The following is a 56,078-nucleotide window of genomic DNA, read 5'->3' as shown; positions in this document are numbered from 1 at the left end:
CGTGCTGGTGATCAGCCACGATGCCGCGCTGCTGGCCCGGTGGGCCGACCGCGTCGTGGACCTGTCCTGACGAATCGGTGCTCGCGCACGTCGGCGGCCCCGGGGAAGATCCCCGGGGCCGCCGTGGCGTGACACTGATCAGCTGGTCGGGAAGTTGTCCGGGGTACGGATGCGCTCCCGCATGAAGACACCGGACGGCGTCAGCACCGAGGTGCCGGTGTAGTTGCTGCCGTTGCAGGTGCCGGGTCGCAGCGCGGCGCTGCCCTCGGCCTTGTCGGAGAAGGTCCAGTTGGCGTAACCGATCTTCAGCCGGTCCAGCAGGTCCAGCCACTGGGTGCTGCTGGCCAGGTCGACACCGCCGTCACCGGTGTAGTCCACGGTGCCGAACTCGGTGACGAACAGCGGCAGTCGGGCCGCCGCCCGCTCCACCTCGGCGCGGTAGTTGTCCCGGTGCGAGGCGGCGTAGAAGTGGAACGCGTACATGACGTTGCTGGCGTTGACCGGGTTGTTGACGATCTCGGTGTGGTTGGCGCCCTCGGAGACACCCAGCGAGGACCAGCCCCGGGTGCCCACGATGACCACCGCGTCCGGGTCGTTGGCCCGGATCACCGGGATGACCTGGTCGGCGTAGTTCTTGATGGTCGACCAACTCACCCCGTTGGGCTCGTTGGCGATTTCGTAGATCACGTTGTTCTTCGACGCGTGCCGGGCGGAGACCGCGGCGAAGAAGGTCTTGGCCCGCTCCAGGTTGAACATCGGGTCACCCGGAGTGAGCAGGTGGAAGTCGATCATCGCGTACATGCCGCGCCGGGTGGCCTCCTCGACCAGGTTGTTCACCCGGTTGGTGAACCCGGCGGGGTCGGTCTCGTAACCCTGCTCCTGCACGTACATAGCGATCCGGAACAGGTCGGCGCGCCAGTCGGTGGCCAGCGCGTCGAGCGAGGCGTTGTTGTAGCAGTTGCCGAACCACTGGATGCCGTGGGTGCTCATGCCGCGCAGCTGGATCGGCCGCCCGTACTGGTTGCACAGGTTGACCCCGCAGACCCGCAGCTGACCGTTGATCTGCACCGGGGTCTGCCCGGTCGGCGGGGGCGTGGTCGGCGGCGGGCTGGTCGGTGGCGGGGTGGTGGGCGGGGGAGTGGTGGTGGAACCGGTACAGGGCACCCCGTTGAGGGTGAACGAGGTCGGCGACGGGTTGTTGCCGGTGAAGCTGCCGTTGAACCCGATGCTGGTGCTGGCCCCGGTGGCCAGGTTGCCGTTCCAACTCTCGCTGCGCGCGGTGACGGCGTTGCCGCTCTGGCTCCAGATCGCCGACCAACCCTGGGTGACCCGCTGCCCGCTGTCCGGGAAGCTGAACCCCAGGGTCCAGTTCCCGATCGCGTCGCCCAGGTTGGTGACGGTGACGTTGGCGGTGAAGCCGTTGGACCAACTGTTCGTCGTGTAGGTCACGGAGCAGCCGGTCGCGGCCATCGCGTTGGCGGCGGGCAACGCCGCGAGCGCGCCGAGGGTCAGCGCGCCGACGGTGCCGGCCGCGACCAGGAGACGTCGTGGACGGGACGGGGGATGCTTCATGGGGGACCGTCGCAATCTGGTCGTGGTGGGTGCGACCCTGCTGGGGGTACGGCTCGGTGTGCGGGTGTGGCTCGGTGGGCGGGTGCGGCTCGATGGTGGTACGGCGGGTCCGGCCACATAGGACGGTGGCCGGGAGCGCTCCCACGAGAGCCTACGTCGGGTCGAAACAATGACGCAATATTTCGATGCATCGAAGTCCGAGCAACGGTCGACGCCCCGGGAAGCGCTCCCCGGGGCGTCGTGTCGGGCGCACCCGCTCAGCTCTGCTCGGCCGCGCGTCGCCGATCGGCCTCGGCGTCCGCGGCACCCACCGGAGTCGGGTCGGTGTCGCGCCGCGCCTCGCTGAGGTCGATGTCCGCGCCCGCCCGGGCGGCATCGGCCGCCGCGTCGTCCGCGCCCACCGCCTCGCCGCCGGCGGTGTCCCCGCCGTCGGCGACCAACTTGCCCGCCGCGGTGACCGCGATCGGGGTGTACCTGGGATCGGTGGTCATCTCGTCCTCCCTCGTGCAGGTGAGGGTCAGGTACCCGCTGGTGGCTCCGGCCACACGGGACGACGCGCCGATCGGTGCGAATGCGCGGCTGGTTGCCCTATGGCAAATGCCACACCTCGTTCCGGCGGTCTGCCCCATTAGTCCGCACCGCCGGATCATGTCGTCGCAGCCTGCACGGGAGTCGACACCAACGGTGGTGAATATGGCCGCCGGCCTGCTCACGTTACGGAATCGGCGCAGCGTGACCGTGCGCGAGTTTGCGCCGGTAACTACCCTGACCCTGATCATGTGCCAGCGAACCTCTCGACTTGACAAGGGCCACACATGAGTGACAGTTACCCGCCGTACGGGGGGCAGCCGGATCCCAACGCCGGGGGCTGGGGCACCCCGCCCGGATCCCCGGTCGGACCGATGCCGCCCGGCTCCCCTGTCGGTCAGCCGATGCCGCACGGCTCCCCGGCCGGTCAGTCCGGCTACCCGTCGCCGTACGGCACGCCGGTCCCACCGCCCCCGCCGCCGTACGGCGCCCCACCGCCGCAGAAGTCGAAGAACGGTCTCTGGCTGGGGCTGGGCATCGGTGCCGCGGTGATGGCCGTGCTCGTCGCCTGCGGCGGAACCATCGGCTACTTCATGCTCTCCGCGGACGACGAGGACAACCCCACGCCGGTGGCCAGCGGCTCGAGCAGCCCGTCGGCCGCCGCTCCGCAGACCTCCGAATCCCCCTCGGCGGCACCGCCGCCCGTGGACGAGGAGCAGCCGGACAACAACAACGCGATCACCGCCCGCAGTTCCAGCGACCTGTCGGCGGTGTGTGACGGCAACCCCGTCCTCAACGCCGCGCCGTACACCAGCGCGAAGAGCGCCAAGGTCTACACCTTCGCCAACTCCCCGGACCGCCCGGAATCCTGGCTGAGCAAGTCGGTCGGCTACAACAAGCCGTACTACGCCAAGGTCGCCGACTGGTCCAAGGTCTCGGTAGTCGGCTGCCTCACCTTCGAAGAGGGCAGCGAGGGCGAGCCGCGCAAGTGTGACTACAAGGACAGCGACGACAAGAAGATCACTGTCGACTATGTCTCCGCGCGCTACACCCTGACCTTCCACAACGCCAAGACCGGCGAGAAGATCGGTGACGGCGGCCGGATCAACGCTCCGGCGATCCGCTGCCCGAGCTTCATCTCCTACAACAAGTCGACGATGAAGGCGTACGCCTCGCCGGACGACGGTGCCATCGAGCTGGCGCTGGACAAGTTCACCTCCTGACCGGTACGCGACCACGGCGGGGACCCGATCGGGTCCCCGCCGTGTCGTTTGCCGCCGGTTGGCAGGCTGTGCGCCATGGGGAACCTCGTCGCGCAGCTGCCCGCCCTGATCGGTGTGCTGGTCGGCACCATCGGCACGATCGTGGCCACGTCGCTCGCCGACCGCGCCCGCTGGCGTCGCCGCCAGGGCGTGCGATGGGACGAGCGGCGACTCGACGCGTACGCCGAATTCGCCCGCGCGCTCAAGGAGGTGCACACCATCGCCAGCCGGCTGATCGGCGGCTACCTCGACCGCGAGCAGGAACTCGCCCTGCTGACCGAGGCCAACTTCCGGCACACCATCGCCTGGGAGAACGTCCTGCTGCTCGGCGACGCCCCGACGGTGACCGCCGCCCGGGCGTGGCGCGACGCGGTCTGGGAGGTCGAACGCCTGGCCCGCGACGGCTCCGCCACCGACGGGCTGCCCGACCTGCTGCACCGTGCCAACGAGGCACGCGACCAGTTCTACGACGCGGCCCGCGGTGGCCTCGGCGTCAGCGGCGGCTCGGTGGCCCAGGCCGCGCTGCTGGTCGACCGGCTCTACCCACGCCACAGCCGCCCACCCGCGCAACGCTGACCCAGCCGGTGCCTCAGTGACGCAGTGTTCAGGCGTGCTGCGCGGGCTGGTCGAGGATGGCGCTGAACCGCTCCTCGGCCAGGTCGAGCTGGTCGAGGATGTGCCGGCGTACCGGCGCGGACAGGGGAGTGTCGGCGCGGGTGACCAGATCGCGGAAGACCGGCACGAGTGGGCGGTACTTGCGCGCCAACGCCTCCACCTTCGGCCCGACCGAGTGGATGACGCCGACACCGTTGTCGGTGAAGTCGGAGACCTTGATGACCCGGGCCCACGGCTCACCGTCGAGACTGTGCACGAGATGCTCGCGGTACTGCTCGTTGCGGTCCCGCTCCGGATCCCACGGCGGATTGGTGACCGCCGCGACCAGCCGCGCCACCCGCGCACCGAACCGGTCGGCGAGCACCGCCAACGCCGCACTGGTCGGATCACCCCCGGTGTACGCCTCACCGGCCAGTTCCGCCGGATGGTCCTCCACCGCGTCGTGCAGCAGACCGGCGACGATCACGTCCGGCTCGCGTACCTGGTAGTGGTGCATCAACCGGATCGCCACCCGCAGCAGATGGTTGACGTACGGCTCCCGGGACCGCCGGTCGTCGCGGTGCAGCCGGGCAGCCAACTCCAACGCCTCACCGAACCGACGCCGGGCGTCGGCATCGAACGCCGCACACTCCAGCCGGAACCTCTCCCGCAGGCCCGGCTCGCCGTGCATCTCGGTGATGGCGTGCATCGGCATGGTGGCCAGATACGGCGGCAACTCCATCCGTCTCTTATATCGGATCTCCACCACCCGACCCGCGCTCGGCGCACGACCGATCTCATCGCTGCCGCGACATGGAGTGCCACCGGGCAGGGTGCGAAGGTTGCGCATGTGCGGCGGGGGTGGGCGGGGTCGCGCCGTGAACAGGGTTCTTCGTGAAATGGTGGCGCGGGGCGGTGGACTGGCCACCCCACCCGAAGTGCTGCGAGTCATTCGGTGGCAGCAGGGCAAGGGGGTAGCGGATAGATCATGTTCGGTGCAGGATGGCCGATGTGAAGACCTTTGTCGGCGTGACGGACGAGAAGTGGTACCGGTTCCTAGCGGCGCGTCCCGGCCTGACAGAGGTTAACTTCTGGCGGCCCTCTGGTGGCAACTTTCGTGCTCTTACGCCGGGTGAGCCCTTTTTCTTCAAGGCGCACTACCCGCTCAATCGGATAGTCGGAGGAGGGTTCTTCAGTGGTTTCACTCAACTGAGGATCTCGGAGGCGTGGGAGTTGTTCGGCGAGGCCAACGGCGTAGCGAGCTTGGACGAGATGCGCCGTAGTGTCGGGCGCTACCGCAAGCAGCCGATCGGGCTCGACGAGGATCCGGTCATCGGCTGCATCTTCGTCCGCGACAGCGTCTTCTTTCCTGATGAATCGACTGTTGGGCCACCGCCGGGTTTCGCATCCAATGTGGTACAGGGCAAGACGTACGACCTCGCCGATCCCTCCGTGGCCGAGTACTTCGGTCTCCTGCTGCACCGCATACTGGGCGTGCCCGTCGAATTGGACCTCAGCGCGCCCTGGCATCGGCCCGGACCGGTGTACGGTGACCCCCGGCTCGCACCGCAACGCCTCGGCCAGCAGTCGTTCAAGGCTGTGGTGCTGGGTGCCTACGGTCGGCGTTGCGCCATTACTGGCAACAAGGTCCAGCCGGTGCTGCAGGCGGCCCATATAAGGCCGCTGCCGCGAGGCGGGGAACACCGGATCGACAACGGCTTGCTGCTCAAGTCGGACGTCCACATCCTCTTCGATCGGGGATACCTGGGCGTGGATCCGAAGTACCGGTTGATGGTCAGTCCTCGGTTGCGCAGTGAATTCGGAAACGGCGACCAATTCTACGCAAAGGCCGGCACGGTCATCGCGCTTCCGCAGCGGCCGATCGATCGGCCCAACGCCGATTTCCTCGAGTGGCATCTGGACACCATCTTCAAGGCCTGACGCGGGACGCCTCGATCGTGATCTGTCTTGGGTAGGCGTAACTGGGCAGATCCTGCCATCGGCTGGCCTGACTCGCCGCGGCTGTCCTCTCGCAGGAGAGCCTGGAGTCGGAGCGAGCCCGGCCGTCCGACGAGGTGATGGGGGCCCGGACGAAACCCGAACCCCCATCCGATCAGATCACCCGTGGCGGCTGATCAGGTCAACCGGCGTACGTCTCGAATTCGGCGATCCGGGGGGTGCCGGAGGAGCTGGTGATGTCGAAGGTGATCTTCCGCAGCGAGGTGGCCGGGAAGGTGATCACGCCGGCCGTGCTGCCGGTGGCCAGGACCGCGCCGGTGTCGTGGTTGAGCAGCCGCCACGACCGGACGTTGCCGACGGCGCCGGAGGCCTCGCGGATGTTGACCCGGGAGACCCGGGTGGCGGTATCCCACTTGATGGAGATCTGGCCGGTCGAGCCGGACGGCGACCAGGCGGTGCTCATGTTGCCATCGCGGACGTCGCCGTAGCTGGTGCCGCTGGCCTTGCTGGAGCCGTCGGAACCGGCCCCGATGCTCAGGTTGGTGCCGCTGGGCTGGCTCGGCGTCGGGGTCGGGCTGGTCGGGCCCGGCGTCGGGGTGGTCGGGCCGGGGGTGGGCGTGGTCGGGTTGCTTGTCGGGTTCGTCGGCGTGCAGCTGCCGTTCGACGTACGGATGCCCTTGTTGGCGCCGGCCGTCTGGCGGACGATGTCCGGCACGCAGTTGGCCGGGTCGAGGCGGTACGAGTACGGGATGCTGACGCTGGTGTTGGAGGTCGGGTTGGGACCGGCCGGGTTGGTGTCGCCGCTACGGCTGGACCAGGTCACGTTGTCGAAGATGTTGCCGCTGACCTGCCAGTAGCCGGCCTGGTCGGTGTAGAAGGTGCCCAGCACGTCCTTGGCGTTCTGGAAGTAGTTGTTCTCCACCTTGGCCTGGGCGCCGGCCCGGGAGTTGATGCCGGACTCGTTGATCCGGGAGAAGTGGCTGTTGAAGATGTGCGCGACACCGCCGCGCAGCAGGGGAGCGCGGGAGTCGATGTTCTCGTACAGGTTGTGGTGGAAGGTGACGAAACCGTTCGACAGGTCGCTCTCGCTGGAGCCGATCAGGCCACCGCGACCGGAGTTGCGCAGGATGCTGTAGGACAGCGTCACGTACTGCGTGTTGTTCTTCATGTCGAACAGCCCGTCGAAGCCCTGCGACTCGCCGCCCGAGGCCTCCAGGGTGACGTGGTCGACCCAGACGTTGCGGACGTTGGCCTCCATGCCGATGGCGTCGCCGCCGTTGGAGGTGGGGGAGCCCGACTTCTTGACGTTTCGGACGGTCACGTTCTGGATGATGATGTTGCTGGCCTCGCGGATGTGGATGCCGATCTGGTCGAAGGTGGCGCCGTTGCCCACACCGAGGATCGTGACGTTGCTGATCTGCTTGAGCTCGATCACGTCGGCGGCGGTGTTGCAGCTCGACCCCGACACCTTCGTGGTGTTGCCGTGGTTGATGGTCCCCTCGACCTGGATGGTGATCGGGGTGCTGCTGCTGGCCCGGTTGCACAGGGCCGCGTGAATCTGGGTGCCGGTGGTGGCGCGTACGGTCTGCCCGCCGGCACCGCCGGTGGTGCCGCCGTTGCGGGTCGCGAAGCCGGTGGCGCTGCCGACGGCCGCCGACGCCTGTGGCGTCATGACGGCCACGCAGACGGCGGCTCCGGTGGCCGTGGTGGCCAGCGCCGCCAGGACTCGTAGCGCGACTGTGCGTCTCATCCTTGCCTCACCTTCCTTGCTGTTGGTGGTGGTGGTGAAAGGAAGGGCCCCTTGTTAACGCCTCCGGTATAGGAGGGGCCCCCTTTTAACAGCGGTGTGCCGCTACAGCGGCAGGCGGTCGGCACCGGCGAGCGGACCGACGACCAGCGGCACCAGCGGTGCCGGCAGCACCGGCCCGTGCCGCAGCGTGGGCGTCCAGCCGGCGTCGGGGCTCAGATCGGGGTCGTGGACGGCGTTGTACGCGGCCACCAGGTCGACCGGACGCGGCAGCCCGCCTGCCGGCGTGACCCAGTTGCCCCGGGTGGTGATGGCGGTGCCGCCCCAGTCGTAGAGCAGGTCTGCGGCGGTGATGCCGGTGCCGAGGGTGAAGTGGTTGTTCTCCGCGTACACCGCGGACTGCACGCCCACGCCGATGGCGTACTCGAAGTCGTCGCCGGCGAGCCGGTAGGCGTTGTTGTAGAGGTCGACCTGCCCGAAGCGCACCCGGGGCAGCCGTTGCAGCGACCCGTCGAACAGGTTGTGGTGCAGGGTGACGTTGAGCCGGCCGACGTCCGGGCCGACGGTGTTGGACGAGCCGATCAGCATCAGCTTGTCCCGCCCGTCGAACCGGTTCCAGGCGGCGGTGACCAGGCTGGCGGTGTGCGTGATGTCCAGCGCGCCGTCGTGCACCTGGTACGGGCGACCGAAGTGGACCGGTTGGGCGCTGTCCGGGTTGTCGCCGTCGGTGAAGGTGTTGTGTTCGATCCAGACGTTCTCGCTGCGGCGCACCGAGACCTGGTCGTACTGGGAGTTCCAGTTGCCGGCCTCGCCGTCGGTGGGGGACCAGGCGGGGAAGCAGTCCCGGGCGTCGTCGAAGGTGATGTTGCGGACGATCACGTTCGAGACCCGGTCGATCATCAGGGTGAGGCCGGTCAGCCGCGCCCCGCGAAGCCCGATGACTGTGGTGTTCGCGCCGACGTTGATCTGCGTGTGCCGGGTCTGGTTGGTCACCGACCGCACCCGGGCTTCCTCGACCGGCCCGCTCGGCGCCACCCGACCCCAGACCGCCGGGTCGTACGCGGCCAGGTACGCCTGTAGTGAGTAACCGGGATCGGCCAGATCCGTGCAGTCCAGCAGCGTGCCGTCGGGGCCCTCGAACCCGTCGATGGTGCCCTTGACGTACACGATCTTTGGGGTGCTGTTTGTGGCGTTCGTGGCGTTGTCGCCACCGAGCGCGGCGACCAGCTCGGCCCGGGTGGTGACCACGTGCACCTGGTCGGCGGTCGCGGTCGAGCCGCCGGTGGTGCCCGGCCCGGCGGACGCCCAGCCGTCACCGGCCGGCAGGGTCTGCCGACCGAGCTGGCGAGCCAGCGGAGACAGGGCCGAAGAGGACAGGGTCGACGAGGACACTGCGGCGACGCCGGCCGGTACGTGGGCGGCGGCGGAAGCGGGTGCGACGGTCAGGGTGAGTGTGATCAGTGCCGCGCCGGCGGCGATTCTGCGCATGGGGTGGGTCCGTTCCTTCGTTGTGTTTCTCGTATGTAACGAAGGCTACGGATGGAGTTTTATGGTGGTCAATATTATTGTTATGCAGTTTTGTTGCATTAAATGTGATCGGCCGGAATTGACCCGACCTGCCCTGGTCGGGAAGTGGCTGGTCAGCGCAGCGCGTCGATCCGTCTCGGATCGTCGATTTGCAGTCCGGTTGCCGTTACCTCCTATTCCGGTGTGGTGACCCGCCACGGCGCGACCGCCCACGCCACGCCCGATTCCGACGGCAGTTCGCCACGCTCGGCGGCGCGACGCAACACCGCGTTGACGCCGCGGATGCGCAGCACCCGCTGGGTGCCCTCGCCGACCGCCTCGACCAGGTCCCCGCCGAGCAGCGTCGGCTCGGGTGCCGCCTGCACCGCGGTCAACACCGCGGTGAAGGCGGCGGTCCGGGCCAGCGGCGCGATCAGCGGCACCCGGCGGTCGGCCCGATGCGCGAGCAGGTTCTCCAGCAGTCCCTGCCGGCCGGGCACCACCTGCGGACCCGCCTCGCCGGGCAACCACAGCCGGTCGGTCGGGTACTCCAGCACCGCCCGGCCACCGGTGCCGGTGACGATCACCTCGCCGGCGATGAAGTCCTCCCCGGCGAGGGTGACCGCGGCGACGATCGGCGGACCGACCACCTGTCGCAGCCGCAGCACCGCCGTGTCGTCGACCTCGATCGGCCGTACCCGGTACCGCTCCACCTCGACGGTGGCCGGCTCCACCGGCTGCCCGGTGACCGCCTCGGCCACGGCCAGGCACTGCATGACCGCGTGCGCGAGCGGGTTGGCCAGCGCGCCGTCGAGCACCGGCCGGCCGTCGAGCAGCCGCCGTCCGGCCCACGGGGCGCGGGCGTAGTACGCGTCCGGCCGTTGCCAGGCCGCGACCGTCGCGATGCCGGTGACCGTACCGAGCCGGCCGGTCGTCGCCGCGTCGGTCAGCGCGGTCAACGCCGCCGAGCCGAGCGCCTGGAACCCGACCTGCGCCACCCGACCGGTGGTCGCCAGGGCACCGGCCAACTCCTCGTGTTCCCCGCTGGTGAGCACCGGCGGCTTCTCCAGCAGCAGGTCGGCACCGGCGGTCACCGCGTCCCGGGCGATCGGCAGATGGGTGTGCGGCGGGGTGCAGATCACCACCACCTCCGGAGCCACCTCGGCCAGCATCGCCCGATGGTCGGTGAAGATCCGGGTACCCGCCGGCACCGGCGCGGCCGGTTCCTCCTCGATCGGCCTCGGGTCGACCAGGGCGACCAGCCGCAGCCGCCCCGCGTCGTGCAGCGGGCCGATCACCCGCCGGTGCCAGCGACCGTGCCCGTTCGCACCGATCAGCGCGACCCGTGGCGCGTTAACAGGGGGCCCTTCCTCTACACCAGGCGTTAACAAGGTGCCCTTCCTTTCCCTCATGCGGCGGTGAGGGTGGGGCGGACGCCGTGGCGGGTGAGGTCGGTGAGCCAGGCGGTCACGTCGGCGCGTACCTGCGCGTCGGCGGCCACCTCGGGCGGGACGACCTCGTCGAGGGCGAGCACCGCGTCGACCGCCCCGGCCGGGGTCTGCGGCGCGTCGGCCAGGGCGGCCCGGATGCGATCCGCGAGCGGGTCGTCCAGCGGCAGCGTACGACCGTCGTCGGCGGTGCCCTGGGCGAACCGGATCCAGGCGGCGAGCACCAGCGCCGCCCAGCGCGCCGACCGGCCCCCGGCGCGCAGGTCGGCGATGGTGTGCAGGATCCGCTGCGGCAGCTTCTGCGAGCCGTCCATCGCCACCTGAAGGGTGCGGTGCCGGATCGCCGGGTTGCCGAACCGGGCCAGCACCTGCTCGCCGTAGTCGACCACGTCGACACCCTGCGGCGGAGTGAAGCTGGCGGCCACGTCCTCGGCGATCAGCCGGCGCAGCACCGTCGCCAGGTGCGGCAGCGCGAGCGCGTCGGCGATCGTCTCGCAGCCGGCCAACGCGCCGAGGTACGCGGCGGCCGAGTGCACCCCGTTGAGCGTACGCAGCTTCAACCGCTCCCACGGCCCGGCGTCGGCGCAGAGCACCGCGCCGGCCCGCTCCCACCCCGGCCGTCCGCCGGGGAAGTCGTCCTCGATGACCCACTGGGTGTACGGCTCGGCCGCCACCGCCGCCAGATCCTCCACCCCGAGCGCCCGCCGGGCCGCCGCGAGGGTCTCCGCCGTGCTGGCCGGCACGATCCGGTCCACCATCGTGCCCGGGAACCCGACCTGCGCGCCGACCCAGTCGACAGCCGGTTGCGGGGCCTGCGCGTACGCCAGGGCATGCTGGACCAGGCCGCGTAGCCGGCGGCCGTTGGCGGGCAGATTGTCGCAGCTGACCAGGGCGATCGGCCCGGCGTCGGCGGCGGCCCGGGCCAGCAGCCCGCGCACCAGCATTCCGGGCACGGTCACCGGCGGCCGGTCGCCGGTCAGGTCGGCCACCAGCGCCGGGTCCGGGCGCAGCGTCCCACCGGCCGGATCGAGCTGGTACGCCTTCTCGGTCACCGTCAGCGTGACCACCCGGATCGCCGGGTCGGCCAGCAGCGCCACCACCGCCTGCGGGTCGGCGGCGGCCAGCCGCACCCCGGCCAGCGCCCCGATCACCCGGGTGTGCCGGTCGGCGGCGGACAGCGTGCTGACGCTGAACAGGTTGTCCTGCGCGGTCAGCACCCGCACCAGGTCGGCGTTGCGCGGCGCCACCCCGACGATGCCCCAGTCACCACCGGCCGACGCCACCGCCTGTTCGGTGTAGACCGCCTGATGGGCCCGGTGGAACGCGCCGAGCCCCAGGTGCAGTACCCCGGCCGGCACGGTGCCGGGTTGGACCAGCGGACGCGCGTCGGCCGGCAGCCGGCGCAGCGCCCCCAGGTCGAGTCGGGACGCGCCCACGGTCACCGCCACGTCGGGCCGTCCGGGAAGCGGAAGGTGGCGATCGAGGACGGGTGCATGGTGGCGCTGTAGCCGGGGGCGGTCGGCAGCAGGTACCGCCCGTCGCGGGTGCGTACCGGGTCGACGAAGTGTTCGTGCAGGTGGTCGACGTACTCGACCATCCGACCGTCCAGGCTGGTACCGACCCGCAGGTAGTCGAAGATCGCCAGGTGCTGGACGTACTCGCAGAGGCCGACGCCGCCCGCGTGCGGGCAGATCGGCACCCCGAACTTGGCGGCCAGCAGGATCTCGGCCAGCACCTCGTTGACCCCGGCGACCCGACAGGCGTCGATCTGCATCACACCGATCGCCTCGGCCTGCAACAACTGCTTGAAGATCACCTTGTTGGCGGCCACCTCGCCGGTGGCCACCCGGCACCGCCCGCCGGTCAACTCGGTCATCGCCCGGGCGATGCGGGCGTGGCCGAGGATGTCGTCGGCGTGCGTCGGCTCCTCGATCCAGTACGGGTCGACCTCGGCCAGCGCGGTCATGTTGGTGATCGCCTCGTCGACGTCCCACACCTGGTTGGCGTCCATCATCAGCAGCGCGTCCGGGCCGATCTCCGACCGGATGATCCGGGCCCGCCGCAGGTCGTCGGCGGGCGGGCCACCCACCTTCATCTTCATCGCCCGCCAGCCGGCCGCGTACGCCTCCCGAGTCAGGGCTCGCACCTTGTCGTCGGGGTAGCCGAGCCAGCCGACCGAGGTGGTGTACGACGGGAAGCCCGCGCGCTCCAGCACGGCCAGCCGATCGGCGAGCCCGTCACGGCCCTTGTCCAGGATGGCGGCGGCCTCGTCCGGGGTCAGCGCGTCGGTGATGTGGCTGAAGTCCACGTTGGCCACCAGTTCGTCGGTGGGCATCTCGGCCAGGTAGCGCCACATCGGCTTGCCGGCGAGCTTGGCGCGCAGGTCCCACACCGCGTTGACGAGCGCCCCGGTGGCCATGTGGATGACCCCCTTCTCCGGGCCCAGCCAGCGCAACTGCACATCGGCGACGAGGGAACGCCAGAAGGCCACCGGCTCGGCGGTGATCTCCTGCACCGTCCGCCCCCGCACATGGTGGGCCAGGGCATCGACCGCCGCGCAGGTGATCTCGTTGCCACGACCGTTGGTGAAGGTGAACCCGGCGCCGGTCGGCCCGTCGTCGGTGCTCAGCTCGACATAGGTGGCCGAGTAGTCACCCCGGTTGATGGCATCCGAGCCGTCGCCGCTGGCGGCGGTGGGAAACCGCACATCATGCACGGTGACATCGGTGATTGTGGTCATTGTTGCCCCTCCCCGAATTTGTAGACCTGCTTCGGCAGCCGGTACGCCAGGTCGACGATGGTTTCGGCGGCCTCGTCCATGGGCAGCCGGTGCTCGGCGACCAGCCGGGCCAGGAAGCCCGCGTCGATGCGGCGGGCCACGTCGTGGCGTACCGGAATGGAGCAGAAGGCGCGGGTGTCGTCGACGAACCCGGCGGTGTTGTAGAAGCCCGCCGTCTCGGTGACGGTCTCCCGGAACCGGCGCAGCACCTCGGGGGAGTCCAGGAACCACCAGGGCGCGCCGAGCAGCAGAGCGGCGTACCCGCCGGCCAGCGGCGCGAGTTCCCGGGTGAAGGTGTCCTCGTCGAGGGTGTAGAGCACCACCCGCAGCCGGGGGTCGTTGCCGTAGGCGTCCAGCAGCGGGGCTAGCGCGTGCACATACTCGGTGACCTGCGGGATGTCGCCGCCGACGTCGCGGCCGTGCCGGGCGTACAGCCAGCGGTTGTGGTTGCGGACCGCGCCCGGGTGCAACTGCATCACCAGGCCGTCGTCGAGCGACATCCGGGCGAACTCCAGCAGCATGTGCGCGGCGAACGCCTCGGCGTCGCCCGGCTCGGCCCGGCCCCGGCGGGCCCGGTCGAACAGCGTCGCCGCGTCCGCGCCGAGGTCGAGGGTACGGGCGGTGCGGTGACCGTGATCGGAGGAGGTGGCCCCGGCGTCGATGAACGCCGCCCGGCGGGCCCGCAGCGCGGCCAGATAACCGGCGTACGTGCCGGTGTCCTCACCGGTGATCTCGCCGAGCCGGTCGACGTTTGCCGACCAGTCCTCGAACTCCAGGTCGACCACGTTGTCCGGGCGGAAGGTGGTGACCACCCGCCCGCCCGGACCGCCCCACCCGTCGGCGGCCAGCTTCGCGTGCCGACCCAGGTCGTCCAGGGGCGACTCGGTGGTGGCCAGCACCTCGATGTTGAACCGTTCGAACAGCGCCCGGGGGCGGAAGTCCGGCTCGGCGAGCTTGGCGGCGAGGGCGTCGTACACCTCGTCGGCGGTGGCCGGGGACAGTCGGGTGTCGACGCCGAAGACCTCGGTGAAGGTCTGTTCCAGCCACAGCCGTGACGGGGTGCCCCGGAACAGGTGCCAGTGTTCGGCGAAGCGACGCCAGATCCGTCGTCCGTCGGTCTCCACCGGGGTGCCGTCGCGGCTGGGCACACCCAGCTCGGACGGGGGTACGCCCTGGCTGAGCAGCATCCGGGTCAGGTAGTGGTCGGGCACGATGAGCAGCTGCGCCGGGTCACCGAACGGCTGGTCCTCGGCCAGCAGCGCCGGGTCGACGTGCCCGTGGGGGGAGATGATGGGCAACCTTGCCACCAGCGCGTACAGCTCCCGGGCCAGTGCGCGTTGGCCCGGGTCGGCGGGGAGGAGCAGGTCTGGTCGGGTCGAGGTGGGCACGGGGTGCGACTCCTGGGGTAGAGGTCAGTCGAGGGTGAGCAGGTCGGCGACGCGTACCGGGGCGCCGGTGTCGAAGGACCGGTTGGCGGCCAACCCGGTGAGCAGGGCCAGTGCGCCGTCGGAGGCGCTGGCCGCCCGGTGCAGCGGGTCGGCCGCGCCGCCGAAGAGGACCTGGGTCATCCGGGCGTCCGCGCCACCGTGCCCGTGGCGGGTGTACCCGTCGACCTCGATGCGTTGCGGTGGGGACCAGAAGGGACGCAGGGTCAGCGTGGCCGAGCCACCCTCGGCGGCGGCCTGGTCGCCGTGCAGCGCGGCACCCTTGAGCGCGCCGGCCGCGGCCGGGCTGACGTAGTCGCTCTCGGTGACCTCCAGTTCGAGGCGGCCCCGACTGCCGTTGACCATCACCCGGTAGCCCTCCCAGGGGGCGTACGCGGTGAGGTGGTAGGTCATTGTCGCGCCGGTGGAGTAGGTGGCCAGCACCGCCATGTCGTCCTCGATGCTCACCCCGGGGGCGAAGACGTTGCGGTCCCGGTGGTAGCCGTCGGATGCCTCGGCGTCGAGGTACAGCTCGCGGAGCCGGGGGTGCTCGGCCAGGCGCAGCGCGAACGGGTCGTCGTCGGCGGCGGGGCTGGCGTGTGCCCGGTCGTAGTCGCGGGCGTAGCCGTGCCGGCGGCCGTTCTCGCCGTAGAAGAACAGCCGTCCGGCCGCGTACACCTGCACGGGTGTGGCGTTCAGCCACCAGTTGACCAGGTCGAAGTGGTGGCTGGCCTTGTGCACCATCAGCCCGCCGGAGCTGGCCTTGTCGCGGTGCCAGCGGCGGAAGTAGTCGGCGCCGTGGCGTACGTCGAGCAGCCACTCGAAGTGCACCGAGCCGATCTCGCCGACCGCGCCCTCGGCGAGCAGCCGGCGCATCTGCTCGTGCAGCGGGTTGTAGCGGTAGTTGAAGGCGACGGTGACCCGCCGGCCGGTGCGGCGTACCGCGTCGAGGATGCGTTGGCAGCGCGGCGCGTCGGTGGTCATCGGCTTCTCGGTGACCACGTCGCAACCGGCCTCGACGGCGGCGACCACGTACTCGTCGTGGGTGACGTCCACCGAGGTGACCAGGACGACCTCGACCCGCTCCTTGGCCAGCATCGCGGTGAAGTCCCCGGCGTGGTACGTGGGCACCCGCGGATGGCCGAGCTCGGTCAGCCAGCGGTTGTGGGCGTCCATCCGGGCCTGGTTGACGTCGGCGAAGGCGACCAGTTCGGCGGTGTCGGCGTGGTCGTGGACCAACGCGCGGACGAACATCTCGGCGCGGGCGCCGGTGCCGACCACGGCGTACCGGGCCCGTCTGCCGGATTGCGGAGACACGAACCGATCCTCCTCGATCTCTCTGCAAACCTTTGCAGCGAAGTAATCATGCTCGATCCCTCGGCGTCAACGGTGCGTCAGCAATCAGCGGCCTTTGTGGTAATTCATGAGTATTGGAGGGCATGGCGAGTGCGGCTGCGAAACCTAGCTGTAACCATCGACCGTTGACACTGGCGCAACCGTTTGCATTAATTGGCGGCACCCGTGACCGCCGACACACGAAGGGGGCCGCAGTGCCTGTCACGATCCGGGACGTCGCGCGGGCCTCCGGGGTGCACATCTCCACCGTCTCCCGCACCTTCTCCGCACCCCACCTGGTCAACCCGGAGACGCGGGTACGGGTGCTCGCCTGCGCCGAGGACCTGGGCTACCGCCCCAACCGGGCCGCCCGTGCCCTGATCACCGGCCGTACGCACAACATCGGGCTGATCATCGCGGACATCGCGAACCCGTTCTTCCCGCCCCTGATCAAGGCGGCGGAGAGCCAGGCCCGGCACCGCGACTACCACGTCTTCGTGGCCGACACCAATGAGGACGCCGCCGCCGAGGAAGAGCTGGTCCACGCCCTGGCCAAGCAGGTCGACGGGGTGCTGCTGTGCAGCCCACGGATGAGCAACAGCCTGATCGAGCAGCTCAGCCGGGAGGTCCCGCTGGTGGTGGTCAACCGCCAGTTGGCCGGGCTGCCGTGCGTGCTGATGGACGTCGGTCAGGGCGCCCGGTCGGCCATCGAACACCTGGCCGGCCTCGGCCACCGGGAGATCGCCCTGCTCGGTGGGCCGCGCGGTTCGTGGACCAGCCGGGAGATCCGCCGTGCGGCCGGCGCGGCGGCCCGGACGGCCGGCGCGGAACTGACCGTGCTCGGCCCCAACCCACCCACCGAGCACGGTGGACTGGCCCAGGCGGAGCAGGTCCGCCGGGCCGGGGCCAGCGCCGTGCTCGCCTACAACGACCTGATGGCGATCGGCCTCCTGGAGGGGCTCGACGCACTGGGGGTGGCGGTGCCGCAGGAGGTGAGTGTCGTCGGGGTCGACGACATCTCACTGAGCCGCCTCACCCGCCCCAAGCTGACGACGGTGGCCACCCCGACCGCGGCCGCCGGCCGGACGGCCGTCGACATGTTGCTGCAACACGACACCGACCTTCCGCGCACCGGGCGGGCCGGCGGTGCCGGGACCACAGTCGGCGTCCGTCGCACCACCGCACAGGTAATGCTCCAGACCGAGTTGGTCATCCGCGACTCCACCGGACCGGGCCCGTATGCCGGCCGGGATCGTCCCGGTGCCACTGCCGAAGGCCCGGGCCCGCATCGCCGTGCGGACCCGGGCGGCCCGAGAGTGGCCGCCGGTGACGTCGTCGCCTCCTAACGCCAAGGAGTGAGCGCACATGCACCCCGCAACGCACCCCACCAGCGCGCCCGACGGGCGCACTTACCGTACCCCCCTGCTGCGTCGCCGACTGCTGCGCGGCCTGCTCGCCGCGGTCGTGGCCCTGCCCCTGGTCGGGGCTGCCGCGGCCTGCGGCGGCGACGACGCCTCCGACGGCAAGACCAAGGTCTCCATCTTCTGGTGGGGCGGTGACGCCCGCAACGAGCTGACCGTGCAGGCGCTGGACCTCTACACCAAGAAGAACCCGGACGTCGTCTTCGAGACCACCTGGCAGGCCAACCAGGGCTACTTCGACAAGCTGGCCACCCTCACCGCCGGCGGCAACCCGCCGGACATCTTCCAGATCGACGACAACTACCTGACCGAGTACGCGGCCCGCAACGCCACCCTGGACCTGAAGAAGTACCAGGACGCAGGCGACCTGGACACCAGCAAGTTCCCGCCCAGCCTGCTCCAGTACGGCGAGGTCGACGGCAAGCTCGCCGGTCTGGCCGCCGGGGAGAACACCCAGGGCCTGGTCTACAACAAGACCCTGCTGGACAAGAACGGGCTGCCCGAGCCGACCACCGGGATGAGCTGGGAGGAGCACATCGCCTGGGCCGAGCAGGTCAGCAAGAAGACCGGAGTGCCCGGCACCCAGGACCCCAGCGCCGACTACAAGGCCTTCTGGGTGTGGCTGCGCCAGCAGGGCAAGGACCTTTACTCCGGCAGCGACCTGGGCTTCACCGCCGAGGACGTGACCAGGTGGTTCGAGCTGTGGAAGGGGGCCCGGGACGCCGGCGCCACCCCGACCCCGGACGTCATCCACGAGGGCAACGCCACCGACATCACCAAGCAGCTCGTGGTCACCGGCAAGTCGGCCACCTCCTGGGTCTGGGTCAACCAGATGCCGGAGCTGAAGAAGAACACCGCCGACGAGCTGGGGGTCATCGCCTACCCCGGTGACCCGAGCGCCCAGTGGGCCCGCGCCTCGATGTACTGGTCGGTCTTCCGAGGCAGCAAGAACGCCGACATCGCGGTCGACGTGATCAACTTCCTGGTCAACGACCCGGAAGCGGTCAAGCTGCTCGGCACCGACCGGGGTCTGCCGTCCAACCTGGACCTGCGTCGGGTGGTCAGCGACGACACCACCGACCCGGCGATGAAGCAGTCCATCGAGGTGGAGACCAAGCTGGCCGAGACCTTCGGCGAGGCCCCGCAGGTGCCGATCAAGGGCCACAGCAAGGTACGCGCCGAGCTGACCAAGGCCGCCGAGAACGCCCAGTACGGCCGGGTCACCCCCGCCGAGGCCGCCGCCCAGTTCGTCGCGGCCTGCAAAGCGGCAATCGCCTCCTGACCGCACCGCGTCACCCGGAGAGGAGCAGTTCGTGGCTCTGACCACGGCGCCCGACCCGACTCGCCGCGGCACCGGATCCGTCCGACCCCCCGCCACCCGGCGCGGGACCGGACGGATCCGGCACGGGGAAGGTCTGGCCGGCTACGTCTTCCTGTCGCCCTGGCTCATCGGTCTGATGGGCATCACGGCGCTACCCATGCTGTTGTCGCTGTACCTCAGCTTCACCAACTACGACATCCTCACCCCGTGGTCCGAGGTGGAATGGGTCGGGCTGGCCAACTACGAACGGATGTTCACCGCCGACCCGTCGTGGTGGCACTCGGTGCGGGTCACGCTGCGCTTCGCGCTGATCGCCGTACCGCTGAAGCTGGCCGCGGCGCTCGGGGTGGCCCTGCTGCTCAACCGTGCCTGGCGCGGGGTCGGGTTGTTCCGTGGTCTGTTCTACCTGCCGTCGCTGCTCGGCGGCAGCGTGGCGCTGGCCATCGTCTGGGTGAACATGTTCAACCGCGATGGCGCGTTCAACTCCTTCCTCGCCCTGTTCGGCATCGAGGGCAAGCCCTGGGTCAACGACCCGGACTGGGCCCTGGAAACCCTGATGGTGCTGGCCATCTGGCAGTTCGGCGCCCCGATGGTGATCTTCCTGGCCGGGCTCAAGCAAGTGCCGACCGAGCTGTACGAGGCCGCCTCGGTGGACGGGGCCGGTAGGTTCCGGCAGTTCGTCAGTGTCACCCTGCCGATGCTCTCCCCGGTGATCTTCTTCAACCTGGTGCTGGAGACCATCAACGGCTTCCAGGGCTTCACCGCCGCGTTCGTGCTCAGCAACGGCACCGGCGGACCGATCGACTCGACCCTGATGTACACCCTGAACCTGTACATCGCCGGGTTCACCGACCTGGAGATGGGCTACGCCTCCGCGATGGCCTGGGTCTTCCTGATCGCCATCGCGCTCATCACCGCCGTCTTCTTCAGCACCGGCCGGTTCTGGGTGCACTACTCCGACGGGGAGGACCGCTGATGGTGGCGAACACCCTGGCCCCGCCCGTGGCGGCCCGCCCGCAGCGCTCACGCAGCCGATCCTGGCTGCGGCTGATCATCCTGCTGGCCATCGTGGCGGTCGTGCTGTACCCGCTGATCTGGATGATCGGCACCTCGGTCAAGTCGCAGCAGGAGATCGTCAGCAACATCGGTCTGCTGCCCGAGCGCTTCACCCCGGGCAACTACACCGACGGGTGGAGCAACTTCGACGTCAGCTTCGGCCGGTTCTTCCTCAACAGCGCGATGGTCAGCCTGCTGACCGTCGTCGGCAACGCGGTGAGCTGCCTGCTGGCCGCGTACGCCTTCGCCCGGTTGAGGTTCCGGCTGCGGCGGCTGTGGTTCGCCATCATGATCGGCACCCTGCTGCTGCCGGCGCACGTGCTGATCGTGCCGCAGTACATCCTGTTCCGCACCCTCGGCCTGGTCGGCGGGGACTGGCCGTACCTGCCGCTGCTGATCCCGCAGTTCCTGGCCACGGAGGCGTTCTTCGTCTTCCTGATGGTGCAGTTCATGCGGGGCATCCCGCGCGAGCTGGACGAGGCCGCCCGGATCGACGGGGCCGGGGCCTTCGGCATCTTCCGGCACGTCATCCTGCCGCTGAGCCGACCCGCCCTGGTCACCACGGCGATCTTCTCGTTCATCTGGACCTGGAACGAGTTCTTCCGGCAACTGGTCTTCCTGTCCGAGCTGAGCGACTACACCGTGCCGGTGGCGTTGACCCTGTTCATCGACTCGACGAGCCAGAGCGCCATCGGCCCGATGTTCGCCATGGCGGTGCTGTCCCTGCTGCCGGTCTTCGTGTTCTTCGTCGCCTTCCAACGGATGCTCGTCGAGGGGATCAACACAAGTGGAATCAAGGGCTGAGCAGCCGCCGCGCCGCGACTGGCGGGACACCGTACGCGACGGGGCCGATCTGGCGCTGCTGGGCATCCTGACGGTGCTCGCCTCGGCCCCGGTGCTGACCGCCGGCGCGGCGATCGGCACCGCCAGCGCCGCGGTGCACGACTGGCTGGCCACCGGCAGCTGGCCCACCGCCCGGCAGATCATCTCCCGGTTCGGTCGGGGACTGCTGCCCGGCGTGCCGGCCACCCTGCTCGGGCTGGCCGCTGTCGGGCTGCTCGCCACAAACCTGACGGCACTGGCCACCGGCCGGGTGCCGGGCGGCGGCGTGGGGTTGGTCGCCACCGTCGTGGTGGCGGCGGCCCTGCTCGGGTACGCCGCCGCGATCGTGGTCGAGGTCGGCCGCACCGGCGGCACCGGGTGGGCCGCGGCGGTTCCCCGGGCCGCCCGCACCTGCCTCGACCACCCCGCGACCTGCGCCGCGCTGGCCGGCACCAGCCTCGTCGCCGTGCTGCTCGGGGTGCTTGTCACCCCGGTCGCGGTGCCGATCCTCGCCGGGTACGCGTTGGCCGCCGTGCACGCCGTCGCCCGCCGCCGCCCGCTCACCCGGGCGGAGCTGTCATGACCGCCGACGATCAGGAGTTGCTTGTCGACGGTACGCCGGTGGCCCGGTACGTGCTCGCCCCCGACCTGGACGCCACCCACGGCCCGCGGCCCTACCTGCACCCGGTGCGTACCCTGGCCGGCACCCGGGTCACCGACGCCCTCCCCGCCGACCACGTCTGGCACCTCGGAGCCTCCCTGGCGGTGCAGGACGTCAACGGCACCAACCTCTGGGGTGGGCGCACCTACGTCCGCGACCTCGGCTACACCTGGCGTGCCGACCACGGCCGGATCGTCCACACCGGATGGAACCACCGCTCGACCGACCGGCTCGACCACCTGCTGCACTGGTGCGACCCGACCGGCGCGGTCCTGCTCACCGAGCGGCGCACTCTGGCCGCGACAGCGGTACCGGAGCACGTCGATGTACCTGGTCCGGACAGCGCATGGAGTCCGGCGTCCGGGCGAGCCGGTGCCTGGCGGCTCGATGTCGACAGCGTGCTCACCGCCCCCGCCGACCGGGACGTCGTGCTGGGCAGCCCGGCCACCAACGGTCGGCCCGGTGGGGCCGGCTACGGCGGGTTCTTCTGGCGGGCGGTGGCCGGCGAACCACCCGAGGTGTTCACCGCCACCCGCGTCGGCGAGGAGACGGTCAACGGATGTGCCGATCCGTGGCTGGCGATGACCGGCCGGTCACCGGAGGGCGGCGCGTACACACTGGTCTTCAGCGGTCTCGGTCCGGGTGACAGGTGGTTCGTCCGGACCACCATGTATCCCGGGGTGTGCGTCGCCTTCGCCTTCGCGCGGACCGCGACCATCCCGGCCGGCACCAGCCGCCGCAACCACTACCGGGTGGTGGTAGCCGACGGCACCCTCACCCTCGACACCGCCGCCGCCCTCGCCCACACGCCCTGAGCGGTGGCAGTCGCGCTGGTCGAGCCGCCGCTGACCTCGACGGCGCGTCGCGGTCAGCCGGCGCCGAGGCAGACGAACGCGGCCGCGGTGGCCGAGGCGGTGTGATCGCCGGTGGCCACGAAGGCCCGCTGGGCGGCGGCGAGGGCCTGCGCCGGTTCGGCACCGGCGTGCATCCGCAGGTGCAGGTCCACCATGAGTTCGGTGGTGGGTTCCGCCGGCACCGGCAGCACGGTGGCGATCAGGCATCGGGTGCCCAGCGCCAGCAGGACCGCCGCGAAACCCATGATCTCGTCGCCGGGGCGTACCCCGGACAGGCCTGATTCGCAGGCGGAGAGCACCACGCAGCCGGGCGGTCGGGCGATGCGTTCCCACTCGTAGGCGAACAGCGGTCCGTCGGCCAACTCCAGGGTGGAGAACTGGGGGTTGTCGGCGCGGAACGTGCCGTGCGCGGCGATGTGCACCATCGGGGCGCCGTCCAGGGCGGCGGTCAGCGCCTCGGCGGTGGCGTTCGACCCGGTGAGCAGGCGGGCGGTGGGCAGCACCTCGGCGAGCCGCTTGACCTCCACCGCACCGGCGGGCAGTCGTGGGCCGCTGGCCAGCGTCGGCGTACCCGCCCAGGTCTGCTGCCGCGCGGCGGCGAGCCAGGCGGTCGCCGACGGCGCGACGGTCACCGCCCGACCGGCGCAGGTGGGCAACCCCGCCCAGCCGACCGCGTGCAGGGCGCCGACCGGCACGATCACCAGCGGCCGATCGGCCAGCCGCCGCCGCAGCGGGTCGAACAGTTGCCGGTCCAACGCCGCCGCGGCGTGCGCCGCGCCGGTCCGGGCGGCCGTCGAGTCGCCGGTGACGATCAGCCGACGCAGCCCGAAGCGGTGCCAGCGGGCCAGCCGGGTCGCCTCGGCCGACGGACCGAGATCGTGCAGGCTGGCCCGTCCGTCGGCGACCACCACCGCCCCGAGCCGGTCGCCGTGCACGAACAGTTCGACGAGCACCCGAGGGCCGAGCCGGTCGGCCAGCTCACCCACCCGGGGCGGGGCCGGCGTGGTCGTCGCGCCGGTCACCAGCCGGGTCAGGTCGCGGATCCGATGCTCCAGCCGGGCCTGCCGGCCGCGCAGTACGCGTACCGGCCGGCCGGTCAGCACCGCGTCCTCCAGCAGGCCACTGACCAGCCTGAGTTCGGCAAGCGCCGTGACGAGTTCGGCGTCGTCGGGTGGCAACGCCGGCCGGTTCCGCAGCGCGGTCGCGCGCCACCGCTCCGCCCAGGCCAGCACCCGCGCCGGTGCGCCGGCCCGGACGGCGATGTCCAGTCCCTCGGCCGCCAACTCCTGCCCGTACGCCCCGCTGTTGGCGCGCAGTTCGGTGGCGCCGAGCGAGGTCCGGTGCCGGTCGAGGACGGCCAACCCGCGACGCAGGGCCCGGGCGGCGGCGGCTTCGTCGCCGCGCAGCCGATGCCACAGCGCCTGGGCGTACCAGCCCTGGGCGCGCCGGGGCGCCGTCCCCCGACCCCGCGTGCGGGCGACCGTGCCGAACAACTGTGCGGCGCGGTCGACGCGACCCAGCGCCGACGCCAGCAGACCGGCGTCGATCCGGGTGAGCTGCGCGGGATCCGGCCAGCCGGTCGCGTCGAGTTGATCGGCCGTCCGCACCATCGCGGCGAACAGGGCGGCGGTGCGGGTCCCGCGACGGAACTCGGCACGCAGCTCGACGTGTCGGGCGAAGGCGGCCCAGATGCGGCGACCCTGCCGGCGAAATCGGGTTCGTGCCGCGGCGGCGGCCTCGGTCGCGGTGTCCAGGTCACCGGCGAGCAGCGCGGCGCGTGCCTGGGCCAGCAGCGCCTCGGCGAGGTCGGAGGCCATGCCCCGCCGCCGCAGTTCGTCGACCGCTGCGGCGGCGACCTCGGTCGCCTCGTCGACCAGGGGCACCGACAGCAGCAACTCGAAGCGGTCCAGCAGCAGCGCCGGTCGAGGTACGGCGAGACGGTGGTACTCCTCGCCGACGGCGGCGAACCGGCGCAGGGCGCCCGCGATGTCACCGCGTCGGCCGGCCGCGATGCCGCCGTTCCAGCGGGCGTCGGCTGCGGCGAGGTCCAGCCCGAGTTCACCGAAGATGCTCGCCGCCCGGGTGAGGTCGTCGACGTCGCCGTTGCCGCCCCGGTGGGCGTTGAGCAGCCCCCGGTTGTTGCGGGCCCGCGCCTCCAGCAGCAGATCGCCTGCACGCTGGGCGATGTCGATGGCCAGCCCGTAGTCGCGGACCGCCTCGTCGTACCGGCCCCGGTAGTGCAGCACCACCCCGCGCTGCATGCGGGCCCGCCCGGCGTCGGCGCCGGTGAGCTCCGGCAGCGCGGCGGTCACCGCGCGCAGGGCCGCCGAGGTGCGGCCGGCGGTGGCCAGGACGTAACCGAGGCTCATCCGGGCCAGCGCGCGGGTCCGGGCCGACTCGGCGGCGCGGACCGCCCGGCGCAGGTGGTGCAGCGCGCCGGTCAGGTCGTTGAGTTCCCGCAGCGCCAGGCCGATGGCCCGCTCCGCAGTGGAGCGTGCGTCGTCGTCGACGTGCCTGGTGGTGAGTACCCGCTGGGCGATCGTGATCGCCTCACGTGGGCGGCGCTGGACGGTGTCGAGCGCCAGCGCAGCGATGCCGGCACCGGCAGCGGTGCTGTCGGGCATGAGAGAAGGTTTCACCAGCTATCGCGTACTGTCAATGCCCGGGAATCGTCTCACGGGTGTGGCCGTATTGCGGTCACCCGGACAGGCCATTGACATATGCCGATTGCTTGGAAGAATTGGCGAGGCCTGCGGAATTCGACTTGCCCGCCACCAGTGACTTGCCGTTTCCTGGGCTATCTGGGAGGACTCTTGCTTCCTGACTATCCCCGAACGGGCAATTCCCATCGGCTGTCCCGACGGCGACTGCTGACCGCCTCCGCGCTGGCCGCGGCGGCCACCCCACTGGGCATCGGGTCGAGGGCGGCCGCATCGCGCGCCGACCAGGACCCCGACGACACCGCATACCAACTCGCCTTCGCCCGGGTGCTGGATGCGGACCGCAATGTGCGGCGGCACATCGTCGCCGGACGCGAATTCCTTTACCGTCCTCGGCAACTGCTCGCCGCCGCCGCAGATGCCGGTCGGGTCGCCGCCTGGCTGAGAAGCCGCGGGCATTCGGTCACCATTGGCGATGGATTCGCCGGAGTCACCCTACTGCTGTTCGCCACGGAGACCGACATTCCGGCGATCGTGGGGATGCTGCGCGACCCCCGGCAGTGGTCCGGCCAACCGGTCCCGCGGGTCCAACCGCACCACGTGCTGCTCGGCCTGGGCAACATCATGGGCAACCCGTCCGGGCCGCCCCGGGCGGTCGCCGCGCTGCCGCCACCGGACCCGACCCGGCTCGCCGAGGGCGCGGGGGTGACGGTCGGGGTCTGCGACACCGGCATCTGGCGGTACGCCGGCCAGCAGCATCCGCACTGGCTCGACGGCGCCTACCTGCCCGAGCCCGACGACGAGGACCCGCTCTACACGTACGCCGACGTGCTCGCCCCGCAGGGCGGTCACGGCACCTTCGTCGCCGGGGTGGTGCGTCAGGCCGCGCCCGGTGTACGGGTCGATCCCGAAGCGGCCCTGGACCCGACCGGCATCGGCGACGAGTCGATGGTGGTGGCCGCCCTGAGCCGGCTGTCGCCCGAGGTCAGCGTGATCAACCTGTCCCTGGGCGGCTACACCCTCGACGACCAGCCCTCGCTGCCACTGGCCAACGCCCTGGCCGCGCTGCCGTCGACGACCGCGGTGGTGGCGGCGGCGGGCAACGCCGGCCTCCGCCGGCCACTGTGGCCGGCCGCGCTGGAGCGGGTGGTGGCGGTGGCGGCGCTCAGCCTGGGCCCGGCGGGACTGGTACCGGCCGACTACAGCGGGTACGGGCCGTGGGTCAACGCCTGCGCCCTCGGTCGGCACGACAGCACCTACGTCGCGGGCATCATGCCGTTGCCCGGACGACCGACCCGCGTGTTCCACCGCTACGCCAGCTGGGCCGGCACGTCGTTCGCCACCGCACACGTCAGCGGTCGTCTGGCCGCCCTGATGACCGCCGGCGGGCTGAGCGCCGACGCGGCCCGGCTGACGCTGCTCGCGCAACCCCGCTGGCACCCCGACTACGGAGTGCTGGTGCCGTGAGCACGAGGGAGCTGGTCGTCGCCGCCGCGGACGGGGACGAGTCGGCCTGGGTCGAGCTGGTACGCCGGTACACCCCGCTGGTGTATTCGGTGATCCGTTCGCACGACCTGACCGGTGCCGACGCGGCCGACGTCAACCAGACCGTCTGGCTGCGGCTGGTGGAGCAACTCGGCCGGCTGCGCGACCCGGAGGCGTTGGCCGCCTGGCTGGCCGTCACCACCCGGCGCGAGTGTTACCGGATGTCGCGGCTCGGTCGGCGTACCCGACCCGTGGACCCGTCCGACGATGCGCTGGAGGCGCACCACGGGACCTGGGCGAACGTCGCGGCGCCGGACGAGGACCTGTTGCGCGCGGAGCGTCGGCAGGCGTTGCGGGAGAGCTTCGCCCAGCTTCCGCCGCGCTGTCAGGAACTGCTCGCGCTGCTGACGGCCGATCCGCCGCTGAGCTACCGGCAGATCGCCGACCGGCTGGGCGTACCGGTCGGCAGCATCGGGCCGACCCAGGCCCGTTGTCTGCGCAGGTTGCGCGACTGTCCGGCCCTCGCGCCGTACCTTGTTCCTGATCGGTCCGCATCGTCGAAGGCGGGTGAACGCGATGGAGCCGTGGCCGCCGGTCGATGACGACCGGTTGACTGTGGAGTTGGGCGCGGCGCTGTGGAACGCCGGGGGAGTGCCCGAGGAATATCTGACCGCGGCGCGGGCGGCATTCGCCTGGCGGACGGTGGACGCCGAGCTGACCCTCGCCGAGCTGACCTTCGACTCGGCGTACGAGCCGGTGGGGCAGACCCGGTCGGGTGCATCCGTACGGACCCTGTCCTTCCGGGGCGGCCCGATCGTGTTGGAGATCGAGGTCAGCGCCGCGGGAGTCGTCGGCCAACTCTGCCCGGCCGAGGGCGGCCGGGTCAGCGCCCGGACCGCCGACGGCACCTACGACGAGACCTCCGTCGACGCCGTGGGCCTGTTCTCCCTCGGCGTCCCGCCGCCCGGTCCGGTGCAGTTGCTCGCCGAGGCCGGCGGGTTCACCGTGGCCACCGACTGGGTCTGCCTGCGCTGACGGGGGTTGCGGCCCGGTCGGGCCGCAACCCCCTCGCACTACCGCTTGACAGCGCTGATCAGGTACTGCACGCCGCCGAGGTCGGTCCGCTTGGCCCCGGAGGCGTCCGGGCCGAACTGGGTCACGTTGAACGCGATCTCCCGGTCCGACGCGGTCGTCGCTGTGAACAGCAGCGAGAACTCCACCCGCTCGCCGGGGTTGAGCCGCAGGTTGCCGAGACTGGCCCGGGTGGGCTCGACGATCTCCACCTGGGTGCGGCCCACTGCGCGTACGCCCGTGCCGACCGCGCCGCCGGCCCGCCAGCGCTCGAACAGGTCCGGACCGAGGTCGACGACGACCCGCCCGCCGATGCCCTGCAACGGTTGGGTCGCCTCGAAGACCAGGTCGTTGGCGGACGGCACCCGCAGCGAGTTGCCGATGGCGAAGGGTCGCACGGCCGGATTCGTCTCACCGGCGCTGAGTCGCACCGAGTCGACGTTGCGCCACGCGATGTTGTTGTTGTTCCTGGTGTTGGTGCTGATGTCCGGGCCCTCGGCGACCATCGGGTCGGTGTCGGACACCCAGCGCGCGAGCAGGCAGAAGTGACCCGGCCCGGGCACTCCCGTCCACGGGATGGTGACCGTCGTGACGCCCGCGGGCGCGGCGACGGTGGCCGCGCCGATGTGCGTCCAGTGGGCCGGCCAGGTCGCGCCGCCACCGGGGGTCGTCCGGTAGACGTGCAGCGTTCCGACGCTGGTGCCCGCGCCGTACGGCCCGGGATTGCGCAGCTTGACGAAGATGTAGTTGGTAATTCCGACGATCGGGTTCTGGCTGGTGGCACACTCCACGGGGGTCGGGCAGACCTTGATGTCGGGGCTGGCCCACAGCGGGTTCAGCGGGTGCGGCTGGAGCCCGACATCGCCGTCGACATCCTTGATGTAGACGTCGGTGCGGGCGGTCGGTGCGGCCCGGTCGGCGGCCGCGAGGGGCGCGGCGACGGCTGCGGTGACCGACAGCAGCCCGGCCAGCGCGGCGCCCGCGACGACGCCCAGGACCACCCTGCGGACACGTCTTCCTACACTGCTCATGACAGCGTTTCTCCCATCGACGGGGACTGGCCGACCCGGCGTTTCCGTACCGTGTCGGCGCGGTTACGCCTTTCCGGAGCCGGTGGCGAGCCGGAAAATACCGTCGTGGTGTCGTCGTGCTGTCAGATGGCGCGAAGAGCGGCAAACTCCTTCTGCGGGTGACCGACGGTCAGTCCGGTACGGCGCGGCAGGAGGCGCGGACGACCAGCTCGGTGGGAAGCCGGATGTGGATGTCGCGTTCCACCCCCGCGATCAGATCGACGAGCAGGCGCAACGCCTCGGCGCCCATCCGTTGTATCGGTTGCATGATCGTGGTCAGCGGCGGGTTGACCAGCGCCGACTCCGGCACGTTGTCGAAGCCGATCACGGACAGGTCGTCGGGCACCGACAGGCCCATGTTCCGGGCGACGTCGATCGTGGAGATCGCGGACAGGTCGTTACCGGCGAAGACCGCGGTCGGCCGGTCGGGGAGCGCGAGCAGTTCCGCGGCCGTGCCGGCGGCGCTCTCGATGCGGAACCCGCCGACGCGCACCAGCCGCTCGTCCACGGTCACCCCCGCGTCGGCCATGGCCTGCCGGAAGCCCGCCTCACGCAGCCGCGACGACTCCAGGTCGGCGCGTCCACTGATGTGCCCGATCCGGCGGTGACCGAGCGAGAGCAGGTAGTTGGTCGCCAGCACGGCGCCGGCGAAGTTGTCGGAGTCGACGGTGGGCAGCCCCGAGGGGCCGGTGTGCGGGTCGACGGCGACGACGTGGAAGCCCTGTTTGGTCTCCACCACCGTCGGAGTGACGATGACGGCACCGTCGATGAGCGTTCCGGACAACCGGGCCAGCGAGCGCCGTTCCCAGCCGACGGCCGTACCGGCCACGTCGCCGCTGGAGTAGGCGAGCAACTGGTAGCCGGTGCCGGTGACCCCCGCCGAGGCGCCCTTGAGCAACTCGGTGGAGAAGGGCTCGAACTCGGCCACGAGGATGCCCAGGACGTTGGTGCGGTGACTGCGTAAGCTCTGCGCGCCCAGGCTGGCCTCGTAGCCGAGCTGGTGGATGACCTGCTGAACCCGCTGGACGGTGGCCTGCGCCACGCCGTACCTGCCATTAACCACCTTGGATACGGTTGCCACGGAGACGCCGGCCGCGCGGGCCACGTCCGACATGTTGACACGCTGCGGGAACGCCACGCCGACGATGATAGAGGGCGGACGGGGCTCGATGAGCGGCGTATCGAAAACGTTATCGACACCGATTGACACTCGGTTACACGGCTGTAAAACTCCCCCGCAGGCCGAGCACCGCGACTGACTAGTCGAGGAGATACAGATGGCTATAAAGCGCCGCGTACGAACCGTCCTAGCGCTGTCCATCACCACCGCACTACTTGCCACCGGATGCAGCGGCGGCGAGTCCGAAGAGCCCGCCGAGAGCGAGCTGTACAAGAACCCGGTGACCCTGACCTGGTGGCACAACGCCAGCGAGGACGGTCCCGGTAAGGAGTACTGGCAGAAGGTTGCCAAGGACTTCAACGCGCTCCACCCCACGGTCACCATCGAGATCGAGGGAATCGAGACCAACCAGCTCCAGCGCACCCGGCTGCCCGCCGCGCTGCTGAGCAACGACCCGCCGGACATCTTCCAGGCCTGGGGGGGCGGTGAGATCCGCGAGCAGGTCGAGGCCGGCTACCTCAAGGACATCACCGAGCAGGTGAAGGACGAGGTCGCCAACATCGGCGGCGCCGCCGAGATCTGGGCCGTCGACGGCAAGCAGTACGGACTGCCGTTCCGGATGGGTATCGAGGGCATCTGGTACAACAAGGACATGTTCGCGAAGGCCGGCATCACGGCCCCGCCGACCACGTTCGACGAGCTCAACGAGGCCGTCACCAAGCTCAAGGCGATCAACGTCGTGCCGATCGCGGTCGGCGCCGGTGACAAGTGGCCGGCCGCCCACTGGTGGTACAACTTCGCGCTGCGGGCCTGCTCCGTCGACACCCTGAAGAAGGCCGCCAAGGACCTCGACTTCGAGGACCCGTGCTTCCTCAAGGCCGGCGAGGACCTGAAGGCCTTCATCGACACCAAGCCGTTCCAGAACAACTTCATCGCCACCCCGGGTCAGAACGACCCGACCAGCGCCAACGGCCTGCTCGCCAACGGCAAGGCCGCCATGGAGCTGATGGGCGACTGGAACAAGGGCACCCTGGACAACGTCGCCGAGGACCAGGAGGCGCTGAACAAGTTCATCGGCTGGTTCCCGGTGCCGGCGATCAGCGGCTCGCCCGGTGACCCGAAGGCGGCCCTCGGTGGCGGCGACGGCTTCGCCTGCGCCAAGAACGCCCCGGCGGAGTGCGTCGAGTTCCTCAAGTACCTCGTCAGCCCCGAGGTGCAGAAGGGCTACGCCGAGACCGGCCAGGGCCTGCCTGCCGCCAAGGGTGCCGAGGACGGTGTCAAGGACCCGGCGCTGCGCTCCATCCTGGAGGCCACCACGAGCGCGACCTACGTTCAGCTCTGGCTGGACACCGCCTTCGGCAGCACCGTCGGCAACGCGATGAACGACGGAATCGTCGCCATCTTCGCGGGCAACGGGACGCCGCAGCAGGTCGTCGACGCGATGAAGTCGGCCGCTCGCAAGTGAGCTCCGTGAACCAGACCCTGAACCCCGCCGGCGGCGTGTCCGCGCCGCCGGCGGGGCTCCGGCCCGCCGATCGGAAATCCGGCCGGGCCCGCGAGACGCGACGCAAGTGGTACGAGATCATCGGGCTCACCACCCCGGCGATCATCGTGTACGTGATGTTCGTCCTGGTGCCGATCGGCTTCGCCTTCTACTACAGCCTGTTCCGCTGGCGTGGAGTCGGACCGCCCACCGATTACATCGGCTTCGACAACTACGTCATGGCCTTCCAGGACCCGATCTTCCTGGACGCGTTGCGCAACAACGCGTTCATCGTGTTCGGATCGCTGCTGATCCAGGGCCCCATCGCGCTGGGCGTCGCCCTGCTGCTCAACCGCCACTTCCGCGGCCGTACGGTGTTCCGTCTGCTGGCGTTCGTGCCGTACGTGCTGGCCGAGGTCACCGTCGGCATCATGTGGAAGCTGATCCTGACCGAGAACGGCACGTTCGACGCGCTGCTGCGCTCGATCGGGTTGGGCGGTCTGGTGCAGGCGTGGCTCGCCGACCTCGACTTCGTCATCTGGACGCTGCTGTTCGTCCTCACCTGGAAGTACGTCGGGTTTGCCATCATCCTGCTGCTGGCCGGGCTCTCCAACGTGCCGCAGGAGTTGAGCGAGGCCGCCCAGATCGACGGGGCGAGCTGGTGGCAGATCCAACGCCACGTCACCCTGCCGCTGCTGGGCCCGACCATCCGGATCTGGATGTTCCTGTCCATGATCGGCTCGTTGCAGGTCTTCGACGTGATCTGGGTGACCTCGGTGCCGGCGGTACGGTCGCTCGGCGCGTCCGCCACCATGGCCACCTACATGGTGGACAACGGCTTCTTCGCCCGACTCTGGGGCTACGGCAACGCGATCGCGGTGATCCTGTTCGTCATCTCGTTCGTGGCGGCGGTGTTGTTCCAACGCTTCCTGCTCCGCCGCGACATCGAGGGCGCCATCACCAGAAAGGCAAAGTGACGTGACGACCGCGAACCCCGTTCTGTCGCCCGCCAAGCGCCGCCCGGTGTCCTGGGGCAACCCCCTGACCTACGCCTTGGCGCTCGCCGTCGCGGCGGTGTCGATCACGCCGGTGATCTACGTGGTGATCGGTGGTTTCCGCACCACCCCGCAGATCGTCGCGAACCCGGCGGGCATGCCCGACCCGTGGGTCTTCGACAACTACATCCGGGTGCTGACCCAGGGCAACTTCTGGCGGCAGGCGTTCAACAGCGCCGTGGTCTCCCTGGGCACCACGCTCGGGGTGGTGGCCCTCGGGGTCTCCGCCGCGTTCGTGCTGGCCCGGTACACCTTCCGCGGGCGTGAGGTGCTCTACACCTTCTTCACCCTCGGACTGCTGTTCCCGGCCGGGGCGGCGATCCTGCCGCTCTACCTCATGCTGCGTGACCTCGGCCTGATCAACTCGTACTACGCGGTGATCCTGCCGCAGGTCGCGTTCTCGCTGCCGCTGACGATCGTCATCCTGCGACCGTTCCTGTCGGCCATCCCCCGTGAACTGGAGGACGCGGCGGCGATCGACGGCACCGGCCGGCTCGGTTTCCTCTGGCGCATCATGCTGCCGCTGTCGCGGCCGGCGCTGGTCACCGTCGGCATCCTCGCCTTCGTCACCAGCTGGAACGCCTTCCTCCTGCCATTGCTCGTGCTCGGTGACGCCAGCCTGCACACCCTGCCGCTGGGCGTGCAGCAGTTCTCCAGTCAGTACAGCTCCGACACGGCCGGCATCCTCGCCTTCACGTCGCTGGCGATGCTGCCAGCCCTACTGTTCTTCACCTTCGCCGAAAAGCAGATCGTCGGAGGCCTGCAAGGTGCGGTCAAGGGCTGAGCGGCAGCCGCACAAGCTCCAGAAATGGAAGGCACAGCATGACTGAGGTCCGTCAAGTGGTGGGCGCGTCGGCGCCGGCTCAACCAGGTCCGCGCCACGACCGGCCGGACGGGCGGGACGGGCCAGACGGCGAGTCGCGCGTACGTGAGCTGCTCGGTCGGATGACGATCGAGGAGAAGATCGCGCAGCTCGTCGGGTTCTGGGAGAAGGAGGACGGCGAGGCGGTCGCCCCGCTGCAGGGCGAGTTCGGCGACGTCGGCCGGCTGGAAACCTTCTCCCGGCACGGTCTGGGTCACCTCACCCGACCGTACGGCACCCGTCCGGTCGACCCCGCCGCCCGCGCCTCCTGGCTGTGGAAGTTCCAGTCGGAACTGGTCACCGGCACCCGGCTCGGCATCCCGGCGATCGTGCACGAGGAGTGCCTGACCGGGTTGTCGGCCTGGAAGGCGGCCACCTTCCCCACTCCGCTGGCCTGGGGCGCCGCGTTCGACCCGGATCTCGTCACCGAGATGGGTGCGGCGATCGGGGCGGTGATGCGTACCCTCGGCATCCACCAGGGGCTCGCCCCGGTGCTGGACGTCATTCGGGACCCGCGCTGGGGTCGGGTCGACGAGTGCATCGCCGAGGACCCGTACCTGGTCGGCACCCTCGGCACGTCGTACGTGCGCGGCCTGCAGTCCGAGGGCGTGCACGCGACGCTGAAGCACTTCGTCGGCTACTCCGCCTCCCGGGCCGGGCGCAACTTCGCTCCGGTGCACGCCGGTCCCCGCGAGATCGCCGACGTGCTGCTCCCGCCGTTCGAGATGGCGGTCCTCGACGGCAACGTGCGCTCGGTCATGCACTCGTACGCCGAGATCGACGGCGTGCCGGTCGCCGCCGATCCGACCCTGCTGACCGAGTTGCTGCGCGACCGGTGGGGCTTCGACGGCACCGTGGTGGCCGACTACTACGGCGTGGCGTTCCTGAACCTGCTGCACCACGTCGCGGAAGACCACGCCGAGGCGGCCGTGCAGGCGCTCACCGCCGGTGTCGACATCGAACTGCCGACCGGCGACGCCTACCTGACCCTGATCGAGTCGGTGCGTACCGGCCGGATCGACGAGGCCCTGATCGACCGGTCGGTGCTGCGGGTGCTGCGCCAGAAGCTCGAACTGGGTCTGCTCGACGCCACCTTCGACGACGAGCCGGCGCAACAGATCGACCTCGACTCGCCCGAGCACCGGGCGATCGCCCGTCGGCTGGCCGAGAAGTCGATCGTCCTGGTCGCCAACCAGGGGGTGCTGCCGCTGCCGGCGGGGCGTCGGGTGGCGGTCATCGGCCCGAACGCCGACCGCGAGGCGGCGCTGTTCGGGTGCTACTCCTTCCTCAACCACGTGCTCGCCCAGCATCCCGGTGTGGAGACCGGCATCGAGGTGCCCACCGTGCTCGACGCGCTGCGGGTCGAGTTCGGTGCCGAGCAGATCACCTCGGCGGCGGGCTGTGCCGTGGACAGCGAGGACCGGTCCGGCTTCGCCGAGGCCGTCGCCGTGGCGTCCGACGCGGACGTCGCCGTGCTGGTCGTCGGTGACCACGCCGGCCTGTTCGGGCGCGGCACCGTCGGCGAGGGCTGCGACCGGGACGACCTGGAGTTGCCGGGCGTGCAGCGTCAACTCGTCGAGGCCGTGCTGGACACCGGTACCCCGGTCGTCCTGGTGCTGCTCAGCGGGCGGCCGTACGGGGTGGGTTGGGCACTGGACCGCTGCGCGGCAGTGGTGCAGGCGTTCTTCCCGGGCGAGGAGGGCGCCGGGGCGATCGCGGGCGTGCTCTCCGGGCGGGTCAACCCGTCGGGCCGGCTGCCGATCACCCTGCCCAGCTCGGCGGGGGCGCAGCCGTACTCGTACCTGCACCCCACGCTGGGGGAGGGCAACGAGGTGACGAGCCTGTCGGCGGCACCCGTGGCGCCGTTCGGCCACGGCCTGTCGTACACCACCTTCGCGTACGCCGACCTGACCGTGTCCGACACCGTGCCCACCACCGGCACGCTGCACGCCAGCGTCCGGGTCACCAACACCGGCGCGGTCGCCGGTGAGGACGTGGTCCAGCTCTACGGCCACGACCTGGTGGCCTCGGTGACCCGGCCGGTGGCGCAGCTGCTCGGGTACCGCCGGATCCACCTGGAGCCGGGGGAGTCGGTCACGGTCGAGCTGTCCGTGCCCACCACCCGACTGGCCTTCTCCGACCGCACGCTCACCCGGGTGGTGGAACCCGGCGACGTCGACATCTGGGTCGGCACCAGCGCCCACCGCGCCGCCCAGGCCCGTACCGTCCTGGTCGGTGACCTGGCCCCGGTGACCACCTCCTCGGCCCGCTGGACCACCTCGCAGCTGCGCTGACCACCGCCCGGACCCTGGTGCGTTCCCTCCCAGGCCACGCACCAGGGTCCGGCTGGTCAGCGCCGCTTCTTCGGCCTGGCCCCCACCTTCGGTGGTGCTGACGCGACGGCGTCGGTGGCTGCCGTCGGGGCGGCGACGCCGTTGACGGGCGGCGGCGGGTACTTACGGAGCACCCAGGTCTGCTGCCCGAGGGAGAACAGGTTCGTGGTGACCCAGTAGATGATCACGCCGATCGGGAAGATCAGACCGGAGACGAGCAGCGACAGCGGAATGCCGTAGAGCATCAACCGCTGCATCATCTTCTGCTGCGGATCCTCGGCCCAGCCGGTCCGCAGGATCATCTGCCGGCTGCTCAGGTAGGTGGTCGCGATCATGATCACGATCAGGATGGCGGCGACCACCCGGACCGTGACTCCGTCCGCGCCGAGCAGCGCCAGCTCCTGCGTGCCGGAGCGGAAGTTGGCGGCGATGGGAGCGCCGAACAGGGTCGCCGTCGACGCGCTGTCGAACTGGGTGACCGTCCAGCCGTACAGCGTCTTCATGTGCTCCGGCATCGACGGCTTGAGGTGCCGCAGCACGTGGAACAGACCGAGGAAGACGGGAATCTGCACCAGCATGGGCAGGCAGCCCATCAGCGGATTGGCCTGCCCCGCCCGGTACAGCTCGACAAGCTCCTTCTGCAGCGTTTCCCGGTCGTCCTTGTGCTTCTCCTGGAGCGCCTTGATCTGCGGCTGCAACGCCTGCATCGCCCGCTGCGCCTTGATCTGCTTGACGAAGACCGGAAAGAGTACGGCCCGGACGGTGAGCACCAGGAAGACGATGCCGAGCACCCACGACCAGTTGGTGCCGAGCAGCGGTGCGTCGTCGAAGACCAACTGCCAGGCGCCGTGCCAGAACAACAGGATCGCGGAGATGCCCGCGTAGATCACCGCCATCAGCGGGCTGAACAGCGTACTCACCGGCAGCCCCCGGTGTGCTGTGCGTGGCGGGTGGGCGAATTGGACATGGTGCACCTCTCGAAGAACGACCGACGACTGACAACGGGCAGGAACCAGTCAGGTGCGGTCGCCGTCGAGCGGCAGAAGAGAAGGCTCAGGCGACCGCGAGGGTCGCCGTCGGGGCCCTGGGACGGGCACGGCCGGCCGCGTCCGGATCACGGTGCCGGGGTACGCCGGTGCGGCGGGTGCGTTCGCGCATCAACCGGCGGGTGACCCGCAGCTCGGCCGGGGTGACCACCCGGCGGAGCAGGTTCGCCGCGGCGAGCACCACCGTCAGCAGTACGCCGGTTGCCGCGGCGGTGCCGGTGACCAGGCCGGTGGCACCCGCGTCGGCGAGAATGCCGACGAGGTACCAGAGCATGCCGAGCCCGATCACAGGACAACCATAGCCGCCAGGCGCGACAAGCAGGGTCCCCGAGTGCCGGCCGGGTGTCCCCGAGGGCGGGGTCGTTGGGACACGCGCTAGCGGTGCGGATCGGGTTCGGCGCGCAGGGCCGCGGTGGCGCGGATCGCCTTGACGATCGCCGGAATCGCGCCGATCAGCAGCACCAGGGCCCAGATGATCGCGATCACGGCGAAGACGATCGCACCGAGGTCGTCGAGGATGCTCACCAGGATCACCGGCACCAGGCGGTGCAGGAACTCCAGCACCACCGTGCAGAGCAGGCTGGTCCCGATCAGCAGCACCAGGCCCTTGTTCTGGATGAACTTCGGCTGGGCGAGCAGCAGCAGGCCGGCCCAGGCCAGCTTGAGCAGCAGCACCAGGCCGAGCAGGACGGCCGAGTCCCCGACCGGGAAGAAGCCCCACAACGCCAGATAGGCGAGCGTGCCGAACGGCGGGGCCAGGAAGAGCGAAACCATGATCGACAGCTCGACGAAGGCGATCACCAGGGCCAGGATCGCCACGATGATCAGGACGATCGAGAAGATCAGGGTGGCGACTCCCTGAACCCGCCCGTGGATCCGTTCGGGGAGCACCAGCCCCAGGCAGAACAGCCCGGTGGTCCACAGCGCCGCCGCGTCGACGAGCGCCAGGTAGCCGGTGCCCCGCCCGGACGGCTCGCTGACCCCGCTCACGTCGGACACCTCGACACCCAGGTCGGCGGCGCTGCCGGCCAGCGCCGCCCCGGCGTCCGAGCCGCCCAACAGCAGCCCGGCACCGACCTCGACGCCGACCGCCAGCACCAGGGCCAGCATGGCCAGCAGCAGGAACGGCCTGCGTAACGCGCCCATCAGGTCCCCTCGCTCTCACTGCGTGCTGATCGTGACCAGGCAGCCGGTGGGGCAGCGCAGCGTCACCGTGGCCGGACGGTCCACGGCGATCCGGGCCACCGCCTCCGTGCCGTCCTGCTGCGGGGTGACCGTGTCGGTCACGGTGACGTCGGCGTCACCGGGTGCCGGCGCCTCGACGGTGAACCCTCCCGGGCTGCGCAGGATCAGCGTCCGCAGTCGGCCCGGGTCGGCGACCCGCAGCTCACAGTCACCGACCACCGCCAGTCGCCCCGGCGCCTCGACGCATTCCGCCTCGACCGTCGCCGGATCGACCGCGCCCCGCCCACCACCGCCCCGCCCGAGCCACTCCACGAACGAATGCCGCCCCGCCGGGTCCCCCCGCTCACCCCGACCCCCACCCACCGCCACCACGAACAACACCACAAGCAACACGCCCAGCCCCACCACCAGCACCTTCTGTCTCCCACCCATCCCCACCCCTCCTCTCACAAACGTCTTGATCAACCAAGGCCAGCGGGGTAGGGGTGGGGGTTAGAGGTGGGGTGGGGGGAGTTCGGTGAAGCGGAGGGTGTCGATGCCGGCGAAGTAGCTGTCGGTGCTCTGGGTCTTGCCGATCGCGACCAGGGTGATGTCGTGAGGGCCGGCGCTCAGGTGGACGCGGGCCACGTCGAGCCAGTCGGTGATCTGCACCTTCGGGGTGAAGCCGATGAACGGATCACCGACCTGCCGGCCGTCGATCAGGAAGACGGTGTTGGCGTAGTCGGGTGCGGTGGTCAGCACGGCGGAGAACTGCCAGGTCGCCTCGGCGGGAAGTTCCACGCGTACGGTCACCCGGTCGTTGATCGCCCGGCCGAGGAAGAACAACTGGGCGTCCTGCGACCAGGCCACCTGGCAGCAGTTTCCCTGCGCCAGCACGCTCGCGGCAGAGTTCGACGGTGAGCCGACCTGGGCGGTGGGCACCAGGGTCTCCGCCTCGATGGTCACCACCCGTGGCGGCGATGGTGGTGGATCCTCGCCACGGGTCACCAGGAACACCACCGTGGCCGAGACGAGGAGCACCAGCGCCGCCGCGGCGGCGATCCAGGGCCAGGGCGTACGCTTCGGCGGCGCCACCGCCCGCACCTCATAGGTGACCCGGCCGCTGGAGCGGGAGCTCTCCTCCGGCGCGGTGTTCGCCGAGTAGGCGAACCCGGTCATGTCGTACCGTCGGGGCGGGGTTCCGGGTGGCACGGCCAGGCGGACCAGGAACGACACCGAGCCCTGCGGGGGCACCGTCCGCTGCGGTTCGGTGACGGTGAACCAGGCACGCTGCGAGCCCTCGCCGGGTGCCACGTCGAACACCACAGTGTCCGGTGCCAGTCCCGGGTTGGAGACGGTGAAGGTCAACTCGCCGGCGTTGCGGGCGTCCAGGGTGAACTGTTCGGCGGCGGCGACGACTGTCCATTCGGTGGTCATGACGGTTCCTCCGGAGCGGGATCGACAGGGTCAGCGACGGCGGGATGGACGGCGGCCGGTTCAGTGACAGCCGGACCGGACGGGACGCTGGCCCGGCCGACCGCCCGGTCCGCCGGAGCGGGCTCGACGACTGGGGCGGAGTCGACGATCACCTCGGCGGTGACCGCGGCCGGCTTCTCCGCCTCGACGATGCGGCCGATCAGCGCCACCTGGTCGGCGGCGGCCGCCGGCACCCGGACCACCAGGTGGAACGGCCGGTCGGGCGGTTCGTCGAGGACGAAACCGGTGACGCCGGTGGCCAACTCCAGCACGGTACGCAGCCCGTCCGGGGTGCCCCGCCAGGCCGCCAGGTGGGCGCCGTGCGCCACCAGGTCCCGCAGCCGGCTCAACGGCAGCGGCAGCGGCGCGTCCCGCCGGGGCGCGGCGACCAGATGATCCATCGCCACCCACCGCGCCAGGTACGCCACCATCTCCCCGGGCGCCCGGTACGGCGCGAACAGGGCGTCGACCTCGGCCAGCACCGCCTCGTCGGGGGCGTGCAGCCCTTCCATCACCTCCAGCAGCGCCCACAGCACGCTGCCCGGCACGCAGGCCCGCTGGTACGCCGCGGGCAGCAGCCGCTCAATGCCCGCTCGCCGCATCGTGGCGCACCACCTCAATGTCGTGCTCACCCGAGCAGAGCAGCCAGGTGTCCGGAACGGTCACCACGTCGGCGGTGGCCTGGTTCGCGCTTGCCGACCAGTCGACCGCGTCGGTGCTGCGGAACACGCCCCGTTCGCCCCCGACCAGCACCAGCCGCTGTCCACCGGAGGCCGCGGCCACCGCGTCGACAGGCATGAACCGGGTACGGTCACGCAGCGGCAGCCCGCAGTTGACCGACACCGACGCCCACTGCGGTTGCCCGGCCAGGGTGTCCAGCCGCAGCACCCCGCCGCTCTGGGTGGCCGCCAGCGCGACGGTGGCGTTGAAGGCCAGGTCCCGGCAGGTCCCGCCGATCCAGCCCGCCTGCATGGCCTGCCACTTCACGTCCGACTCGAACAGCCGGGCGCGGAAGCAGCCCTGCCCCGACTTCTTCGGGTCCGGCTCGCCGGCGCCGCTCCACAACAGGGTGGCCGGGCCGTCGTACTGCACGGCGAGCACCCGGTTGTCCACGTTGGCCAGACCCACGTGGGCGAAGCTGCCCGGGCGTCCGGCGTTCGCCGACAGGTACACCCCGAAACCGGCCTGTGCCGCCACCGCCACCCCCTGGGCACCGCGTTCGGAGACGAACGCGCGTACCGCGTAGAAGCCCCGGTCGGCGTCGGCCGGGTCGACCAGGATCTGCAACGGCACCGCGCCGGGCAGCAGGGACACCTCGTACAGGCCGGAGTCGGTGGCGACCAGCAGCGCACCCGCGCCGTCCCGGTCGATCCAGGCCAGGTCGCTGATCCGTGCCTCCAGGTCGGCCAGCAGCGACCAGGTTTCCCCCAGATCGGTGCTCAGGTGCACCCGCGAACCACCACCGGCGCGTACGGTGGCCACCGCCACCGAGCCGGGGCGGGACACGATGCCGGGTCGGACCGGGGCAGGAGCGGGCGCCACCCGCTGCACGGTCTCGGCGTCGAAGCGGCCGACCGGTTCCCAGCCGGCACCGGCGTTGGTGGAGCGGAACAGCACCTCGGCGCTGCCCGCGTACCAGGTGTTCGCCTGGTATTCGTCGGCGGCCAACGTACGCACCTGGTTGTCCGGTGCCTCGTCCACCACGAACCGCACCGACTCGACGTAGCGCACCCCCGGCTCGGCATGTTCCAGCAGCCGGTACACGTTCGATGCCCGCAGCGGCTCGCCGAACGCCCAACCGGTCGGGTTGAGCGCGGTCGGCAGCGGGCTCAGCGTCTGGTGCAGCCGGTCGTGGATGCGTCGGCGCACCGCGTCGACGTCCTCCTCCCGGCGGACCACCACCCGGGCCCGGATCGACACCGCCTTGTACCGGGCCCAACTGGCCCGGCAGGTGGTGCCCAACGAGCGGCGTCGACCGAGATCCGCCTCGACCCGCAGGCGGGTCTCCTCCACCTCGTGCTCGCGCAACACCTCCACCGGCAGCCCGCCACCCGGCCGCGCCTGCGTCGGCACGTACGGCACCAGCACCGTCTCCACCTCACCCGGGCGGGCGAAGCTGTAGACGGCGGCGCGGGTGAACGCCCGGGCCCGGGCCACCCCGCTGGCGGCGGTGGCCAGCACCTCGAAGTCACGGGCGGTCACCGCACGCTGCTGCGCGAAGAAGGCGTACGGGCCGCGCAGCAGCACCGACTCCATGCTCTCCATCTCCCGGCCACCGACCGCCGGCAGCGGGTTGACCACCTTCACCCCGGGCAGCGGGTCGCGCAGGCTGGTCAGCGTGCCCGCCGCCACGTTGCCGGTCGGTCCGCCACCGGCGCGATACCACAGCCGCACCTGCCGTCCGGCCGGTGGCACCGCCGCGACCGGGCCGTCGCCGAAGCGCAGCGACCCCGCGTCGGTGGTCCGCAGGTCCAGCGCCGGGGCGAAGGTGACGCTTCCCGAGCACCTGTCGATCAGGTACGCCTTGTCCTGCGGGCCGAGGCCGGCGAAGCTGTCCACCGGCCGCCAGATCTCGAAGGTGCGGCCCTCGTGTTCCCGGGCCGCCGCGCCCAGCTCCACCGACCCCGCCGGCACCTCGACACCGAGCAGCAGATCCAACACCTCGGCGGTACGCGCCAGCGGCGCCCGGGCCGCGTGCAGCACCTGCCCCGGCGCTCCGGTGCCGACCCCCAGCAGTTCCGCCTCGACCAACTCGCAGTGGTGCATCCGGACGGTCACCTCGCGCTGCCCGGCGGCCAGCGACGCCGGTTCACAGGTGACGAAGACGACCGGCCTCGGGTCCGCGCCCCGGGCGGCGGCCACCCGGGTACCGGCCGGGATCCGCAGCGGCGCGTCGTCCGACCCGGTCCGGGTGAACACCACGTCCGCCCAGGCGGCGCTCGGCGCGTGTCGGCTCACCCCGAGCAGGTTCAGGAAGGCGACGTACGCCTTCTCCGGCAACTGGTTCAGCCGGTAGATCATCACCTCGGTGAGGTGTGCGAACGCCTCCAGCAGGGCGATGCCGGGGTCGTGCGCGGACAGGTCGGTCCAGCCCGGACAGGACTGCTGGATCCGCTCGCGGGCCTCGGTGACCAGGTCGAGGAAGCTGCGGTCGTCCAGGTGCGGCACGGGTAGGGTCATCGCGCCTCCTCAGCGTCGGTGCCGGGCCCGGCCGGTGGCCCGGCGGCCGGTTCGTCGTCGGCGGGCAGCAGGTCGACGGAGAAGACCAGCTGGCCCGGCGTGAGGCTGGCCCGGATCCGGTAGTCCAGCCGGATCACCAGCCGCCACGCGTCGTCCGGGTCCGGACCGGCGTCGACGTCGAGCACGTCGATGCGCGGCTCCCAGCGGGCGATGGCCGCCCGTACGTAGTGGATGGCCAGGCCGGCGGTGGTGTCGTCGTTCGGCGCGAAGACCAGCCGGTGCAGCCGGGAGCCGTAGCCGGGCCGCATCAGCCGCTCACCCGGGGTGGTGGACAGCAGCAGGAACAGCGCCTGGCGTACGGTCTCGTCGCCGTCGGTCATGGCCAGCCCGCCGGCGGCGGTCAGCCCGAGCCCGCCGCTGCGACCCGGGTCGAAGCCGGCACCGACGAACCTGATCGCCCTCATCGGTCGGCCGCCACGAACCGCTGCCGGGGATCGCGTACCCGGTAGGTGAACTGGCCGGGCGGGCTGCCGTTGGTGAATCCCTCGAGGTGCGACAGCACGACCGGTCGACCGTCGACGCGTACCCACCTGCTGTAGCCGACCCGCACCGCTTCGGTCGTCGTGCAGGGTTTCACAGTGGTGCCGTAGTTGGGGCAGGCGACGATCGTGCGGCCCTTCGGGTCGTCGGCCACAAGCGTCGGGACACCGGCGATCGTCACCCACTGCTGCGAGGCCTGGTTGCGGACCCGGCCGTCGTGGTCGCACCTGATCACCGAGTCGCGGTGGATCCAGCGCATCAGCCGCCTCCTTCGTGGTGGGCGCGGGCGAGGGTGCGGGCCTGCTCGGCGGCGGTGTCCGGGTCCTCGACCGTCTCGGCGTGCAGGAAGTCGACGCTGCGGGCCCGCACCACCATGGCCCGGCCCGGGGCGGAGAGCACCAGGTCGGTGGCGGCGTGCAGGGTGGCCAGGTCGGGGGTCAACTCCAGCCAACTGCCGGCGTCGGTGCTCAACCGCAGACTGCGGGCCACGTCGTCGATGACGACCTGCTGCCCGCCGGCGGTCCGCAGCGACCAGCGCCGGGCCCGACCGTCGTCGATCCCTGCGTCGTACGGTTCGACCGCGCCGAACAGCGACCCGAGGACGATGCCGGAGGCGGGTTCACCACCGGGCAGCGCCACCAGCACGCTGTCGTGGGGATCGGGCAGCGCCACCAGTCCCTTGCCCCGGCCTGCCCCCGGGCAGAGCACCCCGAGCCAGCCGGCGTCCGCACCGCCGTAGGCGGGCAGCTCCACCCGGACCCGGCCCAGCCCGTCGGGATCCGCCACGTCGGTGACCGTGCCCAGGGTGACCACCGCCGGCGCAGGTGGCCCGGCCGGCGGGGCCGGCGGTGGGACGGTGGAGAAGCGGGTCAGGTGTCCGTCGGCGTCGAGGGTGTGCACCACCTCGGTGAGGACGTAGGTGCCCGCCACCGCCTCGGCGACCCCGGTCAGGCGTACCCGGCGGCCGGGCCGCAGCGCCGCATCGCCTTCGGCCGTACCCTCGGCGGTGACCAGGGCGGCGGCCCGGACGTCCAGGCGGGCCTGGGCGAGCGCGGCGATCTCGTCGTCGCTGCGGCCCGGCTGGTCCAGCGCGGTGCGGGCACCGTCCGCGCCGACATCGGCCGGGTCCGGTTCGACAGGCGTACGACGTCCGCAGCGGGGTGTGCCGGCGCTCTGCGCGATCGGTTCGGCGCGCTGCGGGTGCCAGCCCAACGCCGTGCTCTCGCCCGCGGCGGTGTCGGCGTTGACCGACAGCCGCAGACCGTGCACGTGGTGGCCGAGTTCGAGGGGGATCGGGTCGCCGTCACCCTGCAAGGTCACCAGCCGCAGCACGTCGTCCTGCACGGTCAGGTGCAACCCGGCCCGGCCGGCCACCGCCAGCAGCAGGTCGAGATCGCTGGCCCGGTGGTGCGCCAGCCGCTCCAACCGTGGCCCGTCGCACTGTGCGTCGACGCGTAGCCCCAGGTCGGCGCAGAGGTCACCGGCCAGTTCGGCGACGGTGACCGACTCGAAGACCCGCAACCGTTGCCGTTTGCGCAGCCGGTGCAGCGGATCGTACGCGCGGACCCGGAGCGTGGCGGCGCCGTCGGCGGCGTACTCGACCTCGACGGCGGTGACCTCACCCCGGAACAGCGTCTCCGGTTGACCGTCGAGCCGCACCTCCAGGCTCACGCCGAGCCGCACCGGGGTGCTCAGGGCCGCCGTACCGGGCCCGGCGGCCAGCACCGCCTCGCACTGGGTGGGACGGTTCAGCCGGGCGGCCACCCGGACCGTACGCAGCTGACCGGTCAGCGCCTCGGCCAGCGCGACGCCGTCGAGCAGCACGATCAGCGCCCGAGGCCCGACGCCGGTCACCGCCCGCCCCCGGCAGAGCTGGTCTCGGGCAGCGGTGGCACGGCCAGGGCGGTACCGGCGGGCACCGCGAGCGGGTCGGTGATCCGGTTGTGTTCGGCAAGCAACCGCCAGCGCAGCGGCGAACCCAGCGCGTCGTGGGCGAGCAGGTCGAAGCGTACGCCGGAGGAGTCGACGGCACCGCTGCCGTCGCCGGCGGCGACCACGGCCGTGCCCGGCGCGACGGCCGGGGTCTGCGCGGCGGCGAGTTCCTCGGCGAAGCCCTCCCGGGCCCGGTCGGCGTCCTCGGTGACCCGGACCAGCTTGAGCCGCAACCAGGACCGGCGCGGTGACCCGGTGGCGGTGAACGCGTCGAACCGTTCCGCGACGGCGACGATCACCCCCGGCACGTTCCAGGTCTTGCCCCACACCAGCCGGACCAGCGGCGGCCGCACCCAGCCGTGCTCCATCGCCGAGTTCTCCGCGAGCAGCCACAACGGCCGGGTCAGTTCCCGGACGTCGGCGGGACGCACCTGACCCTCGGCAAAATCGGTGTCGAACAGCAGATCAAGAACGAGTTCGGTACGCCCACCACCGGTGAAGACCAACGGATCGTCGGCCCGCCCGGCCCCGGTGAGCTGGGTGCCCGCGCTGCCCCGATGACGCACCCCGGCGAGCCGGGTCACCTCGACACTCTCCGGGTTGAGCAGACAGTCGATCCGCTCACCCGTGGCGTCGATGAGGAAGGCCACCCGTTCCATCAGTCACCCGCCTGTTCCCGGTCGAGCCGACGCCGGTGCGCGCCGTCGTCACCCGAGGCGTCGGGCACCGACCAGAGGGGAGCATCGTCAGGCAGCCTCGGCCACGGCCCGTCGACCCGCCACCGCCGGTCCGACCGCCCCGACGGGTCGAGGTCCGGCCACCGCCCCGCACCACCACCGGCCCACTCGCCACCGGTGAACTGCTTGCCGTCGCTTGTCTGGTCGACACCGGCCGGTATTCCACCGCCGGGCCACAACCCGTCCCCGGCCACGGCTCGACCGCCGGGCCGGTACCGGACCGTAGGACTGCCGGTGCGCTCGTATCCGTTGGTCGGCCGGCTGATCAACTCGTGCCCGCCGATGACTCGGCTGCTGGGCGCGGGACCGTCGGTGGGTGGTCCTGGGTATCCGTGCCCGTCGGTAGGTCGCCGTGGGTGTCCGGACACGGGTGCGCGGTCGGCCTCGTATTCAGCCGTGGGGCGGGTGGATCCGTACCCGGTCGGGGGTCCACTGGCTGCCGGGTGCGTGTCGTCGGCGGTGTGACCGGCATCGACCGCCCGGAGCCAGCGATCGTCCCGGGCCGGGCCGCCGCCCCGGGCCGGGCCGCCGCCCCACCTATCAGGTCCACCTTGCCCCGGCACCGGAACAGCGTCTGGCTGCCCGGCGTCACGTAACTGAGCCCGGTTCGACGACAGCCGCCCCGCCGGCCTCACCCGTCGACCCGAGGCGGGCAGCCGTGATGTCGAGCGTGACCCGCCGGCAACCGGCCCGCCGAGCCGCCGAGGTGCGGCCGTGTCCTCATCGTCCTCGTCGGCAGGGCGCGGCCCGTCGGCCGCTGCGCTGCTGGCAGCGCCGTACGCCGAAACCGCCGCACCGTCTCGTGGCGCCGTCGTATCGATGCCGTCCGGCACCACCTGCCCGGCCCCGCCCGGCCCCACGACGGCCTGCGGCGACTCGCCCGGTCTCACGGCAGTCTGCGCCAACTCGTGCGGCGACGCAGCGCCCCGAGGAACCTCACCCACCTCCCTTTGCTCTGCTTCACTCCACGCAACGCCCGGCGTCCGGTATTCGGACAGTGGCCGTTGCGTCGGTTGAAGCAGAGCAAAGGGGTCGGTGGGGGTATGGCCGGGCGCCGCGGGCAGGCCTTCGTCCGCAGTGGTCGGGGCGTGGAGTGAGACGGCAGCGTCGCTGTGGTCCGCGCCGTGGTCCGGCCCGCCGTGGTCAGGCGCTGCGGTGGCCGGCGGCGGGCCGTCGAGCGGGAGGTCGTGCAGCAGGCCGGGGGCGTGTGCCTCGACCACTCGCAGCCAGTGCTCCGGTGGTTGGCCCGGACGTCGGGGGAGAGCGGTGGCGTCGGCTGTTGAGCCGGTGACCGGGGAGGTTGCCGGAGGGTCGGCGACGCGGTCCACGGCCTGTGCCGCGGACCGGAGCAGGTCGGCCAGTCGGCTAAGCGGTCGTCGGCGCGGCACCGCCGGCCTCCAGTTCCAGGCTCTCGTAGCGCAGGGTCAGCGCTGCGATGGCGATCTCCTGGCTGAGAGTGTTGAGGTGCGCGCCGCGCCAGTTCGTCGGCCATGCGTTGATCAGGTTCCAGCGCAGCACCTCCGCGGTGCCGGCGGCGTCGAGCAGCACCACCGAGACGTTGCGGCGGTTCACCGTGCCGCGGGCGACCGCGTGCACCCAGTCCCACAACTCCCGCGACGAGGTGAGGCCGAAGTGCAGGGTGACCGGGCCGTACTCGACCTGGCCGGGGATCATCCGGATCCGGTCGTTGCCCTGCTCCCGGTACGCCACCGCCGGGATGTTCACCTCCAGGCCGCTGACCTCGGTGAAGTGACCGTTGGTGACGCCGTTGACCAGCAGCTTGAAGTTGTACGCGCGGTACGGGTCGACCGGGGCGCCCGGCTGTGGTGTGGCCGTGGTCGGCATGTCAGCCTCCAATCGTCTCGGTCTCGGTGCCGCCGGCCCACTGGCTCAGCTTGAACACCACGAATTCGGCCGGCTTCACCACGGCGATGCCGATGTGGGCGACCACCATGCCGGCGTCGCGGACGTCGGCCGGGTTGGTCTCCTCGTCGCACTTGACGAAGAACGCCTCCTCGGGCGTACGGCCCAGCAGTGCGCCGTCGCGCCACACCCGGGTCAGGAAGGCGCCGATGTCGCGGCGGATCGAGCGCCACAGGGTGAAGTCGTTCGGCTCGAACACCATCCAGCGGGTGCCGTTGGCGATGGCCTGTTCGATGGAGATGGAGAGCCGGCGTACGTTCAGGTAGCGCCACTCGCTGGCCTCGGCCGCGAGGGTACGCGCGCCCCAGACTCGGATGCCCTCGCCGGGGAAGTAGCGGATGACGTTCACACCCTTGGGGTTGAGCACGTCGTGCTCGGCCCGGGTGACCAGGTGGCCCAGGTCGACCGCGCCGCGTACCGGCTCGTTGGCCGGTGCCTTGTGCACGCCGCGCAGGGCGTCGGTGCGGGCCCAGATGCCGGCCACGTGCCCGCTCGGCGGGGTGAGCACCAGGTCACCGGAGAGCGGATCGCGCACCCGCAGCCAGGGGTAGTAGAGGGCACCGTAGTCCGACTGCCGGGGCCGGTACGACACCGGGCCGCCACCACCCGATCCGCCCCCTGACCCACCGGAGCCGGGGGTGTCCGGGTCGGCGGTGTCGGCGGGCTTGGCCGGGCGGGTCGAGCCGGGCGTGGCGACCCGGGTCAGGGTGGAGATGTCGTCGATGTCCGGTGGCGGGTCGCAGATGGCGACCATGGAACGGGTGCGTTCGGCCAGGCTCAGCAGCGCCTCGTGGGAGACCGGATCGTGGAAGCCCGGCGTGGCCACGATGGAGATCTCGTCGACCGCCTCCAGCAGGTCGAGGCCGGCGCGTTTGCGGCCGGTGCCGGTGACCGAGCCGCCCTCCCCGACGTTGACCACCCAGCAGCGGGTGCCGCCGTTGTCCAGGAAACCGAAGACGGCCCGGGCCAACGGGGTGCTCTCGAAGTCGTCGCCGTCGGCGTACAGGCGCAGGAAGTCGGTCCAGTTGTTCACGGCGAGGGCCTCGCCGAGGTGCGCGGTGCGGTCGGGCGCGACACCGACGAAGGCGGCGGTGCTGGTACCGGCCGGTCCGATCGGTCGGGCGGCACCGGGCACCTCCTCGACGTAGATGCCGGGTGAGAAGTAGGTGGGCATCGGTCCTCCCGGAATCGGGTCGGTGGGTCAGTGGGCCGGTGGGGCGCAGACGATGACGATGTCGGGCTCGGTCGGATCGACCTCGGCGGTGAGCACCTGACCCCGGCCGGTGAGCCGGAGTCGTACCGGGCCGGGCTGCTCGGGATCGTGGGGTACGCCGACGATGCGGAACCGGCCGGCCGGATCGGTGCGGGTCGCGTACGCCTGACCGACGACCTCGACCCGCATGGCCGCGAGCGGCTGCTCGGCCGGGCCGACGACCCGACCGTCGAAGGTCAGCATGTCCAGTTGTCGTAGCCGCAGCGGGTGCAGGACCGGCGCGGCCGGCTGCTGCGCGGGGGTGATCTGGACGGGCACGTCGATCAGCAGCGCCGGTCGGGGCGGCGTGCCGAACGCCGTCCACAGTGTCGGGTCACCGGCCTCCAGGGTGAGCGTGCGGGTGCCCGTGGTGGTGGCGGCGACGAGCACCCGGTCCAGCGCCGCGAGGGCGTCCGGTCCGCCCACGGCGAGCAGGTAGCGGACGGTGAACCGGTAGGGCTCGGCTGCGCCGCTGCCCCGGGTCTGCCGGACCGGCCGCAGTTCCAGCGGCCAGAGGGTCAACCCGCCCGGATCGGTGTCCGGCCCGGGCGGGCCGACCGGAACGGCGGCGCCTGCCGCCCCGGCCAGCCACGCCGCCAGGTCGGCGGTGGCGCCCTCGATCGGCCCGGGGCCGCTCATCGCGGTGGTGTCCCCTGGATGCGGTACGCGATGGCCTCGTTCCACACGTGCGGGTAGACGCCGATCTCGAAGTACCGGGTGAACCGGTTGATCGGCGCGCCCGCGTGGTCGTGGTAGAGCAGCCACACCGGCGCGATGGTGAACAGCACGTAGTTGGCCACGACCAGCGGGATGTAGAGCGGCCCGAGCAGGCGGGCCTGGAAGACGTGCACGTCCTCATGCCGTTGGATGCCCGGACCGGAGCCGGCGCAGACGGTGCCGAGCGTGGTGGCGTACCGGGGGGAGACCCCCTCCAGCACGTTGACCCGGCAGCTGTGCTGGGAGGTGGCACGGTCCAGAGAATGACCGAACAGCAGGTGTACGGCGAGGTAGAGCGCGCCGACCAGGGTGTTCAGCAGGCTCCAGGTGTGGTCGACCACGAACAGGAACACCCCTCGGGCATCGGGTCCGTAGACCTGGGCCGAGGTGATCGCCCAGCCGAAGACGCCACCGACCAGCAGGCCGAGGACCGCGCCGACGAGCAGCCCGATCGGGCCGCCGACGAGTTGACCGAGCACCGCGCCGGCGGCGACGTGGACGGCGGCGCTGATGATGCCGAAGACCATGACACTGCTCCGTTCAGGCCCAGGAGCGGACGAAGCGGGGCTCGTTGCCCTGCGCCAGTTGGATCGGCGTCGCCTGCCGGTTGCCGGGCGGCAACTGGTTGATGCCGAGCGCGGCGGAGAAGATGACCAGGCCGTTGAAGAACGCGATGATCCACTTCTCCGGGCCCGCGTCGGTGGCGAAGGCCGCGGTGAGGTACGACAGCGCGAGCGCGATGCCCAGCGCGATCCACTTGCGCGCCTTGTCGGCGCTGGGGCCGATCAGGCCGCCGATGACGTTTGTGGTGAGCAGGGTCGCGGCGCTCGCGCCGGTCAGGCTGCCCAGCGCGGCCCAGGTGAAGAGATCGTTCATGGCCGATCTCCCTTCGATGCGCGATGGTGCGGGGTGGGGAGGAGGATGTCGTCCGCCTTGTTCGGGCGGGCGGCGGCCGGCCAGGTCAGCCGGCACCCGGCGAGCCGGGAATCGTGGTGCGCGGCGCGGCCGCAATGGCGGTGCCGTCAGTGGGTTCGACGGTCGTGGTGGCGTCACCGGCCCCACCGCCGTCGGTGGTCGTGGTCACCTCGCCGGCCCCACTGCCGTCTCCGGCCGTGGTCGAGACGCCGGCCGTGCGGGGTCGGCGCAGCAGCAGGACGACCAGCAGGGCGACGAGCAGCAGGACCACCGCACCGGCGGTGATGAGCAGCCACGGCGGCCCACCGGCGGCGTCGGTGTCCGCGGCGGCGGCAGGCGGTCGGGGTGGCGCCTCGGCCACGGCACGTAGTTCGACCGGCTTGGGTTCGTTGGGGTTGACCCGCCAGGTCACCGTCCGGTCGTTGACCTGGCCGCCGGCGTTGACGTCGAGGACGCGGCCGGGGAAGGTCACGGCGATCTCGAAGGACATCAACAACATGAATCTGGCTTGATTTTCCGGGTTTTGCTCGGCCACTTTTCCGCCGTACTTCTTCGGATCGAGCGGCAGGGTGAAGACGTAGCGGTCGTTCGCCCGGACGATGCGCAGACTCTCGCTGTCGAATTGATCGAGAGGCATATTCTGGTAGTTGATCTGAAAACCGAAGTGGGTGTCGGTCGCGTACGGGGTCTCGGGGCCGGGCGGCAGCGCGGGAATGTTCTGCCGAAGGTCGGCGAAGCCCTGCTCGACAGTCTTGTTGTTCAAGGTCAGGACCTTGCGCTCGGCGGTCAGCAGGAGCTGCCCGCTGACCGTGTCGTCGGCCTTGACGGTGAGCCCGATGTTGAGTTGCATGCAGCCGGAAAGGGCCGCCAGCAGGACGAGGCACACCACACCGTGGAGTGTCTTGATGCGCCCGGACCCACTTCTCATGGGCACAGTGTGTGCGCTTTCCGTCCGACCCATCAGTCAGCGATCAGTCATAAGCAAGTCGCCGATCTTACCGATGGTCAGTCACATTCAGCCGAGGCTGGAAATGGTGCGGATGGATATTCTGAAGGGTTGGCCGCCTGCGCATCTTGATCAGGGCAGCTACGCGCTCTCCCGCAGCACCAGCGACGACGGGAACATGGTCATCGGTGGTGCCGTACGCTCCTCCAGCACCATGGTCGCCGCTGCGGCGGCGATCCGCCGTACCGGGTGGCTCGCCGTGGTCAGCGCGGTCACCGAGGCCAGCGGGATGTCGTCGAACCCGGTCACCGCGACGTCGGCGGGCACCCGTACCCCGTCGGCGCGCAACTGGTCGATCACGCCCAGCGCGGTCGCGTCGCTGATCCCGACGATCGCGTCGGTGTCCGGCCAGCGGTGCAGCACCTCCCGGGCGGCCGACCGGCCGCGCGCCGCGCTGAAGTCCCCGGCCACCTCCCGAACCGGCAGCCCGGCCTCACGCAGCAGCCCTCGGTACGCCTCCACGGAGCGGCGCGAACAGGCCAGCCAGGCCGGGCCGGTCACCATCGCGATCCGTCGACGGCCGGCGGCGTACAGGTGACGGACGATCGCGCTGGTGCCGCCGCCGTTGTCGATGTCCACCGACGGTACGGCTGTCGAGCCGATCCCGATCGAGGCGGTCCGCCCGTAGAGCCGGCGCGGCACCACATCGAGCAGGGCTTCGGTGGTGTTGACCAGCACCAGGCCGGCCACCGCGCGATCGTCGGCCAGCCGGGCGAGCTGTCCCGGCTGGTCCAGTGGCACCCACGCCACCGTCACCCCGAGCCCGTACGGGGCGCAGACCTGCGCGGTGGTGCTGACCACCTGGTCGAGGTAGCTGTCGTCGAGCACCGTCGGCGAGGTGCCCGCGACCGCCACCAGCAGGCGTACGCCGGCGCCCCGCACCAGCGCCCGAGCCGCTGCGTTGGGCACGTAGCCGAGCCGGTCGGCGGCGTCACGCACCCGCTCCCGGGCGATCGGTGACGCGAATCCGCTCTCGGCGAGGACCCGCGAGGCCGTCGACCGGGACACCCCGGCCGCCCGGGCGACATCCTCCAGGGTGGCGTGCCGTCGTACCGTCGTCATGATGTGCTCCCCGTTGCCTGTCCTGCGCGCCTCGTGCGGGCGTCCGAGCGCATCATGCCTCGCGGGAGGGTCCGGCGGTAAGGACCGGGTGGATTGTGCTGGTAGCGCTCCCAGGTGTGGGATCGTGGCGAAGGTCGGCACCAGGAGAGGAACGCGAACAGGTGGATCCCAGCGCCATCCCCACGGCCGCGCCGGTCAGTTCCGGCCCCTCCCGTACCGTGTTGGCCGCCCGCAACGGCGTGGCGGTGGTGTTCGCGCTCAACGGGCTGGCCGTGGCCACCTGGTTCGCCCGGGTGCCGGCGGTCCGCGACGGCCTCGACCTGACCCCCGGGCGCCTCGGGCTGCTCCTGCTGGCCATGTCCATCGGCGCGATCATCGCCATGCCCACCGCCGGCCTGGTCACCCAGCGGCTCGGTACGGCCCGCGCGGTGGTGGTGTCCACGCTGATCCTGGCGGTCGGGCTGACCGTCGCCGGGGTGTCGGCAAGCGTGCTCGATTCACTGGCCGGAGTGGCGCTGGGCCTGTTCGCCATCGGTTACGGCTCGGGCAGTTGCGATGTCGCGATGAACATCGAGGGCGCGGCCGTGGAACGGCGGCTCGGGCGTACGGTGCTGCCCCGCTTCCACGCCGCGTGGAGTCTCGGCGGGGTGGCCGGTGCCGGCATCGGTGCGGGCGCCGCCCGGCTGGGTGTGTCGATCGCCCTGCACCTCACCGTCCTGGCCGCGCTGGTGCTGGCCGGCACCCTCCTCGGCGCGCGGGCGTTCCTGGCCGCCGAGCCCGACGCGCAGCCCAGCACCCCGGCGGACCGACGTCGACGCCTGCTCGCCGCCTGGCGGGAGCCCCGCACCCTGCTCATCGGCCTGCTGGTGCTGGCCGTGGCCTTCGCCGAGGGCAGCGCCAACGACTGGCTCGCGGTGGCCTTCATCGACGGGTACGGCTTCAGCGAGGCGGCCGGCGCGGCGGTCTTCGGCCTCTTCGTCGTCGGCATGACGGTGGGTCGCACCGTCGGCACCGTGGCGTTGGACCGGTGGGGGAGGGGGCCGGTGCTGGGCGTCACCATGGTGCTCGCCATCGTCGGGGCCGGTCTGGCGGTGCTCGCCGGCTCCGGTCCGGTCGCGGTCGTCGGTGTGCTGCTGTGGGGCCTGGGGGCCTCGCTCGGTTTCCCGGTCGGCATGAGCGCCGCCGCCGACGAGGAGGAGCACGCCCACGTACGGGTCAGCGTCGTGGCGGTGATCGGCTACACCGCGTTCCTCGCCGGGCCACCCCTGCTCGGCCTGCTCGGCGACCAGGTGGGCACGCTACGCGCCCTGCTGATCGTCCCCATCCTCCTGATTCCCACCCTCGCCCTCATCCCCGCCGCCCGCCCCCCAGCCCGCTGAGTCGAGATCCTGGTACGAAACCGCCGCTCCAAGCGCTTTCGTACCAGGATCGGTCGGTCACCGGACGGCGACCACGGCGGCGTCGGGGCCGGCGCGCCAGAGGGTGCCGACCTCGGTGAAGCCGGCGGCGGAGAGGGCGGCAAGGTGCCAGGAGGCGGGCGGATTCCACTCCGGGCTGTGGCCGGTCGGGTAGATCGCCTGGCGCTGGCGTACGAGCGGGCCCAACGCCTCGTCCTGCTCGGCCTGCTGCCACCACTGCGACCAGGACAGGGCGGCGCCGGCGGCGTGCCGGGCCGTGCGGCGTTGTCGCGCCCGGGCCAGCAGCCGCCCGGTCAGCCCCGGCAGGCCGTCGTCGGGCATGTGGTCGGCGTTGACCAGCAGGCCGCCGGGGCGCAGCAGGTCACGCACCTCGGCGTAGAGATCGGCCAACCGCTCGGCCGGCAGCCAGTGCAGCGCGGTGGCGGTGAGCACCGCGTCGTAGTGCCGGTGGGGCAGCGCGGTGTGCCAGTCGGGGCGGCCGAGATCGGCGGTGACGATGCGGGCCCGGTCACCGAGCGTGGCGGTGGCGAGGGCGAGCAGGGCGGGGTCGAGATCGACAAGGGTCAGTTCGGCGTCGGGAAAGCGGCGCAGCGCGCGCAGTGAGATGGTGCCGGTGCCCCCGGCCAGGTCGAGCAACCGGGGCGGCGCGGTGTCGCGGATGGCGTCGACCGCGTCGAGCATGGCGGCGAAGCGCTGCTCCCGATCCGGCAGGTACGCCTCCTGCTGTCGGTCCCAGCTCTCCTGCCAGGCGTCGATATCGGAGATGTAAGTGCTCATGGCCGGACACGCTACTTACATCTCACGGACTCTGTCCAGAGTTGTTGCCAAGGATTTGCAATAGAGAGAGAATGGCGGGGCGATGATCCAGGGGCCGTCGGCGGATGCCGACGGCCCCTGCCACCGGCGATAACATGGTCGCCCGAGGGCGGGGCCCGCCCGACCGCACGGCCTCAGGAGTCAGGTGGAACCGCAGCGCACCGCCGCGCACGAGATGTTCGACGCCGACGTGGCCTCGAACCGGCTCGGCATCGAGTTGATCACGGCTGCGGACGGTGCCGCGGTGGCCCGCATGCGGATCACCGCCGAGATGGTCAACGGACATCGCATCGCCCACGGCGGCTTCGTGTTCCTGCTCGCCGACACCGCCTTCGCGCTCGCCTGCAACAGCCACGGGCCGGTGACCGTCGCCGCCGGTGGCGAGATCACCTTCGTCCGTCCGGCGCACGAGGGTGACCTGCTGCTCGCCCGCGCCACCGAACGCACCCGGTACGGGCGCAGCGGGATCTACGACGTCACGGTGACCCGCGAGGACGGGCAGGTGGTGGCCGAGTTCCGGGGCCACAGCCGATCCCTGCGCCCGGGCCCGGCCCGACCCGACCCGTCGGAGCAGTCCAGCGCCGGAGCGGCCGCCGGCCGCCGAGGCTGACCCACCGGCCCGAACCCGCCCCGCCGCACGCCCTTCCTCCGGCCGGCCGGCTTCCGCCGCACCGCCCGCCTGGCCGGTCCCGGTGGCGATACCGGCCCGACCGGCTTCCCCGGCGATGCCCGCCCGACCGGCTTCCCCGGGGATGCCGGTCCGGTTGGCCACCGTGGCGAGGTTGGCCCGGCGGGCGAATGCGGCCTGCAGGGCGCGGGTCAGCCGGGCGGCGGCGACCTGGCCCAGCACCGGATCGGCGAACCGGTGCCCGCCGGTCGGCAGCGCCACGAGCAGACCCGCCCCGGTCAGGTCGGCCAGCGCCCGTTCCGCCTGCTCCGTCGACCAGCCCACCATGCGGGCCAGTTGCGTCGCCGAGCAGCGGGGCGAGGCGGTCGCGGCCATCAGGGCGACCCGCAGCGGATCGTCGAGACGGTCCAGCCGGGCGTCGACGATCCGGCGCACGCTCTCCGGCACCGGGGGAGGGGCTGGCGCGTCGCCGTCGAGCGCGTCCACGTACGCCCTGGCGTATCCGGGGTTGCCGCCGACGAGCGGGATCAGGTGCCGTACCAGCGAGATCGGCCGTCCGGCTCGGCGCAGCAGCCGGTGCAGCAACCGGCCGGTGGTCACCGCGTCGAGTGGACGCAACGGCACCGAGGCCCATCCGGCGACCTCGTCGGTCCCGGTCGCGACCAGCGCCAGCGGCAGGCCGTCGGCCGTGGCCTGGTCGAGCAGCAGGTTCAGTTGGTGACGCAGCGCCGGCGCGGCCCGGTCGAGATCGTCGACGGCCACCACCACCGGTTGCCGCCGGGCCAGGCTCAGCAGCACCTCCCGCCAGCAGGCCGCGGCTCGGACGCCGGTGATGCCG

General features: G+C 71.3%; 52 protein-coding genes and 2 pseudogenes (2 of these 54 only partly in view). 20 read left to right on the top strand and 34 right to left on the bottom strand.

Features of this window, described 5'->3' with window-relative positions:
• Window positions 1-70, top strand: partial view of an ABC transporter ATP-binding protein gene (locus VAB18032_RS19265; protein WP_013734568.1) — the 3' end only. 587 nt of this gene lie to the left of the window's left edge; 70 of the gene's 657 nt are visible here — the last part of the coding sequence; the start codon falls outside the window, past its left edge; the stop codon is at window positions 68-70.
• Window positions 71-138: 68 nt separating this feature from the next.
• Here the strand turns inward: VAB18032_RS19265 and VAB18032_RS19260 are convergent, their stop codons facing one another.
• A complete protein-coding gene (locus VAB18032_RS19260) occupies window positions 139-1,572 on the bottom strand; it encodes a cellulase family glycosylhydrolase (RefSeq protein WP_013734567.1) in 1,434 nt (477 codons plus the stop codon).
• On the opposite strand from VAB18032_RS19260, the gene VAB18032_RS33220 reads away from it, so the two are divergent.
• Window positions 1,571-1,693 carry a hypothetical protein gene (locus VAB18032_RS33220; RefSeq protein ID WP_013734566.1) on the top strand — a complete coding sequence of 41 codons (123 nt, stop codon included), beginning with the start codon at window positions 1,571-1,573 and terminating at the stop codon, window positions 1,691-1,693. The two genes, VAB18032_RS19260 and VAB18032_RS33220, sit on opposite strands and share 2 nt — an antisense overlap.
• A 136-nt stretch (window positions 1,694-1,829) precedes the next feature.
• Here VAB18032_RS33220 and VAB18032_RS19255 read toward each other — a convergent pair whose 3' ends face one another.
• Window positions 1,830-2,063 carry a hypothetical protein gene (locus VAB18032_RS19255; protein WP_013734565.1) on the bottom strand — a complete coding sequence of 78 codons (234 nt, stop codon included), beginning with the start codon at window positions 2,061-2,063 and terminating at the stop codon, window positions 1,830-1,832.
• 324 nt (window positions 2,064-2,387) lie between these two features.
• Here VAB18032_RS19255 and VAB18032_RS19250 point away from each other — a divergent pair, with 324 nt between their 5' ends.
• Both VAB18032_RS19250 and VAB18032_RS19245 read left to right on the top strand, forming a co-directional pair.
• Entirely contained in the window at window positions 2,388-3,323 is a 936-nt protein-coding gene (locus VAB18032_RS19250) for a hypothetical protein (RefSeq protein WP_013734564.1), read from the top strand.
• A gap of 75 nt (window positions 3,324-3,398) precedes the next feature.
• Window positions 3,399-3,938 carry a hypothetical protein gene (locus VAB18032_RS19245; protein WP_013734563.1) on the top strand — a complete coding sequence of 180 codons (540 nt, stop codon included), beginning with the start codon at window positions 3,399-3,401 and terminating at the stop codon, window positions 3,936-3,938.
• Window positions 3,939-3,966: 28 nt separating this feature from the next.
• Here VAB18032_RS19245 and VAB18032_RS19240 read toward each other — a convergent pair whose 3' ends face one another.
• Window positions 3,967-4,698, bottom strand: a complete 732-nt coding sequence (locus VAB18032_RS19240) for an HD domain-containing protein (protein ID WP_013734562.1) — start codon at window positions 4,696-4,698, stop codon at window positions 3,967-3,969.
• A 260-nt stretch (window positions 4,699-4,958) separates the two neighbouring features.
• Between VAB18032_RS19240 and VAB18032_RS19235 the strand changes: the two genes are divergently transcribed.
• Window positions 4,959-5,897, top strand: a complete 939-nt coding sequence (locus VAB18032_RS19235; protein WP_050814632.1) for an HNH endonuclease — start codon at window positions 4,959-4,961, stop codon at window positions 5,895-5,897.
• 199 nt (window positions 5,898-6,096) lie between these two features.
• Here VAB18032_RS19235 and VAB18032_RS19230 read toward each other — a convergent pair whose 3' ends face one another.
• The 7 genes from VAB18032_RS19230 to VAB18032_RS19200 form a co-directional block, all read right to left on the bottom strand.
• Window positions 6,097-7,665 (bottom strand): pectate lyase family protein, encoded by a 1,569-nt coding sequence (locus tag VAB18032_RS19230; protein ID WP_013734560.1) that lies wholly within the window; start codon window positions 7,663-7,665, stop codon window positions 6,097-6,099.
• A gap of 102 nt (window positions 7,666-7,767) precedes the next feature.
• Complete coding sequence (locus VAB18032_RS19225; RefSeq protein ID WP_013734559.1) at window positions 7,768-9,150, bottom strand: pectate lyase family protein; 1,383 nt, start codon at window positions 9,148-9,150, stop codon at window positions 7,768-7,770.
• Window positions 9,151-9,362: 212 nt separating this feature from the next.
• A complete protein-coding gene (locus VAB18032_RS19220) occupies window positions 9,363-10,580 on the bottom strand; it encodes a Gfo/Idh/MocA family protein (protein WP_081476158.1) in 1,218 nt (405 codons plus the stop codon).
• A complete protein-coding gene (locus tag VAB18032_RS19215) occupies window positions 10,577-12,064 on the bottom strand; it encodes a mannitol dehydrogenase family protein (protein WP_013734557.1) in 1,488 nt (495 codons plus the stop codon). The genes VAB18032_RS19220 and VAB18032_RS19215 overlap by 4 nt, the downstream gene beginning before the upstream one ends.
• Window positions 12,055-13,356 (bottom strand): enolase C-terminal domain-like protein, encoded by a 1,302-nt coding sequence (locus VAB18032_RS19210; RefSeq protein WP_013734556.1) that lies wholly within the window; start codon window positions 13,354-13,356, stop codon window positions 12,055-12,057. The genes VAB18032_RS19215 and VAB18032_RS19210 overlap by 10 nt, the downstream gene beginning before the upstream one ends.
• On the bottom strand, window positions 13,353-14,783 hold the full coding sequence (gene uxaC, locus VAB18032_RS19205; protein ID WP_013734555.1) for a glucuronate isomerase: 1,431 nt from the start codon (window positions 14,781-14,783) through the stop codon (window positions 13,353-13,355). Before uxaC ends, VAB18032_RS19210 begins: the two co-directional genes overlap by 4 nt.
• A gap of 24 nt (window positions 14,784-14,807) precedes the next feature.
• On the bottom strand, window positions 14,808-16,136 hold the full coding sequence (locus tag VAB18032_RS19200) for a Gfo/Idh/MocA family protein (RefSeq protein WP_013734554.1): 1,329 nt from the start codon (window positions 16,134-16,136) through the stop codon (window positions 14,808-14,810).
• Window positions 16,137-16,369: 233 nt separating this feature from the next.
• On the opposite strand from VAB18032_RS19200, the gene VAB18032_RS19195 reads away from it, so the two are divergent.
• The 6 genes from VAB18032_RS19195 to VAB18032_RS19170 are packed head-to-tail and all read left to right on the top strand — an operon-like array spanning window position 16,370 to window position 22,250.
• The gene (locus VAB18032_RS19195) at window positions 16,370-17,500 is read left to right on the top strand and encodes a LacI family DNA-binding transcriptional regulator (protein WP_013734553.1); all 1,131 of its coding nucleotides are present in this window, start codon (window positions 16,370-16,372) and stop codon (window positions 17,498-17,500) included.
• A 19-nt stretch (window positions 17,501-17,519) separates the two neighbouring features.
• Window positions 17,520-18,857: an ABC transporter substrate-binding protein gene (locus tag VAB18032_RS19190; RefSeq protein ID WP_013734552.1), complete on the top strand. Its 1,338-nt coding sequence runs from the start codon at window positions 17,520-17,522 to the stop codon at window positions 18,855-18,857.
• A gap of 31 nt (window positions 18,858-18,888) precedes the next feature.
• On the top strand, window positions 18,889-19,872 hold the full coding sequence (locus VAB18032_RS19185; RefSeq protein WP_013734551.1) for a carbohydrate ABC transporter permease: 984 nt from the start codon (window positions 18,889-18,891) through the stop codon (window positions 19,870-19,872).
• A complete protein-coding gene (locus VAB18032_RS19180; RefSeq protein ID WP_013734550.1) occupies window positions 19,872-20,756 on the top strand; it encodes a carbohydrate ABC transporter permease in 885 nt (294 codons plus the stop codon). Before VAB18032_RS19185 ends, VAB18032_RS19180 begins: the two co-directional genes overlap by 1 nt.
• Window positions 20,740-21,357 (top strand): hypothetical protein, encoded by a 618-nt coding sequence (locus VAB18032_RS19175; protein WP_013734549.1) that lies wholly within the window; start codon window positions 20,740-20,742, stop codon window positions 21,355-21,357. Before VAB18032_RS19180 ends, VAB18032_RS19175 begins: the two co-directional genes overlap by 17 nt.
• Entirely contained in the window at window positions 21,354-22,250 is an 897-nt protein-coding gene (locus VAB18032_RS19170) for a DUF6807 domain-containing protein (RefSeq protein ID WP_013734548.1), read from the top strand. Before VAB18032_RS19175 ends, VAB18032_RS19170 begins: the two co-directional genes overlap by 4 nt.
• A 53-nt stretch (window positions 22,251-22,303) precedes the next feature.
• On the opposite strand, the gene VAB18032_RS19165 is transcribed toward VAB18032_RS19170, so the two are convergent.
• On the bottom strand, window positions 22,304-24,913 hold the full coding sequence (locus tag VAB18032_RS19165; RefSeq protein WP_013734547.1) for a CHAT domain-containing protein: 2,610 nt from the start codon (window positions 24,911-24,913) through the stop codon (window positions 22,304-22,306).
• 189 nt (window positions 24,914-25,102) lie between these two features.
• Between VAB18032_RS19165 and VAB18032_RS19160 the strand changes: the two genes are divergently transcribed.
• Genes VAB18032_RS19160 through VAB18032_RS19150 form a run of 3 tightly spaced genes read left to right on the top strand, consistent with a single transcriptional unit; the run spans window position 25,103 to window position 27,469 of the window.
• Complete coding sequence (locus tag VAB18032_RS19160) at window positions 25,103-26,416, top strand: S8/S53 family peptidase (protein ID WP_013734546.1); 1,314 nt, start codon at window positions 25,103-25,105, stop codon at window positions 26,414-26,416.
• Window positions 26,413-27,036 (top strand): RNA polymerase sigma factor, encoded by a 624-nt coding sequence (locus tag VAB18032_RS19155; protein WP_013734545.1) that lies wholly within the window; start codon window positions 26,413-26,415, stop codon window positions 27,034-27,036. The genes VAB18032_RS19160 and VAB18032_RS19155 overlap by 4 nt, the downstream gene beginning before the upstream one ends.
• Window positions 27,011-27,469: a hypothetical protein gene (locus VAB18032_RS19150; protein WP_013734544.1), complete on the top strand. Its 459-nt coding sequence runs from the start codon at window positions 27,011-27,013 to the stop codon at window positions 27,467-27,469. The genes VAB18032_RS19155 and VAB18032_RS19150 overlap by 26 nt, the downstream gene beginning before the upstream one ends.
• A 38-nt stretch (window positions 27,470-27,507) precedes the next feature.
• On the opposite strand, the gene VAB18032_RS19145 is transcribed toward VAB18032_RS19150, so the two are convergent.
• Together VAB18032_RS19145 and VAB18032_RS19140 are read right to left on the bottom strand one after the other, a co-directional pair.
• Complete coding sequence (locus VAB18032_RS19145) at window positions 27,508-28,536, bottom strand: hypothetical protein (RefSeq protein ID WP_043721303.1); 1,029 nt, start codon at window positions 28,534-28,536, stop codon at window positions 27,508-27,510.
• A gap of 169 nt (window positions 28,537-28,705) precedes the next feature.
• Window positions 28,706-29,713: a LacI family DNA-binding transcriptional regulator gene (locus VAB18032_RS19140; RefSeq protein WP_043721301.1), complete on the bottom strand. Its 1,008-nt coding sequence runs from the start codon at window positions 29,711-29,713 to the stop codon at window positions 28,706-28,708.
• 139 nt (window positions 29,714-29,852) lie between these two features.
• Here VAB18032_RS19140 and VAB18032_RS19135 point away from each other — a divergent pair, with 139 nt between their 5' ends.
• From VAB18032_RS19135 to VAB18032_RS19120, 4 genes are read left to right on the top strand one after another with little or no spacing between them, the layout of a single operon-like run.
• Window positions 29,853-31,160, top strand: a complete 1,308-nt coding sequence (locus VAB18032_RS19135; RefSeq protein ID WP_013734541.1) for an ABC transporter substrate-binding protein — start codon at window positions 29,853-29,855, stop codon at window positions 31,158-31,160.
• A 5-nt stretch (window positions 31,161-31,165) separates the two neighbouring features.
• A complete protein-coding gene (locus tag VAB18032_RS19130; RefSeq protein ID WP_232510823.1) occupies window positions 31,166-32,155 on the top strand; it encodes a carbohydrate ABC transporter permease in 990 nt (329 codons plus the stop codon).
• Window position 32,156: 1 nt separating this feature from the next.
• Window positions 32,157-33,017: a carbohydrate ABC transporter permease gene (locus VAB18032_RS19125; RefSeq protein ID WP_013734539.1), complete on the top strand. Its 861-nt coding sequence runs from the start codon at window positions 32,157-32,159 to the stop codon at window positions 33,015-33,017.
• A 38-nt stretch (window positions 33,018-33,055) separates the two neighbouring features.
• Window positions 33,056-35,389 (top strand): beta-xylosidase/alpha-l-arabinosidase, encoded by a 2,334-nt coding sequence (locus VAB18032_RS19120; RefSeq protein ID WP_043721290.1) that lies wholly within the window; start codon window positions 33,056-33,058, stop codon window positions 35,387-35,389.
• A gap of 56 nt (window positions 35,390-35,445) precedes the next feature.
• Here the strand turns inward: VAB18032_RS19120 and yidC are convergent, their stop codons facing one another.
• The 19 genes from yidC to VAB18032_RS19025 form a co-directional block, all read right to left on the bottom strand.
• Window positions 35,446-36,324, bottom strand: coding sequence for a membrane protein insertase YidC (yidC, locus tag VAB18032_RS19115; RefSeq protein WP_043721286.1), 879 nt, complete (start codon window positions 36,322-36,324; stop codon window positions 35,446-35,448).
• A gap of 157 nt (window positions 36,325-36,481) precedes the next feature.
• Window positions 36,482-36,763 carry a DUF6412 domain-containing protein gene (locus tag VAB18032_RS19110; RefSeq protein WP_013734536.1) on the bottom strand — a complete coding sequence of 94 codons (282 nt, stop codon included), beginning with the start codon at window positions 36,761-36,763 and terminating at the stop codon, window positions 36,482-36,484.
• Window positions 36,764-36,849: 86 nt separating this feature from the next.
• Window positions 36,850-37,620, bottom strand: a complete 771-nt coding sequence (locus VAB18032_RS19105) for a hypothetical protein (protein ID WP_013734535.1) — start codon at window positions 37,618-37,620, stop codon at window positions 36,850-36,852.
• A 15-nt stretch (window positions 37,621-37,635) separates the two neighbouring features.
• The gene (locus VAB18032_RS19100) at window positions 37,636-38,091 is read right to left on the bottom strand and encodes a hypothetical protein (protein ID WP_013734534.1); all 456 of its coding nucleotides are present in this window, start codon (window positions 38,089-38,091) and stop codon (window positions 37,636-37,638) included.
• Window positions 38,092-38,151: 60 nt separating this feature from the next.
• Window positions 38,152-39,075, bottom strand: coding sequence for a hypothetical protein (locus VAB18032_RS19095; RefSeq protein WP_013734533.1), 924 nt, complete (start codon window positions 39,073-39,075; stop codon window positions 38,152-38,154).
• Window positions 39,072-39,716 carry a phage tail protein gene (locus VAB18032_RS19090; protein WP_013734532.1) on the bottom strand — a complete coding sequence of 215 codons (645 nt, stop codon included), beginning with the start codon at window positions 39,714-39,716 and terminating at the stop codon, window positions 39,072-39,074. The genes VAB18032_RS19095 and VAB18032_RS19090 overlap by 4 nt, the downstream gene beginning before the upstream one ends.
• Entirely contained in the window at window positions 39,697-42,294 is a 2,598-nt protein-coding gene (locus VAB18032_RS19085; protein WP_013734531.1) for a putative baseplate assembly protein, read from the bottom strand. The genes VAB18032_RS19090 and VAB18032_RS19085 overlap by 20 nt, the downstream gene beginning before the upstream one ends.
• Entirely contained in the window at window positions 42,291-42,758 is a 468-nt protein-coding gene (locus tag VAB18032_RS19080) for a GPW/gp25 family protein (protein ID WP_013734530.1), read from the bottom strand. The genes VAB18032_RS19085 and VAB18032_RS19080 overlap by 4 nt, the downstream gene beginning before the upstream one ends.
• Window positions 42,755-43,093, bottom strand: a complete 339-nt coding sequence (locus VAB18032_RS19075) for a hypothetical protein (protein WP_013734529.1) — start codon at window positions 43,091-43,093, stop codon at window positions 42,755-42,757. The genes VAB18032_RS19080 and VAB18032_RS19075 overlap by 4 nt, the downstream gene beginning before the upstream one ends.
• Window positions 43,093-44,688 carry a phage baseplate assembly protein V gene (locus tag VAB18032_RS19070; RefSeq protein ID WP_013734528.1) on the bottom strand — a complete coding sequence of 532 codons (1,596 nt, stop codon included), beginning with the start codon at window positions 44,686-44,688 and terminating at the stop codon, window positions 43,093-43,095. Before VAB18032_RS19070 ends, VAB18032_RS19075 begins: the two co-directional genes overlap by 1 nt.
• Window positions 44,685-45,425, bottom strand: a complete 741-nt coding sequence (locus tag VAB18032_RS19065; RefSeq protein WP_013734527.1) for a CIS tube protein — start codon at window positions 45,423-45,425, stop codon at window positions 44,685-44,687. The genes VAB18032_RS19070 and VAB18032_RS19065 overlap by 4 nt, the downstream gene beginning before the upstream one ends.
• Window positions 45,425-45,697: a hypothetical protein gene (locus tag VAB18032_RS19060; protein ID WP_043721280.1), complete on the bottom strand. Its 273-nt coding sequence runs from the start codon at window positions 45,695-45,697 to the stop codon at window positions 45,425-45,427. Before VAB18032_RS19060 ends, VAB18032_RS19065 begins: the two co-directional genes overlap by 1 nt.
• A gap of 1,171 nt (window positions 45,698-46,868) precedes the next feature.
• The gene (locus tag VAB18032_RS19055) at window positions 46,869-47,348 is read right to left on the bottom strand and encodes a phage tail protein (protein ID WP_013734524.1); all 480 of its coding nucleotides are present in this window, start codon (window positions 47,346-47,348) and stop codon (window positions 46,869-46,871) included.
• A 1-nt stretch (window position 47,349) separates the two neighbouring features.
• Window positions 47,350-48,600 carry a phage tail sheath subtilisin-like domain-containing protein gene (locus tag VAB18032_RS19050; protein ID WP_013734523.1) on the bottom strand — a complete coding sequence of 417 codons (1,251 nt, stop codon included), beginning with the start codon at window positions 48,598-48,600 and terminating at the stop codon, window positions 47,350-47,352.
• Between the two features lie 27 nt (window positions 48,601-48,627).
• The gene (locus VAB18032_RS19045; protein WP_013734522.1) at window positions 48,628-49,317 is read right to left on the bottom strand and encodes a carboxypeptidase-like regulatory domain-containing protein; all 690 of its coding nucleotides are present in this window, start codon (window positions 49,315-49,317) and stop codon (window positions 48,628-48,630) included.
• Window positions 49,314-49,922, bottom strand: coding sequence for a hypothetical protein (locus tag VAB18032_RS19040; protein WP_013734521.1), 609 nt, complete (start codon window positions 49,920-49,922; stop codon window positions 49,314-49,316). Before VAB18032_RS19040 ends, VAB18032_RS19045 begins: the two co-directional genes overlap by 4 nt.
• A gap of 13 nt (window positions 49,923-49,935) precedes the next feature.
• A complete protein-coding gene (locus tag VAB18032_RS19035; protein ID WP_013734520.1) occupies window positions 49,936-50,271 on the bottom strand; it encodes a hypothetical protein in 336 nt (111 codons plus the stop codon).
• An 85-nt stretch (window positions 50,272-50,356) separates the two neighbouring features.
• Window positions 50,357-51,238, bottom strand: coding sequence for an LppM family (lipo)protein (locus VAB18032_RS19030; protein WP_081476156.1), 882 nt, complete (start codon window positions 51,236-51,238; stop codon window positions 50,357-50,359).
• Between the two features lie 159 nt (window positions 51,239-51,397).
• Complete coding sequence (locus VAB18032_RS19025; RefSeq protein ID WP_013734518.1) at window positions 51,398-52,378, bottom strand: LacI family DNA-binding transcriptional regulator; 981 nt, start codon at window positions 52,376-52,378, stop codon at window positions 51,398-51,400.
• 161 nt (window positions 52,379-52,539) lie between these two features.
• On the opposite strand from VAB18032_RS19025, the gene VAB18032_RS19020 reads away from it, so the two are divergent.
• The gene (locus tag VAB18032_RS19020; RefSeq protein WP_013734517.1) at window positions 52,540-53,757 is read left to right on the top strand and encodes an MFS transporter; all 1,218 of its coding nucleotides are present in this window, start codon (window positions 52,540-52,542) and stop codon (window positions 53,755-53,757) included.
• Between the two features lie 57 nt (window positions 53,758-53,814).
• On the opposite strand, the gene VAB18032_RS19015 is transcribed toward VAB18032_RS19020, so the two are convergent.
• On the bottom strand, window positions 53,815-54,573 hold the full coding sequence (locus VAB18032_RS19015) for a class I SAM-dependent methyltransferase (protein WP_013734516.1): 759 nt from the start codon (window positions 54,571-54,573) through the stop codon (window positions 53,815-53,817).
• Window positions 54,574-54,787: 214 nt separating this feature from the next.
• Between VAB18032_RS19015 and paaI the strand changes: the two are divergent.
• Window positions 54,788-55,150 (top strand): annotated as a pseudogene (paaI, locus tag VAB18032_RS32930) (hydroxyphenylacetyl-CoA thioesterase PaaI); the annotation flags it as partial.
• 762 nt (window positions 55,151-55,912) lie between these two features.
• On the opposite strand, the pseudogene VAB18032_RS32925 reads toward paaI, so the two are convergent.
• Window positions 55,913-56,078 (bottom strand): annotated as a pseudogene (locus VAB18032_RS32925) (adenylate/guanylate cyclase domain-containing protein); its annotated part runs 998 nt beyond the window's last position; the annotation flags it as partial.

The organism is Micromonospora maris AB-18-032, assembly GCF_000204155.1.
GTDB lineage: Bacteria > Actinomycetota > Actinomycetes > Mycobacteriales > Micromonosporaceae > Micromonospora > Micromonospora gifhornensis.
This window is presented reverse-complemented; position numbering and strand designations above follow the sequence as displayed.

What these genes read in the sequence shown, in the direction of transcription:
- VAB18032_RS19240 (WP_013734562.1), bottom strand. Translation starts at nt 4,698, where the DNA reads ATGGAGTTGCCGCCGTATCTGGCCACCATGCCGATGCACGCCATCACC.
- VAB18032_RS19090 (WP_013734532.1), bottom strand. Translation starts at nt 39,716, where the DNA reads ATGCGGCGAGCGGGCATTGAGCGGCTGCTGCCCGCGGCGTACCAGCGG.
- VAB18032_RS19025 (WP_013734518.1), bottom strand. Translation starts at nt 52,378, where the DNA reads ATGACGACGGTACGACGGCACGCCACCCTGGAGGATGTCGCCCGGGCG.
- VAB18032_RS19250 (WP_013734564.1), top strand. Translation starts at nt 2,388, where the DNA reads ATGAGTGACAGTTACCCGCCGTACGGGGGGCAGCCGGATCCCAACGCC.
- VAB18032_RS19045 (WP_013734522.1), bottom strand. Translation starts at nt 49,317, where the DNA reads ATGAGCGGCCCCGGGCCGATCGAGGGCGCCACCGCCGACCTGGCGGCG.
- VAB18032_RS19150 (WP_013734544.1), top strand. Translation starts at nt 27,011, where the DNA reads ATGGAGCCGTGGCCGCCGGTCGATGACGACCGGTTGACTGTGGAGTTG.
- VAB18032_RS19085 (WP_013734531.1), bottom strand. Translation starts at nt 42,294, where the DNA reads ATGACCCTACCCGTGCCGCACCTGGACGACCGCAGCTTCCTCGACCTG.
- VAB18032_RS19120 (WP_043721290.1), top strand. Translation starts at nt 33,056, where the DNA reads ATGACTGAGGTCCGTCAAGTGGTGGGCGCGTCGGCGCCGGCTCAACCA.
- VAB18032_RS19065 (WP_013734527.1), bottom strand. Translation starts at nt 45,425, where the DNA reads ATGGAACGGGTGGCCTTCCTCATCGACGCCACGGGTGAGCGGATCGAC.
- VAB18032_RS19135 (WP_013734541.1), top strand. Translation starts at nt 29,853, where the DNA reads ATGGCTATAAAGCGCCGCGTACGAACCGTCCTAGCGCTGTCCATCACC.
- VAB18032_RS19055 (WP_013734524.1), bottom strand. Translation starts at nt 47,348, where the DNA reads ATGCCGACCACGGCCACACCACAGCCGGGCGCCCCGGTCGACCCGTAC.
- VAB18032_RS19105 (WP_013734535.1), bottom strand. Translation starts at nt 37,620, where the DNA reads ATGGGCGCGTTACGCAGGCCGTTCCTGCTGCTGGCCATGCTGGCCCTG.
- VAB18032_RS19170 (WP_013734548.1), top strand. Translation starts at nt 21,354, where the DNA reads ATGACCGCCGACGATCAGGAGTTGCTTGTCGACGGTACGCCGGTGGCC.
- VAB18032_RS19100 (WP_013734534.1), bottom strand. Translation starts at nt 38,091, where the DNA reads ATGGGTGGGAGACAGAAGGTGCTGGTGGTGGGGCTGGGCGTGTTGCTT.
- VAB18032_RS19230 (WP_013734560.1), bottom strand. Translation starts at nt 7,665, where the DNA reads ATGAGACGCACAGTCGCGCTACGAGTCCTGGCGGCGCTGGCCACCACG.
- yidC (WP_043721286.1), bottom strand. Translation starts at nt 36,324, where the DNA reads ATGGCGGTGATCTACGCGGGCATCTCCGCGATCCTGTTGTTCTGGCAC.
- VAB18032_RS19260 (WP_013734567.1), bottom strand. Translation starts at nt 1,572, where the DNA reads ATGAAGCATCCCCCGTCCCGTCCACGACGTCTCCTGGTCGCGGCCGGC.
- VAB18032_RS19180 (WP_013734550.1), top strand. Translation starts at nt 19,872, where the DNA reads ATGGTGGCGAACACCCTGGCCCCGCCCGTGGCGGCCCGCCCGCAGCGC.
- VAB18032_RS19040 (WP_013734521.1), bottom strand. Translation starts at nt 49,922, where the DNA reads ATGGTCTTCGGCATCATCAGCGCCGCCGTCCACGTCGCCGCCGGCGCG.
- VAB18032_RS19095 (WP_013734533.1), bottom strand. Translation starts at nt 39,075, where the DNA reads ATGACCACCGAATGGACAGTCGTCGCCGCCGCCGAACAGTTCACCCTG.
- VAB18032_RS19080 (WP_013734530.1), bottom strand. Translation starts at nt 42,758, where the DNA reads ATGAGGGCGATCAGGTTCGTCGGTGCCGGCTTCGACCCGGGTCGCAGC.
- VAB18032_RS19050 (WP_013734523.1), bottom strand. Translation starts at nt 48,600, where the DNA reads ATGCCCACCTACTTCTCACCCGGCATCTACGTCGAGGAGGTGCCCGGT.
- VAB18032_RS19255 (WP_013734565.1), bottom strand. Translation starts at nt 2,063, where the DNA reads ATGACCACCGATCCCAGGTACACCCCGATCGCGGTCACCGCGGCGGGC.
- VAB18032_RS19035 (WP_013734520.1), bottom strand. Translation starts at nt 50,271, where the DNA reads ATGAACGATCTCTTCACCTGGGCCGCGCTGGGCAGCCTGACCGGCGCG.
- VAB18032_RS19015 (WP_013734516.1), bottom strand. Translation starts at nt 54,573, where the DNA reads ATGAGCACTTACATCTCCGATATCGACGCCTGGCAGGAGAGCTGGGAC.
- VAB18032_RS19245 (WP_013734563.1), top strand. Translation starts at nt 3,399, where the DNA reads ATGGGGAACCTCGTCGCGCAGCTGCCCGCCCTGATCGGTGTGCTGGTC.
- VAB18032_RS19190 (WP_013734552.1), top strand. Translation starts at nt 17,520, where the DNA reads ATGCACCCCGCAACGCACCCCACCAGCGCGCCCGACGGGCGCACTTAC.
- VAB18032_RS33220 (WP_013734566.1), top strand. Translation starts at nt 1,571, where the DNA reads ATGGGGGACCGTCGCAATCTGGTCGTGGTGGGTGCGACCCTGCTGGGG.
- VAB18032_RS19210 (WP_013734556.1), bottom strand. Translation starts at nt 13,356, where the DNA reads ATGACCACAATCACCGATGTCACCGTGCATGATGTGCGGTTTCCCACC.
- VAB18032_RS19075 (WP_013734529.1), bottom strand. Translation starts at nt 43,093, where the DNA reads ATGCGCTGGATCCACCGCGACTCGGTGATCAGGTGCGACCACGACGGC.
- VAB18032_RS19145 (WP_043721303.1), bottom strand. Translation starts at nt 28,536, where the DNA reads ATGAGCAGTGTAGGAAGACGTGTCCGCAGGGTGGTCCTGGGCGTCGTC.
- VAB18032_RS19165 (WP_013734547.1), bottom strand. Translation starts at nt 24,913, where the DNA reads ATGCCCGACAGCACCGCTGCCGGTGCCGGCATCGCTGCGCTGGCGCTC.
- VAB18032_RS19225 (WP_013734559.1), bottom strand. Translation starts at nt 9,150, where the DNA reads ATGCGCAGAATCGCCGCCGGCGCGGCACTGATCACACTCACCCTGACC.
- VAB18032_RS19220 (WP_081476158.1), bottom strand. Translation starts at nt 10,580, where the DNA reads ATGAGGGAAAGGAAGGGCACCTTGTTAACGCCTGGTGTAGAGGAAGGG.
- VAB18032_RS19030 (WP_081476156.1), bottom strand. Translation starts at nt 51,238, where the DNA reads ATGAGAAGTGGGTCCGGGCGCATCAAGACACTCCACGGTGTGGTGTGC.
- VAB18032_RS19235 (WP_050814632.1), top strand. Translation starts at nt 4,959, where the DNA reads ATGGCCGATGTGAAGACCTTTGTCGGCGTGACGGACGAGAAGTGGTAC.